Origin of the sequence: Ensifer sp. (assembly GCF_031989085.1) — a bacterium.
Classification (GTDB): domain Bacteria; phylum Pseudomonadota; class Alphaproteobacteria; order Rhizobiales; family Rhizobiaceae; genus Ensifer.
On record NZ_DALZXU010000001.1, the window covers coordinates 2,418,817 to 2,476,487 of the forward strand.

General features: G+C 64.1%; 48 protein-coding genes and 1 other RNA gene (2 of these 49 only partly in view). 20 read left to right on the plus strand and 29 right to left on the minus strand.

Annotation, left to right across the window (positions count from 1 at the left end; genetic code table 11):
- The 4 genes from RTP54_RS11895 to RTP54_RS11910 form a co-directional block, all read right to left on the minus strand.
- Positions 1-554, minus strand: partial view of an ABC transporter ATP-binding protein gene (locus RTP54_RS11895; RefSeq protein WP_312362809.1) — the 5' portion only. The gene continues 154 nt to the left of window position 1, outside the view; the window shows 554 of its 708 coding nt (coding positions 1-554); the start codon lies at positions 552-554; its stop codon lies off the left edge, out of view.
- Positions 551-1,678, minus strand: a complete 1,128-nt coding sequence (locus RTP54_RS11900; RefSeq protein ID WP_312362810.1) for an efflux RND transporter periplasmic adaptor subunit — start codon at positions 1,676-1,678, stop codon at positions 551-553. Before RTP54_RS11900 ends, RTP54_RS11895 begins: the two co-directional genes overlap by 4 nt.
- An 82-nt stretch (positions 1,679-1,760) precedes the next feature.
- Entirely contained in the window at positions 1,761-2,792 is a 1,032-nt protein-coding gene (locus tag RTP54_RS11905; protein ID WP_312363252.1) for an AraC family transcriptional regulator, read from the minus strand.
- 283 nt (positions 2,793-3,075) lie between these two features.
- On the minus strand, positions 3,076-3,384 hold the full coding sequence (locus tag RTP54_RS11910; protein WP_112810226.1) for a DUF2853 family protein: 309 nt from the start codon (positions 3,382-3,384) through the stop codon (positions 3,076-3,078).
- Positions 3,385-3,555: 171 nt separating this feature from the next.
- On the opposite strand from RTP54_RS11910, the gene ssrA reads away from it, so the two are divergent.
- From ssrA to RTP54_RS11930, 4 genes are all read left to right on the plus strand, one after another.
- Positions 3,556-3,919, plus strand: a transfer-messenger RNA (tmRNA) gene (gene ssrA / locus RTP54_RS11915).
- Positions 3,920-4,030: 111 nt separating this feature from the next.
- Positions 4,031-4,546 (plus strand): SspB family protein, encoded by a 516-nt coding sequence (locus RTP54_RS11920; protein ID WP_112810227.1) that lies wholly within the window; start codon positions 4,031-4,033, stop codon positions 4,544-4,546.
- 37 nt (positions 4,547-4,583) lie between these two features.
- Positions 4,584-4,793: a DUF4169 family protein gene (locus RTP54_RS11925; RefSeq protein ID WP_112810228.1), complete on the plus strand. Its 210-nt coding sequence runs from the start codon at positions 4,584-4,586 to the stop codon at positions 4,791-4,793.
- A 218-nt stretch (positions 4,794-5,011) separates the two neighbouring features.
- Positions 5,012-5,248, plus strand: coding sequence for a ribbon-helix-helix domain-containing protein (locus RTP54_RS11930; protein WP_112810229.1), 237 nt, complete (start codon positions 5,012-5,014; stop codon positions 5,246-5,248).
- On the opposite strand, the gene RTP54_RS11935 is transcribed toward RTP54_RS11930, so the two are convergent.
- Positions 5,228-6,100, minus strand: a complete 873-nt coding sequence (locus tag RTP54_RS11935; RefSeq protein ID WP_312362816.1) for a GGDEF domain-containing protein — start codon at positions 6,098-6,100, stop codon at positions 5,228-5,230. The two genes, RTP54_RS11930 and RTP54_RS11935, sit on opposite strands and share 21 nt — an antisense overlap.
- Before the next feature lie 334 nt (positions 6,101-6,434).
- On the opposite strand from RTP54_RS11935, the gene RTP54_RS11940 reads away from it, so the two are divergent.
- Positions 6,435-7,226 carry a hypothetical protein gene (locus RTP54_RS11940; protein WP_112816159.1) on the plus strand — a complete coding sequence of 264 codons (792 nt, stop codon included), beginning with the start codon at positions 6,435-6,437 and terminating at the stop codon, positions 7,224-7,226.
- Positions 7,227-7,406: 180 nt separating this feature from the next.
- Here the strand turns inward: RTP54_RS11940 and RTP54_RS11945 are convergent, their stop codons facing one another.
- Entirely contained in the window at positions 7,407-11,144 is a 3,738-nt protein-coding gene (locus RTP54_RS11945) for an AsmA-like C-terminal region-containing protein (protein ID WP_312362819.1), read from the minus strand.
- Positions 11,145-11,304: 160 nt separating this feature from the next.
- Complete coding sequence (locus RTP54_RS11950) at positions 11,305-12,711, minus strand: FAD-binding oxidoreductase (protein WP_112810418.1); 1,407 nt, start codon at positions 12,709-12,711, stop codon at positions 11,305-11,307.
- 453 nt (positions 12,712-13,164) lie between these two features.
- Between RTP54_RS11950 and RTP54_RS11955 the strand changes: the two genes are divergently transcribed.
- Positions 13,165-14,736: an arylsulfatase gene (locus tag RTP54_RS11955; protein WP_312362821.1), complete on the plus strand. Its 1,572-nt coding sequence runs from the start codon at positions 13,165-13,167 to the stop codon at positions 14,734-14,736.
- Positions 14,737-14,839: 103 nt separating this feature from the next.
- On the opposite strand, the gene RTP54_RS11960 is transcribed toward RTP54_RS11955, so the two are convergent.
- Positions 14,840-17,977, minus strand: coding sequence for an efflux RND transporter permease subunit (locus tag RTP54_RS11960; RefSeq protein WP_312362823.1), 3,138 nt, complete (start codon positions 17,975-17,977; stop codon positions 14,840-14,842).
- Positions 17,974-19,158 (minus strand): efflux RND transporter periplasmic adaptor subunit, encoded by a 1,185-nt coding sequence (locus tag RTP54_RS11965; protein WP_312362824.1) that lies wholly within the window; start codon positions 19,156-19,158, stop codon positions 17,974-17,976. Before RTP54_RS11965 ends, RTP54_RS11960 begins: the two co-directional genes overlap by 4 nt.
- A gap of 316 nt (positions 19,159-19,474) precedes the next feature.
- On the opposite strand from RTP54_RS11965, the gene RTP54_RS11970 reads away from it, so the two are divergent.
- From RTP54_RS11970 to RTP54_RS11980, 3 genes are all read left to right on the plus strand, one after another.
- Positions 19,475-20,296 (plus strand): cyclase family protein, encoded by an 822-nt coding sequence (locus tag RTP54_RS11970; RefSeq protein WP_312362826.1) that lies wholly within the window; start codon positions 19,475-19,477, stop codon positions 20,294-20,296.
- A gap of 60 nt (positions 20,297-20,356) precedes the next feature.
- On the plus strand, positions 20,357-20,761 hold the full coding sequence (locus RTP54_RS11975) for a carboxymuconolactone decarboxylase family protein (protein ID WP_112810237.1): 405 nt from the start codon (positions 20,357-20,359) through the stop codon (positions 20,759-20,761).
- Between the two features lie 135 nt (positions 20,762-20,896).
- The gene (locus tag RTP54_RS11980; RefSeq protein WP_112833152.1) at positions 20,897-23,344 is read left to right on the plus strand and encodes an ATP-dependent helicase; all 2,448 of its coding nucleotides are present in this window, start codon (positions 20,897-20,899) and stop codon (positions 23,342-23,344) included.
- Positions 23,345-23,374: 30 nt separating this feature from the next.
- Here the strand turns inward: RTP54_RS11980 and RTP54_RS11985 are convergent, their stop codons facing one another.
- The 3 genes from RTP54_RS11985 to RTP54_RS11995 all read right to left on the minus strand — a co-directional run bounded on the left by RTP54_RS11985 (position 23,375) and on the right by RTP54_RS11995 (position 24,636).
- Positions 23,375-23,830, minus strand: coding sequence for a DUF488 domain-containing protein (locus RTP54_RS11985; RefSeq protein WP_312362831.1), 456 nt, complete (start codon positions 23,828-23,830; stop codon positions 23,375-23,377).
- A gap of 42 nt (positions 23,831-23,872) precedes the next feature.
- Positions 23,873-24,334, minus strand: a complete 462-nt coding sequence (locus RTP54_RS11990) for a GNAT family N-acetyltransferase (protein ID WP_312362833.1) — start codon at positions 24,332-24,334, stop codon at positions 23,873-23,875.
- Positions 24,335-24,474: 140 nt separating this feature from the next.
- Positions 24,475-24,636, minus strand: coding sequence for a hypothetical protein (locus RTP54_RS11995; RefSeq protein WP_312362836.1), 162 nt, complete (start codon positions 24,634-24,636; stop codon positions 24,475-24,477).
- A gap of 73 nt (positions 24,637-24,709) precedes the next feature.
- Here RTP54_RS11995 and RTP54_RS12000 point away from each other — a divergent pair, with 73 nt between their 5' ends.
- Complete coding sequence (locus RTP54_RS12000) at positions 24,710-25,345, plus strand: adenylate/guanylate cyclase domain-containing protein (RefSeq protein WP_312362837.1); 636 nt, start codon at positions 24,710-24,712, stop codon at positions 25,343-25,345.
- Here RTP54_RS12000 and RTP54_RS12005 read toward each other — a convergent pair.
- On the minus strand, positions 25,299-25,958 hold the full coding sequence (locus tag RTP54_RS12005; RefSeq protein WP_312362839.1) for a cysteine hydrolase: 660 nt from the start codon (positions 25,956-25,958) through the stop codon (positions 25,299-25,301). The two genes, RTP54_RS12000 and RTP54_RS12005, sit on opposite strands and share 47 nt — an antisense overlap.
- 176 nt (positions 25,959-26,134) lie before the next feature.
- Positions 26,135-26,806, minus strand: coding sequence for a phosphoribosyltransferase (locus tag RTP54_RS12010; RefSeq protein ID WP_112833156.1), 672 nt, complete (start codon positions 26,804-26,806; stop codon positions 26,135-26,137).
- Positions 26,807-27,054: 248 nt separating this feature from the next.
- Between RTP54_RS12010 and RTP54_RS12015 the strand changes: the two genes are divergently transcribed.
- Together RTP54_RS12015 and RTP54_RS12020 are read left to right on the plus strand one after the other, a co-directional pair.
- Positions 27,055-28,299, plus strand: coding sequence for a GGDEF domain-containing protein (locus tag RTP54_RS12015; RefSeq protein ID WP_312362841.1), 1,245 nt, complete (start codon positions 27,055-27,057; stop codon positions 28,297-28,299).
- Positions 28,300-28,431: 132 nt separating this feature from the next.
- Positions 28,432-28,932 carry a CreA family protein gene (locus RTP54_RS12020; RefSeq protein ID WP_112810246.1) on the plus strand — a complete coding sequence of 167 codons (501 nt, stop codon included), beginning with the start codon at positions 28,432-28,434 and terminating at the stop codon, positions 28,930-28,932.
- A 131-nt stretch (positions 28,933-29,063) separates the two neighbouring features.
- Here RTP54_RS12020 and RTP54_RS12025 read toward each other — a convergent pair whose 3' ends face one another.
- From RTP54_RS12025 to RTP54_RS12035, 3 genes are all read right to left on the minus strand, one after another.
- On the minus strand, positions 29,064-29,363 hold the full coding sequence (locus RTP54_RS12025; protein WP_312362842.1) for a hypothetical protein: 300 nt from the start codon (positions 29,361-29,363) through the stop codon (positions 29,064-29,066).
- Between the two features lie 392 nt (positions 29,364-29,755).
- Positions 29,756-30,220, minus strand: a complete 465-nt coding sequence (locus RTP54_RS12030; protein WP_018326507.1) for a chemotaxis protein CheW — start codon at positions 30,218-30,220, stop codon at positions 29,756-29,758.
- A gap of 2 nt (positions 30,221-30,222) precedes the next feature.
- Positions 30,223-32,340 carry a methyl-accepting chemotaxis protein gene (locus tag RTP54_RS12035; RefSeq protein WP_312362850.1) on the minus strand — a complete coding sequence of 706 codons (2,118 nt, stop codon included), beginning with the start codon at positions 32,338-32,340 and terminating at the stop codon, positions 30,223-30,225.
- Between the two features lie 332 nt (positions 32,341-32,672).
- Here RTP54_RS12035 and RTP54_RS12040 point away from each other — a divergent pair, with 332 nt between their 5' ends.
- The 4 genes from RTP54_RS12040 (at position 32,673) to RTP54_RS12055 (ending at position 37,280) form a co-directional block, all read left to right on the plus strand.
- Positions 32,673-32,831 (plus strand): hypothetical protein, encoded by a 159-nt coding sequence (locus tag RTP54_RS12040; RefSeq protein ID WP_312362852.1) that lies wholly within the window; start codon positions 32,673-32,675, stop codon positions 32,829-32,831.
- A gap of 148 nt (positions 32,832-32,979) precedes the next feature.
- Complete coding sequence (locus RTP54_RS12045) at positions 32,980-33,579, plus strand: SCO family protein (protein WP_112810249.1); 600 nt, start codon at positions 32,980-32,982, stop codon at positions 33,577-33,579.
- Positions 33,580-33,744: 165 nt separating this feature from the next.
- Entirely contained in the window at positions 33,745-34,620 is an 876-nt protein-coding gene (locus tag RTP54_RS12050; protein ID WP_312362854.1) for a 50S ribosomal protein L11 methyltransferase, read from the plus strand.
- An 824-nt stretch (positions 34,621-35,444) separates the two neighbouring features.
- Positions 35,445-37,280, plus strand: coding sequence for an aminopeptidase P family protein (locus RTP54_RS12055; protein ID WP_312362856.1), 1,836 nt, complete (start codon positions 35,445-35,447; stop codon positions 37,278-37,280).
- Between the two features lie 280 nt (positions 37,281-37,560).
- Here RTP54_RS12055 and RTP54_RS12060 read toward each other — a convergent pair whose 3' ends face one another.
- From RTP54_RS12060 to RTP54_RS12080, 5 genes are all read right to left on the minus strand, one after another.
- Positions 37,561-37,875 (minus strand): AzlD family protein, encoded by a 315-nt coding sequence (locus RTP54_RS12060; RefSeq protein WP_112810253.1) that lies wholly within the window; start codon positions 37,873-37,875, stop codon positions 37,561-37,563.
- A gap of 3 nt (positions 37,876-37,878) precedes the next feature.
- Positions 37,879-38,598 (minus strand): AzlC family ABC transporter permease, encoded by a 720-nt coding sequence (locus tag RTP54_RS12065; RefSeq protein WP_312362858.1) that lies wholly within the window; start codon positions 38,596-38,598, stop codon positions 37,879-37,881.
- A gap of 319 nt (positions 38,599-38,917) precedes the next feature.
- Entirely contained in the window at positions 38,918-39,739 is an 822-nt protein-coding gene (gene panB / locus RTP54_RS12070) for a 3-methyl-2-oxobutanoate hydroxymethyltransferase (RefSeq protein ID WP_112810255.1), read from the minus strand.
- Positions 39,740-39,741: 2 nt separating this feature from the next.
- A complete protein-coding gene (gene panC / locus RTP54_RS12075; protein ID WP_312362860.1) occupies positions 39,742-40,617 on the minus strand; it encodes a pantoate--beta-alanine ligase in 876 nt (291 codons plus the stop codon).
- A gap of 245 nt (positions 40,618-40,862) precedes the next feature.
- Positions 40,863-41,249, minus strand: a complete 387-nt coding sequence (locus RTP54_RS12080; RefSeq protein ID WP_112810257.1) for a VOC family protein — start codon at positions 41,247-41,249, stop codon at positions 40,863-40,865.
- Positions 41,250-41,600: 351 nt separating this feature from the next.
- Here RTP54_RS12080 and RTP54_RS12085 point away from each other — a divergent pair, with 351 nt between their 5' ends.
- The 4 genes from RTP54_RS12085 (at position 41,601) to RTP54_RS12100 (ending at position 47,210) form a co-directional block, all read left to right on the plus strand.
- Positions 41,601-44,012: an arylsulfatase gene (locus RTP54_RS12085; RefSeq protein ID WP_312362862.1), complete on the plus strand. Its 2,412-nt coding sequence runs from the start codon at positions 41,601-41,603 to the stop codon at positions 44,010-44,012.
- Between the two features lie 69 nt (positions 44,013-44,081).
- On the plus strand, positions 44,082-45,674 hold the full coding sequence (locus RTP54_RS12090; RefSeq protein WP_312362864.1) for an arylsulfatase: 1,593 nt from the start codon (positions 44,082-44,084) through the stop codon (positions 45,672-45,674).
- Positions 45,675-45,939: 265 nt separating this feature from the next.
- The gene (locus tag RTP54_RS12095) at positions 45,940-46,347 is read left to right on the plus strand and encodes a VOC family protein (RefSeq protein WP_112810419.1); all 408 of its coding nucleotides are present in this window, start codon (positions 45,940-45,942) and stop codon (positions 46,345-46,347) included.
- 209 nt (positions 46,348-46,556) lie between these two features.
- Entirely contained in the window at positions 46,557-47,210 is a 654-nt protein-coding gene (locus tag RTP54_RS12100; protein WP_112810260.1) for a CatB-related O-acetyltransferase, read from the plus strand.
- Between the two features lie 51 nt (positions 47,211-47,261).
- Here the strand turns inward: RTP54_RS12100 and ligA are convergent, their stop codons facing one another.
- The 7 genes from ligA to ftsA form a co-directional block, all read right to left on the minus strand.
- Complete coding sequence (gene ligA / locus RTP54_RS12105) at positions 47,262-49,415, minus strand: NAD-dependent DNA ligase LigA (RefSeq protein ID WP_312362867.1); 2,154 nt, start codon at positions 49,413-49,415, stop codon at positions 47,262-47,264.
- A gap of 82 nt (positions 49,416-49,497) precedes the next feature.
- A complete protein-coding gene (locus RTP54_RS12110; protein ID WP_112816141.1) occupies positions 49,498-50,460 on the minus strand; it encodes a hypothetical protein in 963 nt (320 codons plus the stop codon).
- Between the two features lie 83 nt (positions 50,461-50,543).
- Entirely contained in the window at positions 50,544-52,217 is a 1,674-nt protein-coding gene (recN, locus tag RTP54_RS12115) for a DNA repair protein RecN (protein WP_112810263.1), read from the minus strand.
- A 20-nt stretch (positions 52,218-52,237) separates the two neighbouring features.
- Positions 52,238-53,104 (minus strand): outer membrane protein assembly factor BamD, encoded by an 867-nt coding sequence (locus tag RTP54_RS12120; protein WP_112810420.1) that lies wholly within the window; start codon positions 53,102-53,104, stop codon positions 52,238-52,240.
- Positions 53,105-53,275: 171 nt separating this feature from the next.
- Positions 53,276-54,229: a UDP-3-O-acyl-N-acetylglucosamine deacetylase gene (gene lpxC, locus RTP54_RS12125; protein ID WP_112810264.1), complete on the minus strand. Its 954-nt coding sequence runs from the start codon at positions 54,227-54,229 to the stop codon at positions 53,276-53,278.
- A gap of 359 nt (positions 54,230-54,588) precedes the next feature.
- Positions 54,589-56,358, minus strand: coding sequence for a cell division protein FtsZ (ftsZ, locus tag RTP54_RS12130; protein ID WP_112810265.1), 1,770 nt, complete (start codon positions 56,356-56,358; stop codon positions 54,589-54,591).
- 106 nt (positions 56,359-56,464) lie between these two features.
- Positions 56,465-57,671 carry the 3' portion of a cell division protein FtsA gene (gene ftsA, locus RTP54_RS12135; protein ID WP_112810266.1) on the minus strand. 125 nt of this gene lie beyond the right edge of the window, so 1,207 of the gene's 1,332 nt are visible here — the last part of the coding sequence; its start codon lies off the right edge, out of view; its stop codon occupies positions 56,465-56,467.

Consider the following 57,671-nt stretch of genomic DNA (forward strand, 5'->3'; position numbering starts at 1 on the left):
GACTTTCGATCGAGATCGCCGGTCGGCTCGTCGCAGAGAAGCAAGGCCGGATCGGCAACGATGGCGCGGGCAATGCCGACACGCTGTTGCTGGCCGCCGGACATCGAGGCCGGATATTGTCGGGCGCGGTCGGCAAGCCCGACCAGTTCCAGCACCTTTTCCACCCGGCCACGCCGGTCCCTCGCCGACAGGGATTTGAGCAGCAGCGGCAGTTCGACATTCTCCGCAACGGTCAACATGGGCAGCAGATTGTAGAACTGAAAAACGATGCCCATGCAGTGCGCACGCCAGCTGGCGCGGGCCGCCTCGCCCATCTGGTCGAGCCGGTTTGAGCCGATGCGCAGGCAGCCGGCATCCGGCCGGTCGATGCCGGCCAGCATGTTGAGCAAGGTCGATTTTCCCGATCCGGACGGGCCCATGATCGCGACGAAATCGCCGCTCGGGATTTTCAGGTCGAGGCTGGAAAAGATTGGTACGGTTTCGCCGCCGATCGCGTAGGCTTTGCTGATCCCGCTCAGCTGAATGTAGGGTTCCAGGTGGTTTGCAGTCGTCATTGCGATGTCTCTCCGATCTGATTTTCCAAACGAATGCGCGCGGCCATGTTCGGCCGGATACCAGCAGGCGGATTGCTGAGGGCAAGGCGCAGGGTGACGGTGCCTTTCTCTGCGGAGGCGACCGGCGCGATCCGCAAAATCTCGACGCCGAAGGGCCTGTCGGGAACGCCGTCCAGCACCGCCTCGCCGGGCAGCCCCGGCCGAAGGACGCCGATGCTGGTTTCCGCGACGTCCGCATCGATCACCAGTCTCGACGTGTCCGTGATCGCGAGCAGCATCTGGTTCTCCAGGACGCTGTCGACGCGCGCGAGCACCATGTCGCCGGCATGGGCATCGAGCGCGGTGACGGTGCCCGTCATCGGAGCCCGCACGACGAGCGCATCGACCCGCTCCTGCGCGATGCGCACCTGAAGCGTCGCCTTTGCAAGCCTCTGCCGCGCCTGGGCCAGGCTGTTGAGCGCACTGTTGCGGGCCGTGGCCGCCTTTTCGAGATCCTGCGTGGAAATGGAATGCGAGGCGGCGAGCGCTTCCGAACGCCGGAACGACGCCCCTATCTGCTCCAGCTCGATTTCGCTCGCCTCGACGACGAGGCCCGCGAGGGCCTTTTCGACGAGCGCCTGTTCGAGCGCAAAACCCGCGCCGGCATCCTCGAGCGTGACGAGGATTTCACCGGCTTCGACATGTTGCCCGATCTCGACATCCACGGACATGATCCGCCCTTCGTATTTGGAAAACACCGAGACGCTGTGCGGCGCCACCACATGGCCGGAGCCGGTGACTTCGCGCGGGACGTCGGAAGACGGCTTCATCAGTGTTGCCGAGCCGTCGTTGCGGGTGGCCGCCTGGCTGAGGGGTTGCGCGGATTGCCGGGCTGCGGCCTCGACCGTCGCCGGTTCTCCACCCGGCGCTGGCTGCCAAAGGAAGGCCCCGAGCCGATCGGCGGCATCGGGCGAGATCAAGGGGACAGCGACGGTCGCGCCGGCCGCCAAAGCGAGCAGGCAACCGGAAAGCAGACGTCGCCGAAATCGTCTCGGCGGCGGCGTCCGTGTTTGTGGCGAAGGCTCGAGCGAAAGCGCCTTCAGCGTTTCGGCGAGTTTACGGTCGTGTTCAGGGATGATGTTCATGCCGGCACTATGGGCGCCGGCACCGGGATCTCGACCGAAAACGCGATAAAGGCCGTACTCGATCCTGAAAGAGTACCTGGCGTCAGCCCTTGGCCGGGCCTCGTGACCTGCGCCATTCGACCGGGGTCATCTCGGTCGCGCGGCGGAACTCGCGATTGAAGTTGGATTTCGTCTGGAAGCCGACCTCGAACATGATTTCCGTCACCGGCTTGGCCGTTTGCGCAAGCAGATCGCACGCCTCCCTGATCCGGAACGCGTTGACATATTGCGAGACGTTGCTGCCGGTCGCCTCGTTGATGGCCGTCGATATCTGTCGCGCCGGGATGCGGAGCTTTCTCGCCAGCCGGTCGAGCGTCAGGTCGCAATCGCGGTAGACCGCCCTCTCCCGCATCAGCGTCTCGACCGCCAGCATCGTTTCCGCGGTCTCGACGCCTTTCGAGGCATCCGTGACCTCCGACATCTCCGCCGAGCCGGCAAAAGGTCGGCTCCGCCCCATGGCTGCCACCGCAACCGAGAGAATGACGAGCCCGGCCAGTTGTCCGCCCATGATGACCAGCGGGGCGTTCTGCCCATGCATCCAAGCCATATCGAGAAATACGAGGACATCCCCCAGCGCCGACAGGAACAAGGCACCTGCCGCAAGGAGAATGGCCCGATAGGCAGACCCTGCTTCATCGAACGCGGCAAGGCGAAGGGCATCCGCGCCCGGTTGCACCAGGAGGAGAATGGCGACCCCATAGCTGACAAAGATCAAGACGAGAGCCAGGTCGATGCCATCGCGCCAGATGACCGTCAGCGTAGCGACAAGGAGAACCGGGAGCGCATGCACGCCGACCCTGAGAGAAAGCGAGAACCAGCTCCTGCCGATCAGCTGGCAAACGCCGGCATAGACGAGCGGCGGGATCGTTGCAGCAACGACAGGCGCGACAAACATGATCTGCTGCAGCCCGTAGCCCCATCTGAGACCCACCAGCAGGCATTGCAGTGCGCTGACCAAAATCAGGGCGAGGAACGGCATATTTGCCGGCCTGTCTTCCGCGCCACGACGGACCGCGACGATGAAGAGCCCGAGAACCAGAATCGACACGACGATAGGCAATGGGATGAGAAGCATGAGGCGGCCGGGCAAAAGATGCGTTGCGATGCTGCCGGCGACGTCTACACGACGCAACGACGACGGTCATCCTGAAAGAGATAGACCGAGAAAGCAGAGCTTGGATCACCCTCTGGCGTCAGAGGTATCGAGAGGATCGTATCGATGGGGACAGCGACCGAGCGGCATCACCAGCTGTACGCGCGGTCCGTCGGCCCGATGCCGTCACGATCCAACGCCGACCCGCAAATGTCCGCGTTGAATCTGCTGTGTCCCCGGGGGACTGTGAAACCGCTGCGGAAACCTAGAGGGTCTGCAGCTTGCCGAGGTTCTTGGCAACCAGATAGTAGAAGGTCACGCGGGACTTGGAGCGGTCCGCCGCCATCGCCTTGGCCGTGGCCGAAATGGCTGCATCCGCCTCGGCACCCGCCACGCCGAGCTTCTTCTCGCACCATTTTTCCCTGACGCGTTCGAGCTCCTTGGGGTCGGTTGCCGATACGAGCGAGGAATCCTTGTTGCGCAGCGCAATGCCGAGATGGCGCACGATCTTGTTCACAACAGCTTCGTCGGCGCCGCTGTCATACTTCTGCACATCTGCGAGATAGTCGGTCATGATGCCTCCACATAGGATTGCTCGAAAACTGCGCCATGCCCGGGCCTGCCCTTGAGCCTGCACGCAGCCGCCGGAGTTTTTCACGGCTGCCGAGCATGTCAAGGGTTTTGGCCGATCGGGAGATTTGCCTTCGCCGCGGTTTTGAAAAAGCAGCGATATATCCGCTTCCTCCCCCTTTTCTTGGGGCGCGGAAAGACCTATATGACAGATGCCGTCTTCGGGCGGCTATGGCAATAAACGGGCGGTGAAATAAACCCATTGGACCCGGGGGCGGTACCCGGCGCCTCCACCAAAAACCGGTCGATACTTCGATGACCGGCTTTTGATGGGGGCGAAATAGGATCGACAAGGGCGTAAAGATCGACTTTTTGCTCGGCATTGTACCACCGTTATCGGGCTAAACTTATAGTTGCAAACGACAACTATGCTGAAGCACGTCTCGCTGCCTAACGGCGGTGCGACACTTCAAATCAAGTCCTTCCGGGTAGCACCGTAAGGCGGGGTCCGAAGGCACCTGGCAACAGAAGCCTTCACCTTCTCCCCCGCTTCGAAATGGTCTATAGATGCTTGGATAATTGACTCGTCATATCGAGACGGGCATTGGAAAGCCGACAGTAGAATTGAGTTCGAGAGAGACGGGAATCCCATGGGCCAGGACCACATTCGCTATGACATTCTGGCGCAGGACGCGCTTCGCGGCGTCATCCGCAAAGTACTGACCGAGGTTGCCGCCACCGGCCACCTGCCTGGCGAACACCATTTCTTCATCACCTTCCTGACCGGCGCGCCGGGTGTTCGCATTTCGCAGCACCTGAAGTCGAAGTATCCCGAGCAGATGACGATCGTCGTCCAGCACCAGTTCTGGGAGCTCAAGGTCTCCGATATCGGCTTCGAGATCGGCCTCTCCTTCTCCGACACGCCGGAACGGCTGGTCATCCCCTTCAATGCCATTCGCGGCTTCTACGATCCCTCCGTCAATTTCGAACTCGAATTCGACGTGGCGACGGCCGAAGAGGAAGAGGTGGAATCTGCGGAGATCACCGCCTACCCCGTGCCTGAAACCGACGGCGAAGCGCAGCCCAAGGACACGGAAAAATCCGGTGAAGCCAAGAATGGCGGCGGCTCCGTCGTCTCGCTCGATTCCTTCCGCAAGAAGAACTGAGCCGCACGAAGACCTGAGGCAACCGAAAGGGCGCGGCATGAGTGGTGACGTCGTCAATCTGCGCCAGTTTCGCAAGCGCAACGCCCGCGCCGAAAAGGAAAAGCAGGCCGAACAGAACCGTATCTCGTTCGGCCGCACCAAAGCCGAGAAATCGTTGACCGACGCCTTGAACGCCAAGGCCGAAAAAGCGCACGAACAGGGGCGCCGGGAACCGACGGCCGACAGGCCTGACGAGACGAAGGACTGACCGGCCGCATGCGGCCGATGCGGCCCGGCGTCACGTTTCCGAAACGCCGGCGTCACGCTTCCGAAACGATTTGAAAGCAAGGCACGTCACGGATTGAGATCGCCAGCCGGGCCCTCGACAGGGTACGCAACCGGCGAAAAACGATTCCCGTACAAGAGCTTGGCCCGGCTTTCCGAATCAAACCGCCAACGACTTGAACGAGGACACGAGCTCCGGCGATGATCCGAAAACACTCCGCCACCCTGCACGGACACCGCACCAGCTTCTCGCTGGAGGATCCGTTCTGGCTGGAACTGAAGACGATCGCGGCTGCCCGGGCCATGCCGATCGCCCAGCTGATCGTCGAGATCGACGATGCCCGCGGCGGAGACAGCAATCTCTCGTCTGCGCTGCGGGTCTATGTCCTCGACTGGATCAAGTCGAAAGCCGAGCGATCAACGCCCGGCGACGCGTGACGGTGCGTCACCGTGGTCGGTGAAGGCGTCCGTAAGGGCGCCGGCAAGTCCGTCGCGCAGCTGTGCGGCCATCGCCCTGATCCCGCCCGGCAGCCGTGAATACTCCACCAGACACACCCGGTTGCGCCCCGTGTTCTTGGCGAGATAGAGCTGGTCGTCGGCAACCTTGAAGATGTCCTCGTACTGGACCGGGTAGGTAAACAGCGCCACACCGATGCTGACCGTCACCGGATCGGCGCTCGAAGCAATCGCCTGCCCGCGCTCGGCCACCGCCAGACGAATGCGTTCGGCCATCGCGCCGATCGTTTCTGGATGGGCTTCATGGACGAACACCCCGAATTCCTCGCCACCCAGACGGCCGATCAGGCCGCTTTCCCCCACCGCCGCGCGCATCTCGGTTGCGATCGCGACCAGCGCCTCGTCACCGGCCAGATGCCCATGCTGATCGTTGATGCGCTTGAAGTGGTCGGCATCCAGCACCATCAGCGCCGAGGTGGCCGGAAAAGGCTTGAGATCCTGTTCGGCGGCGAAGGCCGTCACGTCGGACGTGAATGCCGCGCGACTGAGACAGCCCGTCAGGCCGTCATAGCGGCTCGCAAGCGTCAGGAGATCGTTGGCACGCGCAAGCTGCTGCAGCTTGATGCCGATGAAGGCGAAAAGCGGGATGGCGAGAAGCAGCGGGATGTAGAGGGCAAGACGCATCGATGTCGCCATCACCTCAGGCCCGAAAGGGGCGATGAAGTGATAGGTGATGAGAACGGCAACGGCGGTGCAACCGACGGTGCCCGAAAATGTCCAGTTCACGATCCAGATGACCGCGCGGCGATCAAGGCCCTTATAAAGCGACGTCATGCCACCCCCCGTTGCCATCACCACTGTGAAGGCAGGATGCTAATCGCCGCTCAACCAATCCATTAGGATTTTAGGTGCTTTGCGTTTCGACGCACAGAACGGCGCGCACCGATCGATCCCGGCCCCGCCCCCAGCCGCGGCGCCGGCGCTGGAGCGCAGGCCTGCACAAGCGTCTTCTCCTGTGTGCTTGCCGCCACAGATTGGCCAAATCGATACGGCCCGACAGGCCCGCCGGGACATTTCCCCTTGTTAAGGCAACGCTAATTTAAAACAATCCTCATCGTGTCAGCGGCCCTTGCCGCGACGCCTGCAAGTTGTGGGAGGGAGAACACCCATGCGTCACTGTGCACGGATCGGCCTGGCGACCTGCCTCGCCCTGTCATCGACTGTCATCGCAAACGCCGCCGACATCACACCGCTTCTGGCCCCGACCGCCGAGCCTCAGCAGACGCAGAGCGGCTGGCAGTTCTCCGTCGCGCCCTATTTCTGGATGGCCGGCCTGACGGGCGACACCAGCCAGCTCGGGCTGCCCAATGTGCATATCGATTCCAGCTTCGGCGACATCTGGAACAATCTCGATTTCGCCCTGATGGTGACGGGCGAGGCCCGCAACGGTCCCTACAGCATCTTCGGCGATACGATCTACATCAAGCTTTCCGCCAGCGGCAGCACGCCGGACGGCGTCCTTGCCGATAGCGTCAGCCTCGACACCCAGAGCTTTTCCGCAACGCTCGGCGCCGGCTATGCGATCTACGAGGATCAGAACTCCCATCTGGATGTCGTCGGCGGCCTGAAAGTCTGGTCGGTCGACACGACGCTCTCCTTTTCCGGCGGCTCGCTCGGTGGCGTCAGCCGCGACGACAGCGCCACCTGGGTCGACGCGGTCGCCGGCCTTCGCGGCGCCTATTACTTCACGCCCGAATTCTATCTGACCGGATGGGGACTGATCGGCGGCGGCGGAGCGGATCTCGATTGGGATGCCGCACTCGGTCTCGGCTACAAGTTCACCGACACGATATCGGCGGTCGCCGGTTATCGCGCGCTGGGCGTCGACTACAGCAATGACGGCTTCAAATACGATGTCGTCCAGCACGGCCCCATCATCGGCGTTTCGGTCCGCTTCTGACAGGTCGTCCGGCAGTTCAGCAGGTCAGGGGCCGCAAGGGCCCCGCAAACCTCGCGCATCGTTCAAAGTCCAGGGATGATCACGGACTGACGCGGGGCGCCCTTGCCCGGACCAGCTGCACCACCGGCGCGGCGAAGACCTGCCCTCACCCACTTTGACCGAAGGTCCGTCAGCGCGGTGCTATTGAACCGTCACGTCGGGCAGGACGTCGAAGTTCAATCCATCGCCATTGGGCTTCTGCTGGCCATCGGCGCCGCCGGCTCGCGGCAGTGCCTGCGAGGGCGCACCCAGTTGCAGCTGCTGCTGGCGTTGACGTTCGAGTTCCGCTGCCGCTTCTGCGGCCTTGCGTTCCGCCTCCGCGCGGGCGGCGAGTTCGGCCTTCACCCGTTCCGCCTCGACAGCGGCCGCCGCACGCCGACGCTCGTCGGCGATCGCCCGCAGGCGCTCGACCTCGCGCTGCTGCGCATTGGCCTTGTAGAGCTGGACCTCGCGACGCAGCCGTTGCTTCTCGAGCACGTTGGCCTGAAGCGTCTCGACGCGCCGACGCTCGCGCTCGAACGCGCGCAGCGACAGGAAATTCGAGAGATCGGCGACGTCGAGGCTCACGCCCGGGGACGCCAGCAGACCGGCATAGCCAAGCCGCACCCGAGGCTCCGCCCCTGCCAGCGCCTCTTCGCCGGGCCGGAAGGTCATGTCGATATTGGCCTCGAGCCGTTCGGCCGCCAGATCGAGCGACGCTTCGCCGGTAAAGGCCGCGTTGCCGTCGGTTGCCGTCACGTTCTGGGCTCTGAGCACGCCGCCGGCGATGCTGAATGGCATCTTGACGACGCCGACGACCGACTGGCCGGAAAACACCGCCGCCTCCGTCGCCTGGCGGATCGCATCGGCAGAGATTTCGGTCTTCAGCCCATCGGCCGTTGCCATCAGCTGCGGCAGGGCCGCGCTGTTGACGCCATTGAGCGTCACGCCGTTGAAGGTGGCGGTGCCCGAGCCGCTGGCCGAATGCGCCATGGCTTCGGCATTCGCACCCGATGCCTCGAGCGCCACCGAAAGATCGAACGTGCCGGTGGCGACGGGCACGCCCGCATGGGTCCAGCCCGCCTGAGCCAGATCGCCGCCCTTGACGTCGAGCCGCGAGCGCAGGAAGCCGGAACCGTTGGCATTGCCGAGCTGCACCCGGCCCTCGAGCTTGCCACCCAGCCAGTCGCCGGTGGCGTCGGTGAAGGCGATCTCGTCGCCCTTCCAGACCATCTTGCCGGCGAAATTGCCGATCGCGCCATATAGGCCCGGCCAGAAATTGGCGGCCTGCACGTCGAGGGCAACATTGAGGCCGGTCCAGGCAGGCTGCGCCACCGGTGTTTTCGAGAAGGCGCCGCTCGACATGTTCTGAACCGGCCCGAGGATGCCTTCGGCAAGCCAGGCGAGATCCAGCGTCGCAAGATTGATCTGGCCGTCCGCCTTGCCCGGCACCTTGCGGTCGATCGTCAAGGCGCCGGCAAAACCGTTGTTGTCGGCCTTGCCCTCGACCGTCGTCAAGGCGATCGTCTCCGGCGTCGTCGCGACATCAGCGGAAACGGAGAGCGGAAGGCCGCTGCCGGTCTGCGGCAGGGCGATGCCCTGTTGCAACAGGTAGGGTTCGAGATCCTCGCTCTGCAGCGTCACCTTGGCCTGACCTTCGAGGAAATGATCGCGAGACAGGTCGAAGCTGCCCTTGGCGGCAAGCGAGGTCTTCTCGGTGGTGAAGGTCACCGTGCCGTTGGCGTTGGAGCCGTCGGTGCTCTGCAGCTTGACCGAGAGAATGCCGTTGGCATCGGCATCGAACGGAAGCGGATTGAAGCCGGCCTGACCGAGCAGAAGCAGCGTCTGCGGATTTTCGAGTGTCGCCTCGAGCAGCATGCCCTTGCCGGAAAGCGCCTGGGCCATGTCGGGCGCCTGATAGCTGGCGGCAATCTTGGTGCCGTTGGCGGTGCCGAAAATACCGAAGGTCGCGGGCGCGTTGCCTTCCTTGTTGCCGGCCGTGAGCGTCACGTCGAAGGCGGCATCGGCATAATAGGGCCCGGCCGCAGTCAGGCGGCGAAGGGCGGGATGGTCGACGGCGTGCCGGCCGATCATGTCGAGGAACGGCGTCAGGTCCTTGGCCGCGAGCTTCATCTTGGCCGAGATAACGGGCTTTTCGAGGTCGCCGCTGGCCCGGCCGGAAAAGGCGAGCTGGGCGCCGGCGAGCGAACCGATCGCCACGCGCTCGGCCTGCAACTGGCCGTTCTTCAGCGTCACCACCGCCTGGACGTCGCGCGCATCCTCGCCGAAGGCGGAGAACTGGTCGGCCGACAGGTCGGCGGCAATCGCATGTTGCATCAGCGTCGAAGTCGAGGCGTCGCCGGCAACGAGGCCAGCCAGCGCCTGCAGCGCTTCGAGATCGATGCGGTTGCCGTTCAGCTGCAGGGAAAGGTTCGGCTGCTGTTCGGCGAAGGACTGGCGCTCGAGCCGTCCCTTGAGGCTGGCATCGCCGGCCGCAACTTCGAGGTTCTCAAACTGCTGCAGCGTGTCGGTCAGGTTGACGGTGGCCGAAAAGCCCGCGGTCTTCAGCTTGCGGATCGCCGGGTCGACCGAACCCGCAAGCCAGGTTGCCAGCCCCGAAGGCTGGTTGGAGGCCAAAAGCAGGTCGCCACGGAAGGAGCGCTGGCCCTTGAGGTTGAGCCGGCCCTTGGCTTCGAGCTGTGTGCGCCCGGGCAGAAGCGCCACGACATTGTCGATCACCCAGCCGGCGCCATCCGGCTGCACGTCGATGCGCACGTCGCGCACGGTCGTGTCGCCGATGACGATCGCTGGCAGTTTCAGGCTGGCGCGCCCCGGCACCTGCGGAATGGGGATGTCGGCGGCAATCGCCAGCATCGCCTCCAGCCGCTGGCGCATGGAGATCGCCGGATCGCGCCCGGTCTTGCCGTTGGTCCCGGAATTGCCGATGCGGCTGACGTCGATCTGTTGGCCGTCGGCGATCAGCAGGAACTTCTGCTCCTTGCCGGTGTCGAGCGTCGCCTCGCCGGTGACCACGTAAGGGTCATCGGAAGGGCCGATCTCGAAGCGGTACTCCGGCACGCGGATGCTTTCGTTTGTCAGCTGGAAATCGCCGTTGATGCGCAGCGGCGCATGGCCGTCGACGTCCTTTGCCTCACCCTGCGGGCGGTTTTCCGTCAGCGTGAAACGGCCGCCATAGAGCGGCTTGAAGTCGACGATCTTCAAGGCGCCGTCGAGCTCGACGCCGAAGGGACGCTTGTCCGGCGTCACCTTCGCCTTGAGGCTGAGCGCACCCACCTCGTCGACCTCATTGCTGGAAAAGGCAAAACTGCCGGCCTCGCCGTCGAGCGCCGCGCGCCCCTCCACCTTCCAGGGACCGGCCAGCGACCGGGCGGAAAGATCTGCCGCAAGGTCGGTGACGCGTCGGGTGCGGCCGGTCTGCTCGTCGATGAATTCGATCTCGCCCTGGGTGATCTCGACGTTTTCGAGCACCACCGTCTTGGCGGGAATGGCCGTGCGCGTACCGCGCGCCCAGTCGAGCGTGCCGTCGGACAGCAGCCTCACCTTGGCCTTCGGCCTGTCGAGGCGCATGTCGAAGATCAGTGCCTCGCCGGAGAGGAACGGCGCCAGTTCCGCGCTCATGGAGAATTGAGCGACCTGGATCAGCGGCTCGCGGGTGTCGTTTCCGCCGACGCGCACATCATTCAGCGTGACCGTCGGGAACGGGATCAGGCGCGCATCGACACTGCCATGCACGACGACGGGCTTGCCCATGATGCGGCTCGCCTCGCGCTCGAATTCCTTGCGGAATCCCGTCCAGTCGATGAACCACGGGGCGATCAGCGCCGCAAAAAGCGCAACGACCACAAGACCGCCGATGGCAACCAGAATTCGCGAAAGCACTGTGCCTACATTCCCATCAGTTCAAAGACGCCGTCGGCGCCGTCTGCGTCCATATGAACGCCAAAGGGACGTTTCCGTCCATCACATTTGCTCGGGCGCGCCCGCCTTTGCTGCGAAAGGAGTAGTCGGACACGGCCCGCCTGCCCCCTCGCCTATCCAGTCAGGCGAAGATCTTTCCGGGGTTGAAGAGACCCTGCGGATCAAGAGAACGCTTGATCTGCCGCATCAGATCCAGCGCGTCGCCGAGTTCGGCTTCGAGGAAGGGCATCTTGCCCTGGCCGATGCCGTGTTCGCCGGTGCAGGTTCCGTCCATCGACAGCGCCCGCGCGTTCAGCCGCTCGACGAAGGCTTCCGCACGCGCGACGTCGACCGCGTCCTGGTCGTTGAACAGCAGCCCGACATGAAAGTTGCCGTCACCGGCATGGCCGACGATCGGCGCCGTCAGGCCGTGTGCTGCAATATCCTCATGGGTTGCCGCGACGCAATCGGCCAGCCGCGAAATCGGCACGCAGACATCCGTCGAAAGAATGGCGGCACCCGGGATCAGGCTCTTCTGGGCCCAATAGGCGTTGTGCCGCGCCTTCCACAGTCGCGCCCGCTCCTCCGGGTTGGTGGTCCACTGGAAACCGCTGGAACCGAAGTCCGCCGCGATCTCGGCGAAATGCCGCGACTGCATCTCGACGCTCTCGCTGTTGCCGTGAAATTCGACGAACAGCGTCGGCGTCTCCTCATAGGAAAGGCCGGAATAGGCGTTGCACGCCTTCATCTGCAGCGCGTCCAAAAGCTCGATCCGGGCAACAGGTATGCCGGATTGAATGGTCAGGATGACCGCGTTGCAGGCGTCGGCGATGGTCGGGAACGGGCAGACGCCGCCGGAAATGACCTCCGGGATGCCCTGCAGCCTGAGCGTGATCGAAGTGATGATGCCAAGCGTGCCCTCGGCGCCGACGAACAGGCGCGTGAGGTCGTAGCCGGCCGACGACTTGCGCGCCCGGTGCGCGGTGCGGATTTCACGGCCGTCCGCCGTCACCACCGTCAGTGCCAGCACATTGTCCTTCATCGTGCCGTAGCGCACCGCATTGGTGCCCGACGCCCGCGTCGAGGCCATCCCGCCGATCGAGGCATTGGCGCCGGGATCGATCGGGAAGAACAGGCCGGTGTCGCGCAGGTAGACGTTGAGTTCCTCGCGGGTAATGCCCGGCTCGACCCGGCAATCGAGATCCTCCGCATTCACCTCGAGCACCCGGTTCATCCGCATCATGTCGATGGAGAAGCCGCCATGCGGGGCGTTGACGTGGCCCTCGAGAGAGGAGCCTGTGCCGAAGGGAATGAGCGGCACGGCGCTTGCGGCCGCGATCGCCACGATCTCGCGCACCTCATCGGCGCTTTCCGGGAAAACCACGCCGTCAGGCAGCTGCGCCGGAATATAGGTGGTGGTGTGGGCATGCTGGGCGCGGATCGCCTCGCCCGTCTGGAAGCGCTCGCCGAATCGGACGGCAAGCTGCGCCCTTGCGGTGTCGATGCCAGTTTCGTTTCTCGAGCCAGCCTTGATCGCCTTCAATGCCACGGAAAACGCCCTCTTCTTCACGCCACCCGCGCCGTGCCGATCACAACGCGGGGAAGCGCTTTCATTTCAAGGCGCTACTGTGCAAATCGGAATCACTTTGTCCAGACGTTCGCGGACTTCTTGGGGCAAGGTAGGGCAGGAAAACGCCAACGGTGAGACCGGAGTGTCACAGCAGGCCGCTTGAGACCGTCGCGACGCATCCGCGCGGCCAGCCGCTGCGATGACGCTTCCCAACCGCCAGGCAAGCTTTCTAGCCGACACGTCGAGCCGCAAGCATCTGACGGCCCCCGCGCCGTGCCCGTCAAGCGCGCTTCGCCCGGATATTAACTGTTACGTACTTACGCCCGGCCGCCCGCAGGGCGACACTCCGCGCGTTCCGCGACCCATCGACATCCTGCCGATCGTCCGCCTGAACTCAGCTCGGCATTTCGTGAACCTTCGGAGGCTCGAATAATGAGAATTCCCGGCAAGCTCGCGGCTCTTGGACTGCTCCTTTTAAGCAGTTCGGCCTATGCACAACAGCCCGCCCCGGCAACGGACAAGCCCAACGTCCTCGTCATTTTCGGCGATGATATCGGCCAGAGCAACGTCTCGGCCTACACCATGGGCGTGATGGGCTATCGCACACCCAACATCGATCGCATCGCGCACGAAGGCGCGATCTTCACCGACTACTACGCCGAACAGAGTTGCACGGCCGGTCGCTCCACCTTCATCACCGGTCAGTCGACGCTGCGCACCGGCCTTTCCAAGGTCGGCCTTCCCGGCGCGCCCATCGGTTTGCAGGCAAGCGATGTGACGATCGCCTCCGCGCTCAAGGACAAGGGCTACGCAACCGGCCAGTTCGGCAAGAACCACCTCGGCGACCGGGACGAGTTCCTTCCGACCCAGCATGGTTTCCAGGAGTTCTTCGGCAACCTCTATCATCTGAATGCCGAGGAAGAGCCGGAAGACCGCAACTATCCGCAGGATCCGAGCTTCCGCAAACAGTTCGGTCCGCGCGGCGTCATCAAATCCTCCTCGGACGGCAAGATAGACGACACGGGCGCCCTGACGCGCAAGCGCATGGAAACCATCGATGACGAGACCTCGGCCGCCGCGATCGACTTCATGAAGCGCCAGCACGCAGCGGGCAAGCCGTTCTTCACCTGGTTCAACACCACGCGCATGCACGCACGCACCCATGTGCGCGACGAGCATCGCGACAAGCCGGGCCTGACGGCCCGTACCGAATATGCCGACGGGATGATCGAGCATGACGCCATCATCGGCGAGGTCCTGAAGTCGCTTGACGACATGGGCATCGCCGACAACACGATCGTCGTCTACACCACGGACAACGGCCCGCACGAAAATACCTGGCCCGACGCGGGCAACTCGCCGTTCCGCAACGAGAAGACCACCAACTGGGAAGGCGCCTTCCGCGTGCCGGCCATGATCCGCTGGCCGGGGCAGATCAAGCCGGGAAGCCAGTTGAACGGCATCGTCTCGGGCCTCGACTGGTTCCCGACCTTGCTTGCCGCCACCGGCGACACCGACATCAAGGATCGCCTGCTCAAGGGAGCAACCATCGACGGCAAGCAGTACAAGAACCACCTCGACGGCTACAACCAGCTCGACTACCTCACCGGCAGGTCGCCCGACAGTGCCCGTAAGGAGTTCTACTACTTCAATGACGACGGCGATCTCGTCGCGATGCGCTATGAGAACTGGAAGCTGGTCTTCGAGGAACAACGCGCGATCGGCACGATGGCCATCTGGGCCGAGCCCTTCACCAAGCTGCGTGTCCCCAAGATGTTCGATCTGAGAGCCGACCCCTACGAAAAGGCCGACATCACCTCGAATACCTATTGGGACTGGCTGTTCACCCATGCCTACCTGGTGGTTCCGGCACAGGCGAGCGTGGCGAAGTTCTTCGAGACGTTCAAGGAATATCCGCCGGCGCAACGCCCGGCGAGCTTCTCGATCGACCAGATCCAGGAGCGGCTGCAAGACTCCATGACGTCGATGGGCGGCGGGCAGTAACACGCAGCAAAATGGGCCCGGAGGTAAAATCCGGGCCCATGACAACTTGCAATGAACAGTGCGCTTCGAAAGGCACCCGGGGTGCCAGGGCCCGTTCCGGCCGTTACTTCACTTCGAGCGCGGCCGCCGCTTCCATTTCCTCGTGCAGCTTGCGCTCCTCGTCCGCATGCGGCTTGGTGAGCCCGGCGATGACGAGATAGGCGACCGGCGTCAGGTAGAGGGTGACGACCACGGCAAGGCCAAGACCGCCGACCAGCACCCAGCCGAGCGCGATGCGGGCTTCCGCGCCGGCACCGCTCGCCATCACCAGCGGCACCGCGCCGACGATGGTGGCGATCATCGTCATCATCACCGGGCGTAGGCGTATGTTGGCGGCGTTCTCGATCGCGGTGCGCACATCCTGGCCGCGGTCGCGCAGCTGGTTGGCGAATTCGACGATCAGGATGCCGTTCTTCGCCATGATGCCGACCAGCATCACCAGACCGATCTGGCTGTAGATGTTGAGCGTATTGCCGGTGAGGATCATCGCAAAGACAGCACAGGCAAGCCCGAGCGGCACCGTCGCCATGATGATCAGGCCGCTGACGAAGCTTTCGAACTGTGCTGCCAGCACCAGGAAGATGATGACGAGGGCAAAGCCGAAGGTGACGATGAGGCCGTTGGCGTTCTCGTTGAGGCTCGCGGCTTCGGCGAGCGGCATGATGCGCGAACCCGGCGGCAACAGCGGCTCGGCCATCTGCTCGACCATGGTCAAGGCTTCGCCGAGCGCCAGGTCGGATTTCAGCCCGGCCGACAGCGACACGGCACGAAGCTGCGATTCGCGCGACAGCTGCGGCGCCACGGCCGTTTCCTCGACGCTGGCGATCGTCGACATCGGCACGATCTTGCCGTCGCCGGCCTTCAGATAGATGTTCTGCAGGTCGGTCGGGTCGTTGACCGGATTGGTCGAGGACAGCAGCTTGACCGGGTAGGACTCACCGTCGACGAAGACGTCGACGACGCTGTTGCCGTCGAGCATGGCCTGCAGCGCCCAGGCGAGCCCGCCGATATCGACGCCCATGTCGGAGGCGCGCTCCCGGTCGATGGTGATCGCAAGCTGGGCCTGGTTTGCCTCGTAGTTCAGCCGCACGTTCTCGAAGCGCCCGGTGTCTTCCATCTGGCGCACGAGCTTGGCGGCGGCATCGCCGAGCTTGGTGTAGTCATTGCCGACCAGCGCCACCTGCAGGCCGCTGCCGGCGCCGCGAATGCCGAGGCTGTTGGGCTGCATCGCAAACACCCGCACCGAGGGGATGCGCGCCGTGACCTTGTTGATCTCGGAGACGATCTGCTGCTGGCTGCGCTCACGCTTGTCCCAGGGGGCAAGCGTCAGCACCATGAAGCCGCTGTTGGACGAGCCGCCCTGGCCGGAAATCGAGAAGATGTTGTCGATCTCGCCGGATTTGACCAGCGGCTGCAGCCCGTCCTCGATGCGGCGCATCTGCGATTGCGCATATTCGAGCGACACGCCCTGCGGCGCGTTGATGCGCATCATCACCTGCGAGCGGTCTTCGCTCGGCGTCAGCTCCGATTTCAGCGTCATGAAGCCGATGCCGCCCATGGCGGTGAAGAAGGCGGCGACCACGAAGACGATCAGCGGCGCGTTGAGGCAGCCGCGCAGCGTCACGCGGTAGAATTCGGACGCACGCGCGCCGAACCGGCGCATCGGCCCGGGTTTCGAATGGTTCTCCTGCGTCAGCATGCGCGAGGCCAGCATCGGGCAGAGCGTCAGCGACACGAAGGACGACAGGAGGATGGAGAAGGCGAGCACGAAGCCGAACTCGCGGAAGAGACCGCCGGTCTGCCCCGGCAGGAACGACAGCGGAATGAACACGGCGGCAAGCGTCGCCGTCGTCGCCAGCACCGCGAAGAACACTTCGAGCGTGCCGTGCACGGCCGCAGCCCTCGGGCCCAGCCCCTCGGCCCGTCGCCGCACGATGTTTTCGAGAACCACGATCGCGTCGTCGACCACAAGCCCGGTCGCCAGAACGATGGCCAGCAGCGTCAGGATGTTGATCGAGAACCCGGCCATGTAGATCGCCGCCACCGTTCCAATCAGCGCGATCGGCATGGTAATGGTCGGGATCAGCGTCGCTCGCCAGTCGAGCAGGAACATGTAGATGACGAGCGTGACGATGAAGATTGCCACGACCAGCGCGATCTCCACCTCGTGAATGGCGCCGTTGATGAACACCGCGTCGTCGCTGGTGATCTTGAGCTCGGTGCCCTCGGGCAGGATCTGCGTCTGGATCGTCTCGACGACCTTGCGCACGCCTTCGGAGATATCGACCGTGTTGGACTGCGCCTGGCGGATGACGCCGAGGCCGATGCCCTGGCGGCCGTTGGAGCGTAGCGCCGTCGTGCCGGTATCGGGCCCGAGCGTCACCGTGCCGATGTCGCGCAGACGCACATTGTTGACGAGGATCAGGTTTTCGAACTGTTCAGGCGTCTGCAGGTCGGCGGTGGCGCGCACCGAGATGTCCTGGCTGGCGCTTGTCAGCGAGCCCGCCGGCACATCGTAGGAGGCGTTGGCAAGCGCGGTCCTGAGGTTGGCCACCGTCACCCCTCGCCCGGCGAGCTTTGCCTGGTCGAGGTCGATGCGGAAGATCTTTTCCTGGTCGCCATAGACGGCAACGTCCGCGACACCCTCGACGGCGGCAAGACGGTCGCTGATCTCGTTTTCGACGAGCAGCGTCATGTCTTCCATCGACATGGTGTCGGAGGTGAGCGCGAGGCGCATGATCGGCTGGCTGTCGGCATCGGCCTTGACGATGCTCGGCTCGTCGACATCCTCGGGCAGCTGGTTGCGCACGCGGCCGAGCGCGTCGCGAATGTCGTTGGCCGCCTGACCGATATCCGTGGTGTCCGAAAACTGCAGCGTCACCCGGCTGCGGCCGAAATTGGAGGTCGAGGAAATGTCCTTGATGCCCTGAACGCGCGAGACAGCACCCTCGACCACCGAGGTCACCTCGCGGTCCATGGTTTCGGGGGCTGCGCCATCGAGCGTCGTCGTCACAGAGATGACCGGCTGGTCGACCTGCGGCAGCTCACGGATCTCGATGCCGTTCCAGGCGGCAAGGCCGGCGACGACGATCAGCGTGTTGACCACCAGCGCGAAGATCGGCCGGCGGATGAAAAGGGCTGTGAAGCCGGTCTTGCCGGCCTCGCGGGCGGTCTGGATGCCTGGTTCCTTGCCGCCGCTCACTTCACGTCCTCCGCGACCTTCTGCGTGGCATCGCGGCGCTCGCGCCCGGCGATGCGCACGTCGCCGCCGTCACGCAGCCGCTGCACGCCTTCGGTGACAACCTCGTCGCCTGTGTTCAAGGCCGCGTCGACCAGAACCTTGTCCGGGTTGCGCTGGATGATCTTGACCGGCACCCGCTCGCTCTTGTCGCCGCTGACGCGCCAGACATAGGACCCTTCCGAGCTCCACTGGATGGCCAGCGGATCGACGGTCGGATAGGTGTCGCCATCAAACGCCATGGTGACGGAGAAGGACATGCCCGCCCGCAATGTGTCTTCAGGGTTTTCAAGCCGCGCCCGCACTCGCAGCGTGCGGCTTGCCTGGTCGAGGCGGTTGTCGATGGCGTGGATGACGCCGTCGAGCTGGCTGCCCGGCTGGGCGATCGCATGCGCCGTCACCGGCTGGTTGACGACGATCTTGTTGGCGAAGCGTTCCGGCACCCAGAAATCGACGAGGATCTCCGAGCGGTCGTCGACGACCGCGATCGGCGTCGTCGTGGTGACGTAGTCGCCGACATTGACGGTGATGATGCCGACGACGCCCTTCGACGGCGCGACGATATCGCGGCGCTTCAGATCGAGTTCGGCGGTCTTCAGCGCCAGTTCCGCGGTCTGCATGGCAATTTCGGCGTCGCGCACGTCGACGGCGGTGACGGCGCGCGCGGTGCTCAGATTGCGGTAGCGCTCCACCTTCTCGCGGGCGCTGTCGCGGGTCAGCCGCGCCTGGTCGGCCGCGATCTTCTGGTCGTCGCTGTCGAGCTTGGCGATCACCTGGCCTTGCGCCACCTTGTCGCCGGAACGCACGAGAATTTCGCTGAGGTTGCCGGTCGCCGTCGGCGTCACACTGACGGAATGGATCGCTTCGCCATTGCCGATAGCGTTCAGTCGGTCGTTGACGACTGATGTGGCCGAGGGCCGCACCATGACGAGAATGGCGTCGTTGCCGCCCTGCCTGCGCCCGCCATTGCCTTCGCCACCCTGGCCGCCCGCACCACCGTTCTGCTTGGAAATGGCGTCGATGAGCGGATGCGAGACACCGATTGCCGCCAGCGTTTCACCTGCCCCGGGCACGAACCGCACCCAGACGCCGGCACCCACCATAAGCACAACGGCGCTGACCGCCAGCTGTTTCCAAACCCGCATTCATGTCTCCAAATAAAGAAAACGCGCTCCTGCGCGGCACGTGCCGGCGGACCGTTCCGATTTGCCCAGAGTATCGTTGTTCGCACCTTTGGGGGCAACGCCGGAATGCCATCATTACGCAATTGTAATAAAAGCGAATTTGTTGGCAGTATGATGTCATCACGGCCATCATCGCGCCGGGCGGCAGGATATCGCCTTCATTCCCTAGAAAAACACTAGACAATCACCGTTTACAGCGGCCGCCACTGCGGTATCCTGCAACCGCCGGCAGCCATTGCCACCAGGTTTCAGCCGGTTCTGAAGAGGGGGAAAGATCATGTGCGATGCGTGCGTCCTGGAATCCGTAAAGCAGAAAATGTTGTCCCGCCGCAGCTTCTTCAAGGCGGCCGCCGTCGGAACGGCGGGGATCGCGGCCGCAAGTGCGGGCATTGCGCCTGCGGCGCTGGCCCAGGGCCACACGGCTGTCACCGACCTCACCCATGAGCTCTACGAGGAGTTTCCGACCTTCTTCGGCCAGCAGCAGTTCTTTCGCGAGGAAAAGTTCAACTACGCCAAGGACAAGTTCAACATGTTCGAGCTGAGGGTCAACGAGCACACCGGCACCCATGTCGATGCGCCGCTGCACTTTTCCGCCGATGGCCTGTCGGTGGCCGAGCTTCCAGTCGACAAGTTGATCGTGCCGCTCGCCGTCATCGACATCCGCCAGAAGGCGTCGGCCGATGCCGACGCGCAGCTTACCCCTGACGACATCAAGGCCTGGGTCGCCGCAAACGGCGACATTCCGGAAAACGCCTGCGTCGCCATGCTCTCGGGCTGGGACGCGCATCTGGGCACCGACAAGTTCCGCAATGCCGATGCCGACGGCAAGCTGCATTTCCCGGGCTTCCACGTCGAAGCGGTCAAGTATCTGCTGGAGGAGACGAAGGCGGCGGGCATTGCCGTCGACACGCTGTCGCTCGATCATGGCCCCTCGCCCGATTTCGCCACCCACTATGCCTGGCTGCCGGAAGGGCGTTGGGGCCTGGAGGCGGCAGCAAACCTCGACAAGGTGCCCGCCAAGGGCGCCACCCTGGTACTCGGCGCGCCGAAGCATCGTGGCGGCACCGGTGGTCCCGCCCGCGTCTTCGCGCTCGTCTGATCCCTTTTCCGACTGAACCGGCGGCGCCCGGCCGCCGGCGATCCTTGAGCAGGAGACATCATGAGCACCATCACCCCGCCCGCCGATCCGGAATCCGACCCGCGCGTCAAGGCCGTGTTCGACGACATCCGCACCACGCGCAAAGCCGACTTCATCAACAACATGTGGCTGTGGCTCGCCTTCGATCCCGATCTGCTGGAGCAGACCTGGCGCGACGTCAAGGCCGTCATGGCGACGCCCTCGGCGCTCGATCCTCTCGTCAAGGAAATGCTCTATATCGCCGTTTCCGTCACCAATGGCTGCGGCTACTGCGCCCATTCCCACACAGCGGCCGCAAGAGCCAAGGGCATGACCAATGCCGAGCATGCCGATCTCTTGCGCGTCATCTCGCTTGCCGCCAGGACCAACCAGCTGGCGACCGCCCTGCAGGTGCCGGTGGACCCAACCTTCGACAGGACGGTCTGACAGCGGCGGGCACAAGAATAAGCGGCTTCGAAATCGCCTGTCTTTCCACAGGCTTGGTGCTGGTGGCGCAGAAAACGGAATAAAAGAAGAACATCCTTTCTGGCCTTTCGCCTCCGAATCACTACATTGAGCCGCATGATGAGTGGTTTCGACGATATTCCCTTCTTCGACGACGAGCCGGCCCCGCGCAAACCGCAGCCTCCGGCAACGGGCGGCATTGCCGCACGCGCCATGGCAGCCCGCGACCGGCAGCAGCGCCCGGATTATCTCTCCGGCCTCAACGCGGAGCAGGCCGAAGCGGTGGAAGCGCTCGATGGCCCGGTGCTGGTGCTCGCCGGCGCCGGTACCGGCAAGACCCGGGTGCTCACCACCCGCATCGCCCATATCCTGACGACCGGCCGCGCCTTCCCCTCGCAGATCCTGTCGGTGACCTTCACCAACAAGGCCGCCCGCGAGATGAAGGAACGCGTCGGCGTGCTCGTCGGCCATGCGGTCGAGGGCATGCCCTGGCTCGGCACCTTCCACTCGATCGGCGTCAAGCTGCTGCGCCGCCATGCCGAACTCGTCGGCCTGCGCTCCGACTTCACCATTCTCGACACCGACGACGTCATCCGGCTGATCAAGCAGATCATCCAGGCCGAGGGCCTCGACGACAAGCGCTGGCCGGCCAAGCTGTTCGCCGGCATGATCGACGGCTGGAAGAACAAGGGGCTCGACCCCTCGCAGATCCCCGAGGGCGACGCGCGCGCCTTTGCCAACGGCAAGGGCCGCGAGCTCTATGCCGCCTACCAGAACCGCCTGCGCACGCTGAACGCCTGCGACTTCGGCGATCTGCTCTTGCACCCCATCCGCATGTTCCGCAGCAATCCGGATGTGCTGAAGGAATATCACGACAAGTTCCGCTACATCCTCGTCGACGAGTATCAGGACACCAACACGGCGCAGTATATGTGGCTGCGTCTTCTGGCGCAGCGCCCCAAGGGCGTGCCGCAGAACGTCTGCTGTGTTGGCGACGACGACCAGTCGATCTACGGCTGGCGCGGCGCGGAAGTGGACAACATCCTGCGCTTCGAGAAGGATTTCCCGGGCGCCAAGGTGATCAAGCTCGAGCGCAACTACCGCTCGACCGAGCATATTCTCGGCGCGGCCGGCCATCTGATCGCCCACAATGAGGGGCGGCTCGGCAAGACGCTGTTTACCGACCGCAGCGACCCGGACGACGAGAAGGTGCAGGTGCATGCCGCCTGGGATTCCGAAGAGGAAGCCCGCGCCGTCGGCGAGGAAATCGAGCAGCTGCAGCGCAAGAGCCACAAGCTCAATGACATGGCGATCTTGGTGCGCGCCTCGTTCCAGATGCGCGAATTCGAAGACCGCTTCGTCACGCTCGGCCTCAACTACCGCGTCATCGGCGGCCCGCGCTTCTACGAGCGGCTTGAGATCCGCGACGCCATGGCCTATTTCCGGCTCGTCTGCCAGCCGGCCGACGATCTCGCCTTCGAGCGCATCGTCAATACGCCGAAACGCGGCCTCGGCGACACCACCATCCGCACGCTGCACGACTATGCACGCGCCCGCGACATCCCGATGCTTGCAGCTGCCAGCGATATCATCGAGACCGACGAGCTGAAGCCCAAGGCCCGCAAGGGCCTATTCGACGTCGTCGCCGATTTCCGCCGCTGGCAGGGCCTGCTCGAAACCACCGTGCATACCGAACTTGCCGAGCAGATCCTCGACGAGAGCGGCTACACCGCGATGTGGCAGAACGACAAGTCGGCCGAAGCGCCGGGCCGGCTGGAAAACCTGAAAGAACTCATCCGCTCGATGGAAGCCTTCGAGAGCCTGCGCGGCTTCCTCGAACACGTCTCCTTGGTGATGGACGCCGAGCAGAACGAAAACCTCGATGCCGTCTCGATCATGACGCTGCACTCGGCCAAGGGGCTCGAGTTCGACACCGTGTTCCTGCCCGGCTGGGAGGAAGGCCTGTTTCCGCACCAGCGCGCGCTGGACGAAGGCGGCCGCTCCGGCCTCGAGGAAGAACGGCGCCTTGCCTATGTCGGCATCACCCGGGCAAAGCACCGCTGCCACATCTGGTTCGTCTCGAACCGCCGCATCCATGGCCTGTGGCAATCCACCCTGCCCTCGCGCTTCCTCGACGAGCTGCCGGTCAGCCATGTCGAAGTCGCCGAGACCGAACAGTCCTATGGCGGGTACGGTCGCGGCGGCTACGGCCAGTCGCGCTTCGACAAGGCCGACCCGTTCCAGAACAACTACTCCACTCCCGGCTGGAAGCGCGCCCAGCAGAACCGCTCCGACGCCACCCGCGACAACTGGGGCTCGCGCTCCGGCCACGCGGTCGAGCGCATCGGCTATGGCGAAAGCGGCCCGCGCAGCCGCACCATCGACGGCGAACTGGTGGCGAAATCCACCAGCACCGAGCCCTCGCGCTTCACCGTCGGCGACCGCGTCTTCCACATGAAGTTCGGCAACGGCAATATCTCGGCGATCGAAGGCAACAAGCTGACCATCGACTTCGACAAGGCGGGCCAGAAGCGCGTGCTGGATGGGTTCGTCGAGAAGGTGTGAGCGGACAGGCGTTGGGACGCCGAGAGCCGCCTAGAGATGCTGAACCGCAAGCCGACCGCCCCAGCGGTCGTTGAGGTATTCGCACACCAGCGTGCGGTGGCAGCGGTGTGGCTTGTCCTCGGCACAGAGCAGGCAGGCGCCCCGTAGCGCCTCCGGCTTGACCTGCTTCTCGATCTGGCGCTCCGCCATCAGGTTGAGGAAATCCCTGGAAAATGTCTTCCAGTCGCCCTTCTCGGTCTTGTAGGCCTTCATGATCGCCTCGGTCGGCGCGAAAAGCGGCTGGTGCACATAGTCGATGCCGCCGATGCGCTTCAGGAAGAAGGCGAGATCCGTGGCCTTGGCAAAGCCGGCGAGCTGCGAGGTATTGTGCAGCCGCACGTCGACAACGGTCCGCACGCCGGCCTTCTGCAGACGATCGAAAAAGTCCTCGGCCGACGATTTCGTGAAGCCGATCGTCGAAACCTCTACGTCATCGGTGGTGCTCATCCCAACTCCCCCGCCTTTGCCCGGCCTTCTCCCGATCAGAGCCTAGACCACCTTGCGGTAGACAAGAAAGCCCGACTTCTCCGCCACCTTGTCGTAGAGCGTCATCGCCGTCTCGTTGGTCTCGTGCGTCATCCAGTAGACGCGCGGCGCGCCAACGGCCCGTGCCGCCTCATAGACGCCCTCGATCAGCGCCCGCCCGACACCCTTGCCGCGCGCTTCGGCGTTGGTGAAAAGGTCCTGCAGGTAGCAGTTCGGCTGGATCATCGTCGTGCTGCGGTGGAAGAGGTAGTGCGTGAGCCCGACGAGCCGCCCTTCACTTTCGGCCACCAGCGCATGCACCGGCTCGTAGCCATCGAAGAAGCGCGACCAGGTCATCGCGGTAATGGCGGGGTCGAGCGCCGTTGGTCCGGAGCGGCCATAAAAGGCGTTGTAGCCATCCCACAGAGGCAGCCATTGATCATAGTCAGACGTGGCGATCGGGCGGATGCGAAGTGCGTCGGTCATGCTGGCTCCTGCTCTCTGGCAGCGAATGTGGCTTTGTCTGCCACCATCTGCGAAATGCACGCGGGACGCATCGTTGATACTGGCTTTTCCCCCGCAAATTGAGAATGTTAGTCACGACTGATATTCATGCGAAATGCCTGTCAACGACCAAAGGCAAGCGGCGACATGTCCTGGGCAAGCGCGACACGGTAGCTGGCTGAGCCGGGCCTGACCGAGGCAGGCGAAGCGGATCGCCAGGGCATAGCCGTCGCCAACCTGGCGGCGGCCGTCATCGCCATCTCGTCCAGCGCCTTTGCCGTCATCTTCGCTCTCCATGGGCAGCAGAGCCTGAAGGGCCTCGTTCTTTGCAATGGGCTCCTGGCCATTGCCGCGACGGTGCTGCTCATCGATATCGTCGAATTCGTCCGGCTCTCCAACGAACTCGGTCCGGAGCGGACGGTCGCGCTGCTGGACGACGTCTTCACCCGGCTCGACGCCGCATCCGCCCGGTTCGGCGTCGGGAAAATCAAGACCATAGGCGACGCCTATCTGGCCTCGGCCGGCGTGCCGAGCCCTCATCCCAATGGTGAGGAAGCCGCCGCCGACTTTGGGTTCCACGCGCTCCACATCGCTGAACATGTCGGCAGGATGCACGGGGTCGTGCTGCGTCTGCGCATGGGCATGGCCTCGGGATCCGTCACCGCCGGTGTCCTCGGCCGCACCCGCTATGCCTATGACATCTGGGGCGCGCCGGTGAACATGGCGGCGCGGCTCGAGGCGCTCGGCGATCCCGGTTGCATCCTCACGACCCGCGACGTCAAGGCCGTGCTCGACGGCAAGTTCGCATTCGAAGCCGGCGAGGTCATCGACATCAAGGGGCTTTGGCGATACCGAGACATGGCGCATGAGCGAGGCGCGCTGACGGCGGATCCCGATACCGCCTCGAGCCCGCTGGCAAACGCCACACCGACAGGGCTGGCGATTGTCAGCCGGCTTTGGCGGTGGTTGCCTTGCCTCCGACCATTGCGCTAACGATCTCGTCCACGCCGGTCAGGATAGCGTCGCCCATGAAGGCAATGTTGTCCATGGAGCGCTCGCCAGCCTCGTGATGGCCGGCGCCGCAGGCGTCGCGGATGACGATCGGCACCAGCCCGAGATCGGCGCCATGGCGCACCGTCGGGTCGATGCCGATTTCCGTCGCGATGCCGCAGATGGCAAACGAGGTAAGCCCGAGATCGCGCAGGATGATGGCAAGCGGCGTGCCCTCGAAGGCGGAAAATGTGATCTTGTCGAGGATCGCCTCGTCTTCGCGCGGCGCCAGTTCCGTCACCAGCTCGAAGCCGGGCGCGCCGCGCAGGAACCAGGGGTTGACCGTATCGGGATCGTCCGTGCGTTGCCAGGCCATGGCCTGACGCATCTGGAACGCCCCCATCAGCGGCTTCGGCATCGACAGATGCCGAAGGAAGATGACCGGATAACCGCCGGCGCGCGCCGCCTCCAGCACCTTGAGCACTTCCGCTAGGATCACCGGGCCATTTTCGACCTGGTTGGTAATCCCCACCTGCATGTCGTAGACGACCAGCGCCATCCGGTCCGGCCGACAGAAATCGGCAAGCGTTTTTCCAATGTCCAATGAAGTTGCCATCGTCCCCCGCATCCGGCCCGCCTCCTCAGGCGACCGTGCCCACACTTCCATCAAGCATGGGGAATGTGGCGCGGTGGCTCCAAGCTTTCAATACGGTCGGCAGCAAAGACAGCAACCCGGTTGCTTCGATTGACGTCGGGCATCGGCAGCACCCATCCGGCTCAAAATGGGTCGGCTCACGCTTCGCCGCGATCCACCCTCGCCCTCTCGAGCAGGGTGATCACTTCGGCATCCGACGTCTGCTCGAAGTCGCGGTAATGCAGGCCGACGGCGCGAAAGAAGGCAGGGGCGGACAGGCAGACGATGCCATCGACCTTCGATCGCAGGCTTGCGATCGCGCTTGCCGGGGCGACCGGCACCGCCAGAAGCAGATGCCCGACATCGCTCAGACGCAGTGCCTCGATCGCCGCCCGGATCGTGCCGCCGGTGGCGATGCCGTCGTCGACGAGCACGACATTGCGCTGTCGCGGCGATAGCGGCTGGCGCTCACCGAGATAGAGCTGGCGCCGCCTGGCGATCTCGGCGCGCTGGCGCTCGGCTTCGGCGGCGAGGTAGCCGCGCGGCGGCCTGACCAGGCGCACGGCCTCGCGGTTAAGCACCAGCCTTTCCTCCTGACCGTCGACCAATGCGCCAAGGCCGAATTCCGGATGGCCGGGTGCGCCGATCTTGCGCGCGATCAGCACTTCGAGCGGCGCGCCGAGCGCGATCGCGATCTCGAAGGCAACCGGTACGCCACCGCGTGGCAGCGCCATGACCAACGGCTCCGGCAGCACCTCGCCGGCCACGGCCGCGGCGAGCCTTCGGCCGGCATCTGCCCTGTCTTCGAAGAATGCCGGCGTGCTGAACATCGGCCCCTCTCCCGGCCCCAAGGACACTCTCCAGTCAACCGATCTGGCTCCACCGGGCCGCAAAATCGCCGACCGCCCGGCAGTTGTTGCCCCGCATCGGTGGACAACCGTGCCAATCTCGGCATTCGCTCAAATTGCAGCGAATTTCGCCGGGTTTCGTTAAGGCGCCAAAGCTACCAATTGACCTTGCGCATTTGGCTTTGACGCAAGCCGCCTTCTTCGATTTTAGCACGACGGGCCGTTTCGAAATGAGCTTTCTTCCTGCCTTATCGATCATATCCCTGCTGGTCATGCTGCCGGTGCTGCTGTCGTTGCGCAAGGCCGCGACGCCGGGCGCCGAGGCGTTCGCCTCCGGCTGCGCGGCGACGGCCGTCGCCATGACCCTGGTGATGCTGTCCGAGATCCCGTCACTACGCCCACTGGTGCTTGTCGGCTATGCCTTGCTTGGCGTCGCCTGTCTGTCCGTCCTATCCGGCTTCAAGGCGTTTTTCGAACTGCCCACATGGTGGCCTGCGGTCCTGGCGCTCGGCGCGACTCTGTTTGCCACTCTCCTCGCTCTCTCCACTGGCGGTCCCGACAGTGCCGCCGCCCGCGCGCTGATCGCACTCGGCATTGCCGCCGCCGCCTTCGTCATCCTTTCCATATCCACGCTCCGGTTGCGCACCGTAAGCGATCCGATGGCGCGCCGCGCCATCGTCGTCGGCGCCGCCATTGCCGGTGTCACGCTTCTGCATATCGCCGCGCATTCGCCGGCGGCCACCGTGAACCAGGCCGGCCCCGCAGCCGATGTTGCCTGGAATTTCGCCCAGGCCGCCACCTGGCTGCTCTATATGCCGATCCTGTTTCTGGGCGTCATCCTGATGGCGCATGACCGTGTCATCGCCGAACTCAAGACCACCATTGCCCGCGACGAGCTGACGGGTGCCTTGTCGCGGCGCGCCTTCATCGATCTCGGCGAGCGCGTCTTTGCCGCTTGCGTCGCCCACAACCGGCCGGCCGCCTTCCTCCTGCTCGACCTCGACTACTTCAAGCAGATCAACGATCGTTATGGTCATGCCGCCGGCGATGCCGCACTCGGCCATTTCGCCAGTACGGTGAGCGCCTGTCTTGCGGGACGCGGCACGTTCGGCCGTATCGGCGGCGAAGAATTCGGCGTGGTCCTGTCGAACCACACGGAAGGCGAAGCGTTTCTGCTTGCCGAGGAAATCGGCCGCACGGTCCGCGAAACACCGGTCGGGCGCCTTGGCCAGCCGATCCGGCTGACCGTCAGTATCGGGGTCGCCAGCGCCAGCGCCGGCGATACCATGACCGACGTGATGGTCAGGGCCGACATGGCGCTCTATGCCTCCAAGGCGGACGGCCGCGACCGCTGCACGATCGCCGGACGCCTGCTGCCGGATGCAAGCACCCGCGCACTTGCTGCCGCCGCCGCCCAGTTGCGGGCGGCCGACGACTTCTCCCTCATGCCGCAACTGCTTCGCGATACCGGCTGATCCTGAAGAGCCGCAAGAGCCCTCAGGCACGCCCCCATGCCGCGCCCCGGGTTGCGCCCCATGTTGCCATGGCGATCTTGCATTGATCTGGCCAGAACCTATGTGAACGGTGACACCTTCAGGAGGAAATTCATGTCCCGTTCGTTCCGCGCCTCGATCCTGGCCGGTCTTGCCGTTCTTGTCGCATCGGTTACGCCCCTGCGTGCCGAAACCGTCGGCGAAGTCGGGGTCGACTGGCTCGGCAACGACATCATCGTCGATGCCGTCAGCGATCCCAAGGTCAAGGGCGTCACCTGCCACGTCACCTATTTCGATCGCGGCGTCATCGATCGGCTGAAAAACGGCAACTGGTTCGAGGACCCCTCCAACAACTCGATCGCCTGCCGCCAGACCGGCCCGATCGAGATCGGCGACATCGAGCTTTCAAAGGAAGGCGAGGAAGTCTTCCGTTCGGGCCTGTCGCTGATCTGGAAGGACCTGCTCGTCACCCGGATCTACGACCGCAAGAACGACACGCTGATCTATCTCGCCCATTCGCGCGAACTGACCGACGGTTCGGCCAAGATGTCGATCACGACGATCCCGCTCTATGGCCAGACCGTCAACTGGCAGCAGGGCAAGCCCAAGCCCTGACGCGAGCCTCGGCCAAATCGCCAAGACGTAATCGGTGAAACACCAACCCTCCCGAAGTCCTGTTCCGGGAGGGTTTTGTCACTCGCCAGTCCCCACAACCGGCGTCGATCGATGCTTGGAAGGTTCTATGATCAGTAGCTGGGCGGCACGATACCTTGATAATAGTCGCCGTCGCCGCCCTGATAGCGGTCGTTCGCCGGCTGCTGGTAAACGCGTGGCGGCGTGGTTCTATAGATGCTTCCGGTCGACATGCGATCGATCGACGTGGAATGGGTCGCCATCGGGGCGGCCATGACGCGATGCTGTGTTCCGGGAGGATTGTTGACGTCGATGCCCGGATAGTAGCTGTCGGCGAATGCCGGAGCCGCGATACCGGTGATTGCGGTTGTCAGAACCAATGCAGCAAGTGAGTTTCTCAGAGACGTTGTCATGACATAAACTCCTATGTCGTTGTTTGCACCACCCGGCCTCCGTTCGGGTAGGGCAAGAACGTACCATACACCCACTTGTTCCTCGGTTGTTGATGACGTTTCGCTCACATAATCTCGTGCAACCGTGATGCACATTACCCAACTGTAACTTGACCGTCGGGGATCAAGCAGGCGTCTGCCGCCGTGCTTATTCAACAAGTGATTGAGGGAACTCGATTTTCCACGACCGAAAGGGTGAGCGCCAACGTCGCGTTGGCCCCAGTCTTGCCGCTTTTTCGCAGCCTCCCGGATGAAACCGGCCAACCCCGCGAAAAGTTCCAGGAGCCGGAAAAGCAAAACGGCCCGGGACAGGGTCCCGAGCCGCAGTAAAAATCTCTGTGCTGGCGCCGCGATCAGGCCGCCTGGGCGAGCTCGTCGGCAATCACCGTGTCGAGGTTGAGGAAGCAGACCATGGTCTTTTCAAGCGCCACGATGCCACGGCAGAAGGCGCGCTGCGCCTCCGGAATGATCTCCGGCGCAGGCTGCAGGTCTTCGCTCTTGATCGTCATCATGTCGGACACCTGCTCGACGAGCAGGCCGACCAGCTTGCCGGCGATATCGGTGACGATGATCGCCGAGCGCTCCGACGGCTCGGTCATCTTCATGCCGAGGCGGCAGGCCATGTCGATGACCGGGATCACCGCGCCGCGCAGGTTGATGAGGCCGAGCACGTAAGGTGGCGTATGCGGCATCGGCGTCACCGGCGCCCAGCCGCGGATTTCGCGGATCGCCATGATGTCGATGCAGAATTCCTGATCGCCCAGATGGAACGAGACGATTTCGAGATAGGCGCCGGACTGCTTGATTGCGTTGGACATGATCAGAATTCTTCCCAATTCTCACCGGAGGCCGACGTCGATGGCACGGAGCCCGGTTGGTTGCCGAATGCGCCCGCAAGCTTGCCCATGAGGGCCTTGGCGGGAGATGGAGCTGGACGCGAGGTCGATTTTGCCGAAGCGAGGTTGCGAAGCGGCACAGCCCTTTCGGTGCCCCGCGGCACGAGCCTTGCCGACGACGACGTTATCGATGCCGGGGCGGCCGTCGCTTTCGTCTGGACGGGCGGCGCTGCGGGCTTCACGCTCGGTGCTGCCTGTGGGGGCGCGTTCGAGCGCATGGATGCGTGAACGGCACGCCCCTCGTGGAACTGGCCGACGAGCTGCGTCAGTTTTTCCGCGTCCTGCGCCAGCGTGTGGCTGGAGGCATTGGTCTGCTCGACCATCGCTGCGTTCTGCTGGGTCATCTGGTCGAGCTGACCGACAGCCGTGCTGATCTCGTTGAGCCCGGTCGACTGCTCGCGCGCCGCCATGACGATGGAGCTCATGTGCTCATTGATGCGGGCGACGTCGGCGCCGATGCGGCCGAGCGCTTCGCCCGTCGCCTGCACCAGCCGCACGCCGGTGCCGACCTCGTTGCCCGAGCGGCTGACGAGCGTCTTGATATCCTTGGCGGCACCTGCGGCGCGCTGTGCCAGTTCGCGCACTTCCTGCGCGACCACAGCAAAGCCCTTGCCGGCTTCCCCTGCCCGCGCCGCCTCGACGCCGGCATTCAGCGCCAGGAGGTTGGTCTGGAAGGCGATCTCGTCGATGACGTTGATGATCTTGCCGATTTCGCGCGACGCATCCTCGATGCGGGCCATCGCATCGATCGCCTCGCCGACGATGCGGCCGGATTCCTGCGCGTTGGTGCGCGTGTAGTCGACCATGCGGCTCGCCTCTTCGGCGCGCTGGGTGGCGGTGCGGACCGTCACGGTAATCTCGTCGAGCGCCGCGGACGTCTGCTCAAGCGAGGCTGCCTGCTTTTCGGTGCGCCGCGCCAGGTCGTCGGCGGCGCTGCGCATCTGGCGGCCGTTCGTCTCGATCGAGAGCGCGTTTTCCTTGACGTTGAAGAGCACGTCGCGCAGGCGCTCGACCGTCTGGTTGAAGTTGCGGCGCAGCGTATCGAGGTTGCCGTCGAAGGGCCGGTCGATGGTGACGGCGAGATCGCCTTCGGCAAGCTGAGTCAGCGCGTGGCCGAGGCTGTCGACCGCCGCCTGAATGCGGCGCACCGCTTCGTCGCGCTCGCCCTGCTGCTGCTCGCGTTCCTTCTCGATCTCCCGGCGGCTGGCCGCCGCATTCTGTTCGAGCGACTGCTTTTCGATCGCCGTTGCGCGGAAGAGATCGACCGAGCGGGCCATGGCGCCGATCTCGTCGCCCCGATCGAGTGCGTCGACCTTGGCGCCGAGCTCACCCTTCTGGATGCGCTGCATGCTGTCGCGCAGCCCCAGGATGCCGCGGCGCAACGTTGCGCCATGAAACCAGAGGAGGCCAAGCAGGGTCGCCATCGCCACGAGGCCGACGGCACTCTGCATCCAGAGCGCGTTGGCCGACACGGCTCGCGCCTCGTCGACCCGTGTCTTCACCAGCTCGGTCGCAGCCTCCGAAAGCTGCGACAGTGCCAGGCCGACCCGTTCGCCGGCACCGTCGATCGCGTCGTCGATCTTGCCGAATTCGTCGGTCGAAGCCTTGCCTTCGACCAGTGCCTTCAAATCGACGCCGATCGCCTGGCGCAGTTCGGCGAGATCCGCCTCGAAGGTGGAAAGGGCATCCGTGCGCCCGAGCAGCCCTGCAAGTGCGTTGATATCAGCAGTGCTGGCCTCGAGCCGTGCGAGCGTGGCTGAAATACCGGCGGCGCGCTCGGGATGGATGACACCTTCGTCGCGGTCGACGATCGTATCCATCGCGTTGAGCACCAGATTGGAGGTGGCAAGCCGCATCTCGTCGACGGTGGTCAGGCCGCGCTGCGCGGTGATGGCGCCGTTCAGCGCCTCGTTCGAGCTGATGTCCTCGTACCAGCCGACACCGAACACGGTGCCGAAACCGAGGAAAGCGGCACCGGCAAGCGTGGCAAGCCGCTGGCTGACGGAGAGATTCTTCTTGAAGGGCGCAGACGTTGCGGTCATTGAGCAGTCCATGGTCACGGACCTGCCCACCTGAGCGAAGTCCTCCGTTAAAATCGATGCGGAAAGCCGGGCTCGATCAAACCGGATGACGTCATGTCATGTAGAGGTGAAGCACTTCACCCGCGTTGGCAAAACACTGGCAAAGAGACCTTAAGCATTCGCTAAGCCGGCCCTCGAAACCTGGGGAGAAACCCCTGAGTCACGCGATGCTCTGGCTGATGCGGACCAGCCCCTTGAAGCCAATTCCTTGAAGAGTGCCCGGCCGAAGCGCAATCACTGCCCGCGCGCCATCGGAGCCTTCCCCTTGGCGCGATGGATGCTATGATGCCGGCATGAACACCAGACTTGAGAAATCCCTCCGGCTTCCGCTTCTTGCGGGTCTCGCCCTGGCGTTGGCGCTGGTGGCGGTTCTTGCGTTCCGCGGCTGGATGGCAAACGGCGCCGAGATGTTCCTGGCGCTCGCCCAGTCGGGCCTTGCATGGTGCCTGTGAACCGGGCTGTCCGCCGAGCGAAATCCGCCTCAACATGAAGTGATCGCCTGCGGCAATTGTCCCATTTGCGCGGCTGCAAGGGAGACGGTATCAACAGCCGATCAACCTGATATGGCCGGCCAAGGCCCCAACACAATCGGTAGCACCCATGAAAACCATTCGCATAGCCCTTTGGGCCGCCGTCGTCGTCATGGCCGGCGTTCTCGGCTGGCTGACCTATGAAATGACCCAGTCCAAGCAGCAGGTGGCATCCGGCCCCTTCGGCGTGCCCTTCACGCTGGTGGCTCAGGATGGCAAGGCGATCACCGAAAAGGCCTTCACGGGCAAGCCGACCGCGCTGTTCTTCGGCTTCACCCATTGCCCCGAAGTCTGCCCGACCACCCTGTTCGAGCTGAACGGCTGGCTGGAAAAGGTCGACCCCGAGGGCAACAAGCTGCAGGCCTACTTCATCACCGTCGACCCCGAGCGCGACACGCCGGAAATTCTCGGCCAGTACGTCTCCAACGTCTCCAAGCGCATCACCGGCATTTCCGGCCCGGCCGACAAGGTGCTGGAGATGGTCAAGGGCTACCGCGTCTATGCCAAGAAGGTGCCGCTCGACGAAAAGCAGCCGGATGGCGACTACACCATGGACCATACGGCTTCGGTGTTCCTGCTCGACGCCGACGGCAAGTTCTCCGGCACGATCGCCTACGAGGAAAATCCCGAGACGGCGGTCAAGAAGCTCGAGAACCTCACCAAGGGCTAAGGACGGCCCGAGCATCGAGCGAACACATTTGCAAGCGCCGGCATCGTCCGGCGCTTTGCGTTTGCGCCGCATTCATGGTAGCGGCGGGGCCTGCAGCGCCGCGCGCCGGGCCATGCGCCGGATTGGGCGCGAAAAAGCAGGCAGCGTCAGCCGAAGGACAGGACCTTGAGCGAGATCAGACTTTTCGTCACCACCACCGAGAAGCGTGCGGAAGCCGTGCTCGACCGCATGAGCGAGGTCTTCGGCGAAGAGGATTTTGCCATCGGCACGACGGAAGTCGACGAAAAGCGCGACGTCTGGGAAGCCTCGATCTACATGATGATGGCCGACGAGGACGACGTGAAAGAGCGGCTGGTGCAAGCACTCGCCGAAGGCTTTGCCGATCTTGCCATCGAGCGCGAAGTGCTGCCCGACATCGACTGGATCGCCAAGTCGCTCGAAGGCCTGGCGCCGGTGCGCGCCGGCCGCTTCGTCGTGCACGGCTCCCATGACCGCGACAAGGTCCGCACCGGCGAAATCGCCATCGAGATCGAGGCGGGCCAGGCCTTCGGCACCGGCCATCACGGCACCACCGCCGGCTGCCTCGAAGTGCTGGCGACCGTGGCGCGCACCCGCCTCGTGCGCAACGTGCTCGATCTCGGCACCGGCAGCGGCGTGCTCGCGATCGCGGCCTGGAAGCTCCTGCACGTGCCGGTGCTCGCCACCGACATCGACCCGATCGCCACCCGCGTCGCCGAGGAAAACGCCCGCCGCAACGGCGTCGTCACCGGCATGACCTTCGCGACCGCGCCCGGCTTTCATTCCACGGCCTTCAGCGGCAACGGCCCGTTCGACCTCATCATCGCCAACATCCTCGCACGGCCCTTGATGAAGATGGCGCCGCAACTGACGGCCAATCTCGCCCCCGGCGGCTCGGTGATCCTGTCGGGCATTCTTGCCGAACAGCGCTGGAAGGTGCTTGCCCACTATAACGGCCAGCATCTGCGCCACGTGCGCACCATCTGGCGCAACGGCTGGGTGACGATCCACCTGGAGAAGTAATTTCAGCTCTGAAGGGGACGTTGAGTCTGCCCCTCATCCGCCTGCCGGCACCTTCTCCCCGCCAGCGGGGAGAAGGCAATTGTGGCACCGAACCACCCACCACCGCTCGCGGCCCGAGAGCCAAGAACACCCCCGCAGAAATGTCCCGCTGTCCGATAAATGACATCTGAGGTCACCGCCTCCCGGTGAGCCAACCAACGCGCACGTCCCCTCGCCCCGCCTGCGGGGAGAGGGTTAGGGTGAGGGGCAGCCGTGGACAAGAATGAGAGCCGTCGCCGCACGGACATTCGAACGACAAAGCCCAGCGGTCTTCGCGTCTGATTAGCGTCCCGCCACGTTTTCAGAACCCCGGGAAAAAACGAAAAGGCCGCCACGTCCATCATGACGGGCGGCCCTTCGAAACAAAGGCGATGCCAGGGGCATCGCCTGCTGGCCGGCTTGAGACCGACCATGCCCGCGAGCCTGAGGAGGAGGAGCGCTCGAGCGGGCGTCTACCGTTCCGAAATTGACCACCCTTGAGGGAGGAGGAGAACAGAGTGACCAACTATTCTCGGAACTGCAGGCTTTTGAACCACCGGATGTTCGTCCGTGTTCGTTGAGGCGGCTTATAAACTATTATTCCGATAGAGAAAGCGGCTTCTTGGCATAGGAGCCATGCACAAAGCGCATATGTATGGTAAATGAGCAATTGCCCTCCAATCCTGTGCACGCCGCGCTCACGGAAATGGGTGGGCATGATCTCGCCTCTTTCCTCGCAAGGGGGCTTTCCGCTAAGATCGCCCATCTTTCCCGCGGTTCTCCGCCCAATCTACCGGAAATTCCTCATGTTTCAGTCCTTTGAAGTCACCTCCACGCCCCAGTTCGGCAAGGAGCGCACCGAGGCCCTGCGCGCGTCCTTCGCCAGCCTCGGCATCGACGGCTTTCTCGTGCCGCGCGCCGACGAGTTCCAGGGCGAGTATGTGCCGGCATCGTCGGAACGGCTCTCCTGGCTGACCGGCTTTACCGGTTCGGCCGGCGTCGCGCTCATCATGCAGAACCAGGCCGTCGTATTCGTCGATGGACGCTACGTCACCCAGCTGAAGGAGCAGGTCGACGGCCAGGTCTTTACCGGCGGCGATCTCGTCGGCGAACCGCCGCATCTCTGGCTGGAAAACAAGGGCACCAAGGGCTTCAGGCTCGGCATCGACCCGTGGCTGCACACCGGCGCGGAAGTGCGCCGGCTGGAAAAGGCGCTGGCAACGCTCGGCGGCACGCTCGTCTTCCTCGACCACAACCCGCTCGACCGCATCTGGACCGGCCGCCCTGCAGCCCCACTCGGCCGCGTCTCCATCCAGCCGATCGAGCAGGCCGGTGAACTGGCCAAGGACAAGATCGCGACGATCGCGGCCGGTCTCGGCAAGGCCGGCGCCAGCGCCGTCGTCCTGACCGACCCTTCTTCGGTCGCCTGGACCTTCAACATCCGCGGCACCGACGTGCCGCACACGCCCCATCCGCTCGCCCGCGCCATCATCCATGCCGATGGCCGCGCCGAGATCTTCCTCGACAAGCGCAAGACCGGGATCGAGCAGGAAGCCTACCTGACCCAGATCGCCGAGATCGCGGCACCCTCGACCTTCGACGACCGCCTGAAAGCCCTCGGTGCTGCCGGCGCCGCTGTCATGCTCGATCCTGATCTCGCTTCGTTTGCCATTTCCGAGCTGATCCGCGCCAATGGCGGCAAGGTGGTCGAGGCGCTTGACCCCGCCCGCCTACCCCGCGCCCAGAAGAACAAGGCTGAGATCGAGGGCTCGACGCGCGCGCATCTGCAGGACGGCGCCGCCATGGTGGAGTTCCTTGCGTGGTTCGACAAGGCCGAACCGGGCACCGTCACCGAAATCGGTGCCGCCAACCAGCTGGAGGCAGCCCGCGCCGCCGTCGGCGAGCGGATGCAGAACCCGCTGAAGGACATCTCCTTCGACACCATCTCCGGCGCCGGCGCCCACGCGGCGATCATGCACTACCGCGTGACCACCGACACCGACCAATCGATCGACGCGGGCACCATGTTCCTGATCGATTCCGGCGCGCAGTACATCAACGGCACCACCGACATCACCCGCACGGTGGCGATCGGCGCCGTGCCGGAAGAGCAGAAGCGCTTCTTCACATTGGTGCTGAAGGGCATGATCGCCATCAGCACCGCGCGTTTCCCCAAGGGTTCGCGCGGCGTCGATCTCGACCCCTTGGCCCGTATCGCGCTCTGGAAGGCGGGCGCCGACTACGCCCACGGCACTGGCCACGGCGTCGGCTCCTATCTTTCGGTGCATGAGGGCCCGCAGCGCATCGCCCGGCTTTCCACCCAGGAGCTGCTTCCCGGCATGATCCTGTCGAACGAGCCCGGCTACTACCGCCCGGGCGCCTTCGGCATCCGCATCGAAAACCTCATCGTCGTCCAGCCTGCCACGGATGTCGCCGGCGGCGACCTCGCCATGCTCGGCTTCGACACGATCACCTATTGCCCGATCGACCGCCGCCTGGTGCTGCCGGCGCTCCTGACCGACGAGGAACTGTCCTGGTTCAACGCCTACCACGCCGAGACCCGCGAAAAGCTGATGCCGCTGTTGGTCAGCGACGAGACACGCACCTGGCTGAAGGCGGCGACCGAGGCGCTGACGCGCTAGACCGGAACACGACAAGCGATAAAACGAAGAACGCCGCGGTTCACCTGAACCGCGGCGTTTGCATATGGGCAAAGCTCGAAGCGCTTGTTCGGCGCACACCGGTCACCCCATTCTCCTCAACCTAGCCCTTGTGGCGGGGATCCAGCGCCCTGGCGCCGGTCGGGCCGAAAGACCGTTCAACCCCAGCGCTTCGTGACGGGATTCCTGCGCCAGACACGGACATGAGGGACCCCTCGGCTGCCGTCTGGTACGCGGCCAGCACGCGTGACGGTTGACCCGCTCACAGCACCACGTGCCGGATCAGCATCACCACCACCCAGCCGATGACCAGCATGCGCAGAGTGGACAGGTTGAGCCCGAGGGCGATGGCGAAGGCGACGAACATCGAGACCGCGACGTCGAAGCCGCCATAGACGAAGGCGGGCGCAACCAGTGTCGTCAACACGGCGGCCGGAACCGCATTCAGCGCCGCTTCCAGCCGCGGCGGGATCTGCTTCATCTGGGTGATGAGCACATAGCCGCCGATACGGGTGATAAAGGTGGCAACCGCCGCCGCGATGATCAGGTAGATGAGATTGAGGTGTTGCGGATCCATGACTCAGGCCTCCTTCTCGATGGCGACCGGCGGCACCGCTGCGGTCTCGGTGGGCGGCAGGCAGGCGGCGAGCAGGACGCCTGCCAGTGCCCCGATGCTGACATGCCAGGGCGAGCCGACGAAATGCATGCCGGCAACCGAGGCTACGGCCGAAACGGCAACGATCGGCAGGAAGCGGTCGCGCTTGCGAAAGCCCATCACCAGGCCGAGGAAGTAGATCGGCAACAGCACGTCGAGGCCGATCGCCTTGGGATCGCCGATCATCTGGCCGAAGATGGCGCCGAGCAGCGTGTTGAAGATCCAGGGGAAATAGATCACCAGCCCGAAGCCGAGATACCAGGGGAAGGTCACCGGCAGGCCGCGCTCGCCGCGTTTCTCGGTCTCGGCATATTGCGGATCGACCAGCAGGAAGAAGGCGAAGAACTTCTGAATGGGCGTGAAATGCCGGATGTATTTGGCGATCGAAGCGGAATAGAGCACGTGGCGGAAGTTGACCGCAAACACCGAAAGCACCACCAGCCAGGGCTGGACGTGGTTGCCGAACAGCTCGATGCCGACCATCTGGCTGGCGCCGGCATAGACGGTCGCGCTCATGAACACGGTGTCGGCGATGGTAAAGCCGTTGTCGACCGCAAGTGCGCCGAACAGCGCGCCGAACGGCGATGCCGCCAGCATGATCGGGAAGCCGCCGCGCACGCCCTCCCAGAATTCGTCTTTTCTCATGGGTTCCTCCCGCGGCACCGAATGGGCGCCCGCGGCATGGTGGCTTCGATCCCGTCGATCAAAGCCACATGCAGTGTTTCAAACCTGATGTAACGGCCGCAGCGCTTCGGCGCGCACGGCTGTCGTCCTTTGCCGGACAGATAGGCTCTTCGCCCCCCGCCAACAATTCAATTGCGCTTATACAATGATTGAATTTTATGATGCCTGGAGGCGGCAGGCTTGAACGAAAGGCGCATGGGCGCGAAGAACCACAGCGGTTTTCATTCTCCCCGCCGCGCCACCCTTCGGCGCGGCGACATCGCCTGACGGCGAGGCTCGATCAGCGCTTGACCTGGAACGTATGCTCGACGCCCGGGAAGGTGCGCGCCTTGACCTCGTTGGCATAGTCCTCGGCCGCCTTGGAAATCGCCGGCGCCAGTTCGGCGAAATGCTTGACGAAGCGCGGCTTGAAATCGTTGAAGAGGCCGAGCATGTCGTCGGAAACGAGGATCTGGCCGTCGCAGGCCGGCGACGCGCCGATGCCGATGGTCGGCGCGCGCAGCTCGGCGGTGATCTCGCGCGCCACCGGCTCGACCGTGCCTTCGACGACGATCGCGAAAGCGCCGGCATCGTCGATCGCCTTGGCGTCGCGGCGGATTTTCGCCACTTCCTTCTCGTTGCGGCCGACCGAGCGGTAGCCGCCTGTGGTGTTGACGAGCTGCGGCATCAGCCCGACATGGCCGAGAACCGGAATGCCGCGGCTGACGAGGAATTCGACCGTTTCGGCCATCTCGGCGCCGCCCTCGAGCTTGACCGCGCTGCAACCAGTTTCCTTCAGCACCCGGGCAGCACTGCGAAACGCCTGTTCCTTCGATTCCTGGTAGGAGCCGAACGGCAGGTCGATGACGATGCAGGAGCGCTCAGAGCCGCGCATGACCGCCTGGCCATGGGCGATCATCATCTCGAGCGTGACGCCGACGGTGGTGTCGAGGCCGTAGAGCACCATGCCCAGCGAATCGCCGACCAGCAGGAAATCCACGTGCGGATCGAGCAGCCGGGCGATCGGCGTCGTATAGGCCGTCAGGCTGACGATCGGGCGCTCGCCCTTCAGTGCTTGAATGTTGGCGGGGCTCAGGCGGCGTCTGGCGGACTGTACGCTCATTCTCAGGCAACCTTTGCAAAACGGGCGGATTTGACGGTGATCACGCGGTTGTCGAGCAGCTTCGTCGAGCCGAAGCGCACGAAGAGCAACAGAAGAACCGGCTTGTCGCCGATCGACTGAAGGGTTTCGAGCGTATCGGGGTCGCGCAGCGCCACCACTTCCGGCCGCGCCAGCGGCTCGGCTGAAAGGAACGCCGTCACGGCCTTTTCCACGTCACCGACATCGGTCACGCCGGATGCGACCAGTCGCTCGGCCTCGGCGAGCGCCCTCGGCACAATTGCGGCGGCCTTGCGCTCGTCGGCCGTCAGATAGACATTGCGCGACGAACAGGCGAGCCCGTCGGCCTCGCGCACCGTCGGCACGCCGATGATCTCCACCGGCTGGGCGAGGTCTTCGACCATGCGGCGAATGATCTGAAGCTGCTGGAAATCCTTCTCGCCGAAATAGGCCCGGTCCGGCTGGACGATGTTGAACAGCTTGGTGACGACGGTGGCAACGCCGGCAAAGTGACCGGGGCGCACAGAGCCTTCCAGCTCCGAGCCGAGCTTCGGCACGTCGACCACCGTCTCCATCGGGCGCGGATACATGTCGGCGACACCCGGCGAAAACAGGAAGTCGACGCCGCCCTCTTCCAGCATGGCCTGGTCGCGGGCGAGATCGCGCGGATATTTGCTCAAGTCCTCGCCCGGGCCAAACTGCAGCGGATTGACGAAGATGCTGGCGACGACCACGTCGTTTTTCTCGCGCGCGCGCCGCACCAGCTCCATGTGCCCGACATGCAGATAGCCCATGGTCGGCACGAGCCCGACCGTCTTGCCCGCCCGCCGATGTTCGGAAAGCGCTGCACGCAGCTCGGCAATGGTGGTGATCGTCTTCAAATCCGGACCCTCCAATCCGCGAAGGCGCCGTAAGCGCCCTGCCCCGCGGCCCATGGCTTTCGGCCCGCTCCGCGAAAAAGCAATTGCACAAAATTTGGCTGAAATGCTCTATCTTGTGCAGCGCAAAAAGACAAACGGATTTGGTGCCGGTGCGAAGGCGGCCATGCTTGCGGCGACGCCATTGCGCGTCCGCCCGCACGTCGGCCGTGCATCCGCGCCTGCCGGTCCACCCGGCGTAGGCGAGGTCATGGTTCGGCGGCTTCCGGCACGCGCCAGGGCGGATCGAGCCTGTTGGCGCCGGCGAAATAGAGCACGACGCGGTTGCCGCCGGGATCGAAGACCTCGGCCTCGCGCCAGAGCCAGCGCTTGTCCGTGGGGCCGCTCGCAAACAGGATGCCGGCCTCGATCAGCCGGCTGACGGTCACATCCAGGTCGTCGCACTCGAAATAGACAGTCGTGCCGCCACCCGAAACCTCGCCCTGGTGCAGCGAAAACGTACTGCCGCCATCAGGACAGACGAAGCGCACGTAATGCGGCCGTGCATCGACGATGGGAGCAAGCCCTAACCGCCGATAGAAATCCCAGCCCGCATCGAGGTCGGGCATCGTCACCGTCACCTGGTTCAGGCGCATGGCATGCACCGTTCGACTGACCGCGCCAAGGCGGCCTGCGCTGGTTCAAAGGACATCGTCACCCAATCAGCCATCAGAGAGCTCCGCGCAGATGCGCCGTAACGTCGATCGTTACCGTAACGTACTGGCACCCTTTGGCGATGGCTGCAACATTCGGGCACAACATCGCGATCAAGGATCAGGGCGCTGGCGGATGCCGGCTCGGCTCGCCGAAAAAGCGTGGGGGGCACTCCGGGCGAGGCGACGGGATTAAGCCGACGCCGTCGCACATCGAGCGTGCTGGTCGCCAGGGATCATGGTCGATCGCCCGATTGAAAATGCTTTCGCCCCTGTGCAAGCCGGAGGAACGCAATGTCACCGCCAAAGATCAGTCGTTTGCGCCATGTTGCAGTCCGTCCGCTTCTGCCGATGACCTTGTCCCTCACGCTCATGTTCTCGGCCGTGCCGCTCCCCGCCCACAGCCAAAGCGTTCCCTCCGATGGATCGGTCCTGCCATTTCCCTCCGAGCCGATGAAGGGCGTTGCCAAGCCGCGCCTGCAGGACTCGACCATGCAATGGCCAGCCGCGCCTGAACGGCTGCCGAAGGACGCGCCGAATATCCTGATCGTGATGCTCGACGATGTTGGCTTCGGCGTGTCTGAAACCTTCGGCGGCGAAGTCCACACCCCGACCCTGTCGCGACTGGCAAGCGAGGGCATTACCTTCACCGGTTTCAACACCACGTCGATCTGCTCGCCGACGCGTGCAGCCCTGTTGACCGGCCGTAACCATACGCGTGTCGGTTCCGGCACCATCGCGGAGCGCGCGGTGGCCTTCGACGGCTATACCGGCGTCATCCCCAAGACCGCAGCGACGTTTGCCGAGGTTCTGAAGAACTACGGCTACCACACCTCTGCTTTCGGCAAATGGCACAACACGCCGGCCATCGAAACGACGGCCATCGGCCCGAAGGATCATTGGCCGAACGCCTACGGCTTCGAGCACTTCTACGGGTTCCTCGGTGGCGAGACGTCGCAATGGGAACCCCGGCTAACCGAGAATTTCGACGCCGTCGAGCCGCCGCATGACGACCCGAAATACCACCTGACCGAAGATCTGGTCGACAAGGCCCTGAAATGGCTCGACGACTACCGCGCCTTCGACCCGCAAAAACCCTTCCTGATGTATTGGGCGCCGGGCGGCGTGCACGGTCCGCATCATGTCTTTCCGCAATGGGCGGACAAGTACAAGGGCAAGTTCGATAGCGGCTGGGATGCCTATCGCGAGCGTACCTATAAGCGCCAGCTGGACATGGGCATCATCCCGCCCGGCACCAAGCTGACCGAGCGCGACAAGACCATGGCGTCCTGGGACAGCATCCCTGCGGATCAGCGCCCGTTCCAGGAGCGGTTGATGGAGGTGTTTGCCGGGTTCGTCGAGCATACCGACGCCCAGGTCGGCCGCCTGATCGATGGCATGGATGCCCGCGGCCTGCGCGACAACACGCTGATCTTCTACATTTTCGGCGACAACGGCTCGAGCGCGGAGGGACAGCAGGGCTCGATCAGCGAGCTTCTGGCCCAGAACAACATCGCCAGCACCGTCGCACAGCAGATCCAGGCGCTGGAGAAGGTCGGCGGGCTGGCGGCGCTCGGCACCGGCCGCACCGACAACATGTACCACGCCGGCTGGGCCTGGGCCGGAGGCACGCCCTTCAAGGGCACGAAGCTGATGGGCGCCTATTTCGGCGGAACCCGCAATCCGATGGTCGTGTCGTGGCCAGCGCACATCAAGCATGACGGCAAGGTCCGCCAGCAGTTCCAGCACGTCGTCGATATCGCGCCGACCTTGTACGATATCCTGAAGATACCCGCCCCGAAGGTCGTCAACGGCTACGAACAGTTGCCGATCGACGGCCTGAGCCTGGCCTCCACCTTCGACAATGCGGATGCAGAGCCGCGCCACAAGGAACAGTTCTTCGACAACAACGGCAGCCGGGGCATCTATCTCGATGGCTGGTTTGCCGGCGTGCCCGGGCCATTCATCCCCTGGGATACGCCCGGCTCCGCCAAGCGCCTGGATGCGTGGGATTCCGCCAAGGACGAGTGGGAACTCTACGACCTGAAGAACGACTTCTCGCAGGCAACCGATCTCGCGCGCGACAACCCCGAACGACTGCAAAGGATGAAGGAACGCTTCCTGGAGCTCGCCGAGGAAAACAGTGATTTCCCGATCGGCGCCGGCAACTGGCTGCGCATGCATCCGGAAGATCGGATCAAGTCATCCTACAATAGCTGGACCTTCAGCCAGGGAACGCGTCGCATGCCGGAATTTGCAGCTCCCGGCGTCGGACGGCAGAGCAACACCGTGACGATCGACGTGGACCTTACTGAAAATGCCGATGGCGTCCTCTATGCGGTCGGCGGCGCCGGCGGCGGCCTCAGCGTGTACATGGATGCGGGTTCGCTCGTCTACGAATACAACATGATGATCGTCGAGAACTATCAGGCACGGACCGGCAAAATCCCCGCTGGCAAGCATCGGATCGAGATTTCGACCGCCATTGCCAAGCCCGGCGGCCCCGCCGACGTGGTGATTTCGGTCGATGGCGCCGAGGCGGCCCGCACCAAGGTCGAGCGCACGGTGCCGACGGCCTTCACCGCGACCGAATCCTTCGATGTCGGCGTCGACCTCGGGTCGCCCGTCTCATCGGCCTATTTCGACAGGCGCCCCTTCGAATTCAACGGCCGGATCGACGGGGTGCATGTGGAATTGACGCGATAGGTCCGGCGGACGTCGCGCCCGCATCCGGCAGTCCAGTGAACCCGAAAACGGCAAACGGGAGAATGTGGCATGAACCTGAAGACACTCCGCGCCCTGGTGTTGCAGACCGCAGTGCTTGCGGCGATCCCCGGCTTCACGCTCGCCCATTCGGTGCTGAGCAAGGCGGAACGGACCAGCGAGAGCATGGAACCGGCCCTGCGGCACAGCCAGCAGAGCGACGCCGCGCAAAAGAAGCTCGACGCCCTTCTCAACAGGATGGGCAAGCGGCCGAACATCGTCTGGCTGGTTGTGGACGACATGGGCTATGGCGACCCCGGGGCCTTTGGCGGCGGTGCGGCGATCGGTGCGGCAACGCCGAACATGGACCGGCTGGCAGCCGAAGGCCTAAAACTCACCGCGACCTATTCCCAGCCGACCTGCACGCCCACGCGCTCGGCGATCCTGACAGGGCGGTTGCCTGTGCGCACCGGCCTGACGCGCCCGATCCTGGCCGGCGACAAGATCACCAAGAACCCCTGGGCGGACGAGATTTCGCTGCCGAAACTGCTGGGCGAGGCCGGCTACAGCACCGTGCTTTCGGGAAAATGGCATGTGGGGTCTGCCGAGGGCATGCGGCCGCACGATGTCGGCTTCGACGAGTTCTACGGCTTCTACGAGGCCGAGAAAGAAATCAGCCAGAGTGTCGACAAGCGCCGCTACCCGGATCTCGTCCTCAATCCGGAGCGGCTGGAAATGCTGCGCCGCACGGGCTCCAGTGACAGCCTTGTCCACGGCCTGAAGGGCGGCAAGACGTCTGATGTCGTCAAGATCGACAGCATCGAGACGATGGCGGAAGGCGACCGCATGACGAAGGAGTTCAGCATCAAGAAGATCAAGGAACTCGCCGCCGGTTCCGCCCCGTTCTTTCTCGAGCATGCCTTCATGAAAGTGCATGCCGACAACTTCGCGTCGAAGGCCTTCGAGGGCAAGAGCGCCAGCAAATATCCATACAAGGACGATGTCGTCGAGGTTGATGCCTATATCGGCGAAATCGTTGCGGCGCTGGACGCAGCCGGCGTGCTCGAAAACACCTTCGTCTTCGTGACATCAGACAACGGCCCGCAAATGGATAGCTGGCCGGACGCCGGCTACACGCCCTTCCGCGGCGCCAAGGCGTCGGCCTGGGAAGGCGGCGTGCGCGTTCCCGGCATCGCCTACTGGAAAGGCATGATCAAACCCGGCCGCCAAAGCGATGAACTCTTCGATCTCATGGACCTCTTCAACACCTCGCTGCATCTGGCGGGCGCCGCCCAGAAGATCCCGACCGACCGCTACATCGACGGCATAGACCAGACCTCGTTTCTGCTTGCGGACGACGGCAGCTCCAACCGCGAGAAGGTCTTCATCTGGGCCGAAAGCGATCTGATGGCGATGCGCATGTATGAATACAAGATGCACCTGAAGATCGTGGAAGAACATGCGCAATGGCTGGGCATCGACATGACGACCATCAGCGATGTCGGCCTCGCGCCCTGGCTGTTCAATCTCTATATCGACCCGAAGGAGCAGTATCCGGTCGGCCACCGCATGAATGCCTTCCTCGCCTCCATGGTCGCCGAGATGAAGGGGCATGCGGCAACCTTCAAGAAATACCCGCCGAAGGACATCGGCCTCGGTCAATAACCGATACCTGCACAGGCGACGCGCGTTCCGCCCCGTCGAGGCGCCGCGCGCTCGCCACCGGGCATTCCAAGCGCCACCGCCTCGCCGAGCCCTTTGCCGGCAGCCCTGGGTGAACCCAAGAATTCTTGAAAACCGCTGATTGCACACCACATCGTCGGGGACAGATCGCATTTCTTGAAAAAAATGTCTGTGTGGTTGTCGGCAGCGTGCCGCGCCGAACGTCCTTGTTTTGTCCAATGAAGAAAATCCCCATGAGGAGCATTCCATGCGCATGATTTTTGTAAACCTGCCCGTCAAGGACCTGAAGGCTTCGCGGGCATTCTTTGCCGCGCTCGGCTTCACTTTCAACGAGCAGTTCTCCGACGACACGGCCGCCTGCACGGTGATTTCCGAAAACATCTTCGTCATGCTTCTGACCGAGCCGAAGTTCCAGGGCTTCATCAACGGCGGTATCGCCGACACGTCCAAGGGCGTCGAAGTCATCACCGCCCTTTCGGCCTCGAGCCGCGCCGAATGTGACGATATGCTCGCCAAGGCGCTCGCCGCCGGCGGCAAGCCCTGGAAGCCGGCCATCGACTACGGCTTCATGTACGGCATCAGCTTCCAGGATCCCGACGGCCACGTCTGGGAATTCATGTGGATGGACATGGCAGCCCAGCAGCAGGCTTCCTGATCCGGCGCAACGCCTCTCGTCTTGCGCCCGCCGCCTCTCGCGGCGGGCGTTTTTGCGTGACCTCACGGCCACACGACGCGCCAGCAATTCGCCCTTTGCGGTTTTGACGAGAAATTCCTCGGCCGATTCGATAGTTGAAAAGCCGTTACGTCGACAGGCGCGAGCGCGCCTGAAGCGACGCTTGCAAGCATGCAGAATGAGGAAGACCCATGTCCACGAATGTCGAAGCCAAGCACTGGTCCAAGGTCGAGCTTTTGCACGAGACCGTGCGCAACCCCAACATCCATGTGCGTGGCACCAACAGCTACTACAGCAACGCCTGGACGGGCTCGTTCGAAGACAGCGTCGTTCGCTACCTCTATGGCGATGCCTACAGTCTCGAGGCCTGGGAGCCGCAATGGCCGATCGACCAGCTGAGGATCGGCGACTACGTCGCGATCGGCGCCGAGGCCGTGATCCTGATGGGTGGCAACCACACCCACCGCACCGACTGGGTGAGCCTCTACCCGTTCCTCGACGTGATCGGCGAGGCCTATATCGGCAAGGGCGACACCGTCATCGGCGATGGCGCCTGGATCGGCATGCGCGCCATGATCATGCCCGGCGTCACGCTGGGTGAAGGCGCCGTCGTCGCCTCGGGCGCGATCGTCACGAAAGACGTGGCGCCCTACACCATCGTTGCCGGCAACCCGGCTCGCCCGGTTCGCCAGCGCTTCCCCGAGGCCGATATCGAGGCCTTGCTCGCACTCGGCATCTACCAGTGGGAAAAGGCCAAATTCGACGCGCTGCGGCCCTTTATCTGCGCCGACGACATCACGGCGTTGAAGGCCGCGTCTGAGGCTTACGACGCGCAGCAGGCGTAGCGGCGAAGCATTCCGCCCCTGATCGCGCGCATCAGCCTCTGGGCGCGCGCATCAGCCCGCGATCAGGGCCAGCCACTCGTCCTCGTCCATGGTCTGCACCCCAAGCTCGCGCGCCTTGTCGAGCTTGGAGCCCGCCCCCGGACCGGCGACGACGATATCGGTCTTCTTCGACACCGAGCCCGCCACCTTGGCACCGAGGCTTTCCGCCCGCGCCTTGGCCTCGTCGCGCGTCATCTTTTCGAGCGAGCCGGTGAAGACGACGGTCTTGCCGGCAACGGGGCTGTCGCTCGCGACCGGCTTTTCCGCGTCCTCGGGCGTGACTTCGGCCAGGAGCCGCGTCACCACTTCGAGATTGCGCGGCTCCTTGTAGAATTCGACGACGGCGCGGGCGACCACCTCGCCGATGCCGTCGATGCTGTTGAGCTCGTTCCAGGCATCGCCGGAAAAGCTGCCGGCCTCGCCCATGGCCGCGCCAAAGGCCTCGTAGGTGCCGTAGGAGCGCGCGAGCAGCTTGGCCGTGGTCTCGCCGACATGGCGGATGCCGAGCGCGTAGATGAAGCGGTTGAGCGCGATCGAGCGGCGCGTGTTGATCGCGTCATAAAGCTTGCGCACGCTGACCCGGCCGAAGCCGTCGATGTTCTCGAGCTTCGTCAGCGACGCCTCCTGGCGCTTCTCCAGCGTGAAGATATCGGCCGCCGTGCGGATCATGAGCGTCGGATCCTCGCTTTCGAAGAAGAACTCGATCTGCTTGGAGCCGAGGCCCTCGATATCGTAGGCATTGCGCGAGACGAAGTGCTTCAGGTGCTCGATCGCCTGCGCCCGGCAGACGAAGCCGCCGGTGCAACGGCGCACCGCGTCGACCTTGCCGGATTTCTCGTTGATGTCGCGCACCGCATGGCTGCCGCAGACCGGACAGGTCGTGGGGAAGCGATAGGGCTCGCTCCCCTCCTTGCGCTCATCCATCACCACATCGACGATCTGCGGGATGACGTCGCCGGCGCGCTGGACGATCACCATGTCGCCGATGCGGATGTCGCGGCCCTCGCGGATCGGCTCACCCGAATTGCCGAGCCCCTTGATGTAATCCTCGTTGTGCAGCGTGGCGTTGGTGACGACGACGCCACCGACGGTGATCGGCTCCAGCCGTGCCACCGGCGTCAGCGCGCCGGTGCGTCCCACCTGGATGTCGATCGCCGTCAGCCGCGTAAAGGCCTGCTCGGCCGGGAACTTGTGCGCCGTCGCCCAACGCGGCGAGCGCGAGCGGAAGCCGAGCCGCGCCTGCAGGTCGAGCCGGTCGACCTTGTAGACGACGCCGTCGATATCGTAGTCGAGATCCGGGCGTTCGCGCTCGATATGATGATAGTGCGCCAGCAACTCGTCGGCCGACGAGATCCGCTGCATCAGCGGATTGACGGGGAAACCCCATGCCTTGAACGCTTCCACCATGCCGAATTGCGTGTCGGCCGGCATTTCCGACATCTCGCCCCAGGCGTAGGCGAAGAACCGCAGCTTGCGGCTGGCCGTCACTTTGGCGTCGAGCTGGCGCAGCGACCCCGAAGCAGTGTTGCGCGGGTTGACGTAAAGCGGCTTGCCAAGCGCTGCCATCTCCGCGTTGAGGGCGGCGAAATCGGACTTGCCCATGTAGATTTCGCCGCGCACCTCGACGATATCGGGTGCGCCCGCCGGCAACGTCTGCGGGATCATGCCGATGGTGCGGATATTGGCGGTGACGTTTTCACCTGTGGTGCCGTCGCCGCGCGTCGCCGCCGTCACCAGCTTCCGGTTTTCGTAACGCAGCGACATCGAGAGACCGTCGATCTTCGGCTCGGCGGTAAAGGCGATGGAGTTATCAGGTAGCTGCCCGAGAAAGCGGTAGACGGACGCCACGAAATCACGCGCATCCTCGTCGGAAAACGTATTGTCGAGCGACAGCATCGGCCGGGCATGAACGACCGGCTGGAACGTGACCGAGGGTGCCGCACCCACCTTCTTCGAGGGGCTGTCCTCGCGGATGAGCGCCGGGAACCGCGCCTCGATCGCATCGTTGCGCCGCTTCAGCGCGTCATAGTCTGCGTCCGTGATCTCCGGCGCGTCGTTGCCGTGATAGAGCGCGTCATGACGGGCAAGCTCGGAGGCGAGATAGGCCAGTTCGCCTGCCGCTTCCGTTTCGGTGAGGGTCTCGACGGGTTTCAGTTCACTGGACATAGGCTGCGACTCCGGATTGGGAGTCGTTTTTTAGAGCAACTGCCGGGAAAGAAAAGAGCAACCGCGTTTCGCAGAGCTGCGATCAGCCCGCAGGGACTGCTTCCGACGCGACATCGGCGCAGCGCCGGATCTCCAGTTCGCACCAGCGCTCGTATCGCTTCTGGTAGCGATCGCGTATCGCCACCAGATCTTGCCTGTGGACGCCGCTGCGGCGGTAGATCCATTTGCCTTCGGCAAGACCGCGCATGACCTTGCCGGCCGGCTTGAGCTCGAACATTTTAAGGATCGCCGCGCCGCCCGTATCCCAGCCGATGCCATAGAGGTCGATACCTTCGGGAGGAAACTCCTGATATTCGAGAATGGCCGAGACCGTCGCCCAGACGAGGATACCGTTCTGTCGCATGCGTTCGCTGCGCATGGAATCGAGCAGATAGCTCAGATTGAGGATCGTGGCGAGATAGACCACCTTGGCCTTGCGCGCCTTCGGATGGGCCAAGAGCCCGTTGGCAAGCAGGTCGTCGAAGCCGTAGTCGCCCTGCAGGAACAGTTTGAAGTGCTTCTTCTCGAAGGCGTAGTAGTCGGTGAAGCCAAAGATGTTGTCGTCGGAATCCTGCAGGCAGATCAGGCTGTAGGGGTCGGAGAAGAAGGCTTTCATATCCTCTTCCGGATCGATCGCGTCGCTCTGGAAGACCTCCTGCGCCTTGCGGATCACATCATAGGCAACGGCGGTCGATGGCGGGATGCGCACCAGATAGGGCCGATCGTCTTCCTCGCTGGAGCGCAGAAGGCCGAAGGGCGCCGGCCCATCGTCCTTGTCGTCAGGCAATTCGATGCTGCGCGCGCCGCGAAGCCTTGCGGCGAGATAGGGAATGAACGCGGTGCCGGCCACCACAGCCAGGATGCCGAGCACGCCGAGCTTCGTCGTGGCCTCCTTCATCGTCAGGATATAGCCGACGAAAGCGAGCGAATAGAGCAGGATGAGCTCCGGATGCTTGCGCATCTGGTCCAGTCGAAGCTGAAGTCTCTGTTGCAGCTGTTCCCACATGCCGACCCCACCTGCCCGCAAACCGCTTCCATAAAGACATGGGGGCGGCGGGCCGGCAACTTGGCGAGAAGGCGTAGGAGGGCCTAACCGTTGCCGGACAGCAAGCGGGCGGCGGCCGCCCTCGCCTCTTCGGTGATCGAGGCGCCGGCGAGCATGCGGGCGATTTCTTCCGTGCGCGCCTTGTCGTCCATGCGGGCGACGCGGGTCGAGATCATCTCGGCCTTCTCGCTCGAAGGACCCTTGGAGATCAGCAGATGCGTCGCGGCGCGGGCAGCAACCTGCGGCGCATGGGTAACGGACAGCACCTGCACCGTGCCGGACAGGCGCTTCAGCCGCTGGCCGATCGCGTCAGCCACCGCACCACCGACGCCGGTGTCGATTTCGTCGAAGACGAGCGTCGGCGCCGAGCCGCGGTCGGCAAGCGCCACCTTCAGCGCCAGGAGGAAGCGCGAAAGCTCGCCACCCGATGCCACCTTCATGATCGGGCCCGGACGGGTGCCCGGATTGGTCTGCACATGAAACTCGACGAGATCGATGCCGTCGACGGTCGGCTGCGCCGGATCGCTCTGCACTTCCACCATGAAGCGGGCGCGCTCGAGCTTCAGCGCCGGCAGTTCGGCCATCACGGCTGCCGAAAGCGCCGAGGCAGTGTTCTGGCGCTTGGCCGACAATGACAGCGCGGCAGCGTCGAAGGCAACCCGGGCAGCACCTACCTGTGCGTCGAGCTGCTTCAGTTTCTCTTCGCCGGCATCGAGATCGGCGAGCTCGGAGATCATCCGCACGGCGAGCGCCGGAAGCTCGGTGACCGGCACGGAAAATTTGCGGCTGGCGCCGCGCAGCGCAAACAGGCGTTCCTCGACGCGCTCCAGTTCCTTCGGGTCGAACTCGGTGTTGCGCAGCGCCCGCTCGACGGCCATCTGCGCGTCGGAAAGCTGGTTCAGCGCGCCATCCAGCAGCTCGACTGTTTCTTCGAGCAGGCCGGGCGCCTCGTGGCTCTTGCGTTCGAGCCGGCGCACCAGGGAGGCGATCAGCGGAACCGGCGAGCCATTGCCGTTCAGGAATTCGGAGGCTTCGTTGATGTCGCCGGCGATGCGCTCGGACTTCATCATCCGGGCGCGCTTTTCGGCAAGCTCGTCCTCTTCGCCGTCGCGGGGATTGAGCTTTTCCAGCTCCTCGACGGAGGCGCGCAGATAGTCGGCCTCGCGGGCCGCAGCCTCGACGCGCTCGCGGTGCTTCTTCAGCCCGCGCTCGGCATCCTTCCAGGCGCGGAAGAGGCCTGCCACCTGCTCCGCTTCGTCGGCAGTGCCGCCGAAGGCATCGAGCAGCGTGCGGTGGGCGTCGATATCGACCAGCGCCCGGTCGTCATGCTGTCCGTGGATTTCGACCAGCGTCTGGCCGAGCTGGCGCATCAGCTGAACGCTGACCGGCTGGTCGTTGACGAAAGCCTTGGTGCGACCATCGGCCGATTGCACCCGGCGGAAGATCAGGTCGCCATCGTCGTCGATACCGTTGTCGCGCAGCATCAGCCTTGCGCCATGCCCCATCGGCACGTCGAAGACCGCCGTCACCTGCCCCTTGTCGGAGCCGTGACGCACCAGCGAGCCGTCGCCGCGCCCGCCAAGGGCCAGCGACAGGCTGTCGAGAAGGATGGATTTTCCTGCGCCGGTCTCACCGGTCAAGACGGACAGTCCGGCCTCGAACGCCAGATCGAGCCGTTCAATCAGGACGATATCGCGGATCGAGATCTGGGCGAGCATCCGGGGTCAATTCTTCCGTGTCAGGCGCCGATCAGCTTCTTGCCTGCGCGCGCAATCCAGGAGCTGCCGCTTTCGCGCGGCTCCAGACCACCCGACTGCAACAGCTTGAACGAATCACTATACCATTGGCTATCAGGATAATTGTGTCCGAGCACGGCCGCTGCGGTCTGCGCTTCGGAGGTCACGCCCATGGCGTAATAGGCCTCCGTCAGACGGGCCAGCGCCTCTTCCACCTGGTTGGTCGTCGGATACTGCTCGACGACGGTGCGGAAGCGCGAAACGGCAGCAAGATATTCCTTGCGCTCGAGATAGTAGCGGCCGACCTGCATTTCCTTGCCGGCGAGCTGGTCGCGGGCAAAGCGGATCTTCGTCTGCGCGTCCTCGACATATTGCGAGTCCGGATACTTGTCGACGACAGCCTGCATCGCCTCGATCGCCTTGAAGGCCGGCTTCTGGTCCTGCGTCACCGACGGGATCTGCTTGGTATAGGCCAGACCCTGGATGTACTGGGCGTAGGCGGCATCTTCCGACTGCGGATAGAGATTGAGGTAGCGACCGGTGGCGTTGATCGCCTCCTGGTACTGACCGTTGCGGTAGGAGACGAACGCGCTCATCACCAGCGCCTTGCGGGCGTATTCGGAGAACGGATGCTGCTTGTCGAGCGCCTCGAACTTGCGCGCCGCCTCGCCGGTCTTGCCGGCATTGAGGTTGGCGAGGCCCTGATTGTACAGCACTTCCGGCGGATCGGTCTCGGCCGTCAGCTTGGTGATGTCGATATCGGGATCGTTCTGGCAGGCTGTAATCAGAGCGCTGCCGGCAACAGCCGCAACGACCACGGCAAACACACGCGCTGACTTCTTCAAATCAACAGAAACTGCAAGAACCATCGGATATTCCCGTTCCATTCTGCGGGCATGGACCCGCCAGACATGCGCTTTTAGAGCAAGTTGCCTCAAGACCGCAACGTCATGATCGGTGATTCATGCAAATTTGTGGCAGCCCTGACATGAAAATGCCGGCCTTTCGGCCGGCGACTGGAGGAGAGTGTCCTTTTGTTGTTATGCGGACCAGGGCGCGAAGCCCGGAACTGCAACCGCAACCATGTCGCGCGCACGGGTGCGCTGGCGTGGCGTGGCGGTTTCGACGACCTCGTAGGCCGTGGGATCGCTGAGCAGAGCCTTGAGCGCATTTGCGTTCATCTTGTGGCCGCCGCGATAGGAACGGTAGCAGCCGATGAACGGCGCGCCGGCAAGCGAAAGGTCGCCAACGGCGTCGAGCGTCTTGTGGCGCACGAATTCGTCGGTGTAGCGCAGGCCCTCGACATTGACGACCGCGTTGTCGTCGGAGATCACGACCGAATTTTCCAGCGACGAGCCGAGTGCGTAGCCGGCAGCCCAGAGGCGCTCGACGTCGCGCATGAAGCCGAAGGTGCGGGCACGCGACAGTTCGCGCTTGAACACCGAAGGCGTCATGTCGCCCTTCCAGGCCTGGCGGCCGATCAGCGGGCAATCGAAATCGATTTCCACTTCGAAGCGCATGCCGTCATAGGGCGTGAACTCGGACCAGGACGCGCCCGATTCGATTCGGACCGGCTTGATCACGCGGATGTAGCGGCGCTTGACGGCGAGCGCATGCACGCCCACCTGCTCGATCGCCTCGATGAAGGGTTCGGAGCTGCCGTCCATGATCGGCATTTCGGCGCCATGAACTTCGACCGTAAGGTTGTCGAGGCCGAGCGCGTAGATGGCGGCCATCACGTGCTCGATCGTCGCGATCGAGGTCGATGGCGACATGCCGAGCACAGTGCAGAGATCGGTATTGCCGACCTGGGAGGACACGGCCTTGAACTCGCTCAGGCGACCGTTGGAAAGAACGCGCTGGAAAACGATGCCCGCATCGGCTTCGGCCGGATGAAAGGTGATCTCTACCTCGGCGCCGGAATGAACACCGGTTCCCTTGAGCGTTACCGGGCTAGCGATCGTGGTCTGAAACCCGAGCAGTTCGATTCCCATTCTCGTCGTCACTTTCAATACTGATGGCCCATGGACCAATACTGTTGGCCCGAGGGCCCAAACATCAGGCGGATGCAGCGGCTTTCAGGGCACAAGAATTATGCCCGAGAGTTACGGCGCAAAGGCCGGAACTCTGCGTTTCGAACAGACAGCGCGTGATCGAATCGCATGCATCCCCAATTCCGATACTGAAAATAGTAGTTCTGAGGCACCATTCCAAATCACTGTTCGTTTCGCTTTGTTACGCATTTGCGACGGCCAGAGTGGATAAGGCAAACTATTGAAAAAATGACGGAAATGCAAAAATGCCCGGGCGTTAGCCCGGGCACTCGGCAAGGTGAAGGAACGGTCCTTCAAAATCAGTTCGATTGACGGCGCAGGAACGCCGGGATCTCGAGCTGATCATCTTCGTGCGAGCGCGCCTGCGGTGCGGCGCGACCGTGATCGTCAAGCTGGCCGCGACGCGGCGCATAGAGGCTGGCTTCCGGCGACAGCGGACGGCGCTGCTGCGACGCGGCCGCCGGCGCACCGGCGGTCATGTCGGCCGAAACGCTGTGGCTTTCCTTTTCGCGCAGGCCGAGCGAGCTGGTGATGCGGTTCAGCAGGCCCATCGGACCACGCTCTTCCGGCATCTGCGGTGCCGGCTGGGCACGCTGGTCCATCTCGGCCTTCACGACCGGCGGGAAGTCTTCGACCTTGGGCATGCGAACCGGCTCTGCCTGCTGGCGGATGACCGGAGCGATCGGCTCCTGGCGCTGGACCGGCTGCGGCTGAACCTGGGCGTGAACCGGCATTTCGACCGGACGCTGGACCGGGGCCGGCTGGCGCATGACCGGAGCGGCTTCTACCGGTGCGGCACCGGCAAAGAGCTTGCTCTGGGGGCGAAAGTCGTCGTGAGCCTGCTGCACCGGAGCGGGAGCCTGGGTGGCGGCGCGCGTCGCGATGTCGAGTTCGCGTTCCATTTCCGCTTCGCGGATCGCAAGCGCGATCTGGTCAGCCGAGCTCTGCTGCTGCACCGGCTGGGCAACCGGCTGCTGAACCGGAGCGGGCTGGTGCTGGGCAACGGCCGGCTGCTGCGCCGGGATGGCTGCGGACGGACGGATGATCGGCTTCTGTGCTGCTACCGAACGAAAGTCAGCCGAACGACCGGCCACCTCCGCGGCCGTGCGATCGATGCCGGTGGCAACGACCGAGACGCGGATCAGGCCTTCGAGTTCTTCGTCGAACGTGGCGCCGAGGATGATGTTGGCGTCCGGATCGACTTCTTCGCGGATGCGGGTCGCAGCTTCGTCGAGTTCGAACAGCGTCAGGTCGCGACCACCGGTGATCGAGATCAGGAGGCCCTGCGCACCCTTCATCGAGGTTTCGTCGAGCAGCGGGTTGGCGATCGCCGCTTCGGCAGCGGCCATTGCGCGGCCCTCGCCCGAGGCTTCGCCGGTGCCCATCATGGCGCGGCCCATCTCGCGCATCACCGAGCGGACGTCGGCGAAGTCGAGGTTGATGAGGCCTTCCTTGACCATGAGGTCGGTGATGCAGGCAACGCCCGAATAGAGAACCTGGTCGGCCATCGCGAACGCGTCCGCAAACGTCGTGCGGTCGTTGGCGATGCGGAAGAGGTTCTGGTTGGGGATGACGATCAGGGTGTCGACCGACTTCTGCAGTTCGGCGATGCCCTGGTCGGCCAGGCGCATGCGGCGCTGGCCTTCGAAATGGAACGGCTTGGTTACGACGCCGACCGTCAGGATGCCCTTGTTGCGGGCGGCCTGCGCGACGATCGGGGCTGCACCGGTGCCGGTGCCGCCGCCCATGCCGGCGGTGACGAAGCACATGTGGGTGCCGTGCAGGTGATCGATGATCTCGTCGATGCACTCTTCGGCGGCCGCGCGGCCGACTTCCGGCTGCGAGCCGGCGCCGAGACCTTCGGTCACAGCCACACCCATCTGGATGATCCGCTCTGCCTTGGTCATGGTCAGCGCCTGCGCGTCCGTGTTGGCAACGACGAAGTCGACGCCTTCAAGACCCGCGGTGATCATGTTGTTGACCGCATTGCCGCCGCCGCCGCCAACACCAAAGACGGTGATGCGGGGCTTCAGCTCCGTGATATCCGGCTTCTGCAAGTTGATAGTCATAGTACCCGTTCCTTCTGTTTTCTGGCCGCCTTGCCGAGCCGACCAAATCCTTGAAATTCCAAAATTGACGTCACCGGGCGCCGTCCCTGTTCGGCGCCCGCTCTACTCAAAAACTCTCTTTCAGCCACTGGCCCATGCGGGCGATGCGGCCGTTGCCGTTGCCGATCGACGAGAACATGCCGCCGTGGGTGGCATGCGTTTCGAGGTCGGCGACCTGCGGATAGATCATCAGGCCGACGGCCGTTGAGAACGCCGGTCCCTTGGCAGCCGCCGGCAGCCCGGAAACCCCGAGCGGACGGCCGATGCGAACGTTGCGTGCCAGGATCCGGCGGGCCGCTTCCGGCAGGCCGGTCAGCTGGCTGGCGCCGCCCGTCAGCACGATGCGCTTGCCGACGATCGGGCTGAAGCCCGAGCGCTGGATGCGATCGCGGATGAGTTCAAGCGTTTCCTCGATGCGGGCGCGCACGATGCGCGAGACGAGCGCGCGCGGCACGTGGGTCGGCTGGTCGCGGTCGTCCTCGCCGATCGGCGGGACCGAGACGATGTCGCGCTCGTCGGCGCTGTTGGGCAGCGCCGAGCCGTGCACGACCTTCAGCCGCTCTGCGTCTTCGATGCGGGTCGAAAGACCGCGCGCCAGATCCGTCGTCACATGGTGGCCACCGAGGCTGACGGCGTCGGCGTGAACCAGCTTGCCTTCGGCAAAGACCGAGATCGTCGTCGTGCCGCCGCCCATGTCGATCGCGGCGCAGCCGAGTTCGACTTCATCGTCGACGAGAGCCGCCAGACCGCTGGCATAGGGCGTCGCGACGATGCCCTCGACCGAGAGATGCGCTCGGTTGACGCAAAGTTCGAGATTCTTGAGTGCCGCCCGCTCGGCGGTCAGCACGTGCATGTCGACGCCGAGAACGTCGCCGAACATGGCAAGCGGATCGCGGATGCCGCGCTCGCCGTCAAGCGAGAAGCCGGTCGGCAGCGAATGCAGGATGGCGCGGTCGGAGCGCAGCGACTGCTGGCCTGCGGCCGACAGCACCCGCTTCAGGTCGCTGGCATCCACTTCCTGGCCGCCGAGATCGATGGTCGCGGTATAGACGTCGCTCTGCAGCCGGCCGGCGGAGATGTTGACGATCAGGCTGTCGATGGTCAGGCCCGCCATGCGCTCGGCCGCATCGACGGCAAGCCGCACGACGCTTTCGACCGCATCGAGATCGGCGACGACGCCGTTCTTCACGCCGCGGGACTTCTGGTGGCCGATGCCGATGATTTCGACGCTATGCGTGCGGTTGGGCAGGATCTGGCTTTCGGCGCGCGGCGTC

Bases quoted from the DNA above. Each gene is read 5' to 3' on its own strand.
- RTP54_RS11900 (WP_312362810.1), bottom strand. From the start codon at position 1,678: ATGAACATCATCCCTGAACACGACCGTAAACTCGCCGAAACGCTGAAG.
- RTP54_RS11905 (WP_312363252.1), bottom strand. From the start codon at position 2,792: ATGCTTCTCATCCCATTGCCTATCGTCGTGTCGATTCTGGTTCTCGGG.
- RTP54_RS11910 (WP_112810226.1), bottom strand. From the start codon at position 3,384: ATGACCGACTATCTCGCAGATGTGCAGAAGTATGACAGCGGCGCCGAC.
- RTP54_RS11920 (WP_112810227.1), top strand. From the start codon at position 4,031: ATGGGCCAGGACCACATTCGCTATGACATTCTGGCGCAGGACGCGCTT.
- RTP54_RS11925 (WP_112810228.1), top strand. From the start codon at position 4,584: ATGAGTGGTGACGTCGTCAATCTGCGCCAGTTTCGCAAGCGCAACGCC.
- RTP54_RS11930 (WP_112810229.1), top strand. From the start codon at position 5,012: ATGATCCGAAAACACTCCGCCACCCTGCACGGACACCGCACCAGCTTC.
- RTP54_RS11935 (WP_312362816.1), bottom strand. From the start codon at position 6,100: ATGACGTCGCTTTATAAGGGCCTTGATCGCCGCGCGGTCATCTGGATC.
- RTP54_RS11940 (WP_112816159.1), top strand. From the start codon at position 6,435: ATGCGTCACTGTGCACGGATCGGCCTGGCGACCTGCCTCGCCCTGTCA.
- RTP54_RS11955 (WP_312362821.1), top strand. From the start codon at position 13,165: ATGAGAATTCCCGGCAAGCTCGCGGCTCTTGGACTGCTCCTTTTAAGC.
- RTP54_RS11965 (WP_312362824.1), bottom strand. From the start codon at position 19,158: ATGCGGGTTTGGAAACAGCTGGCGGTCAGCGCCGTTGTGCTTATGGTG.
- RTP54_RS11970 (WP_312362826.1), top strand. From the start codon at position 19,475: ATGTGCGATGCGTGCGTCCTGGAATCCGTAAAGCAGAAAATGTTGTCC.
- RTP54_RS11975 (WP_112810237.1), top strand. From the start codon at position 20,357: ATGAGCACCATCACCCCGCCCGCCGATCCGGAATCCGACCCGCGCGTC.
- RTP54_RS11980 (WP_112833152.1), top strand. From the start codon at position 20,897: ATGATGAGTGGTTTCGACGATATTCCCTTCTTCGACGACGAGCCGGCC.
- RTP54_RS11985 (WP_312362831.1), bottom strand. From the start codon at position 23,830: ATGAGCACCACCGATGACGTAGAGGTTTCGACGATCGGCTTCACGAAA.
- RTP54_RS11990 (WP_312362833.1), bottom strand. From the start codon at position 24,334: ATGACCGACGCACTTCGCATCCGCCCGATCGCCACGTCTGACTATGAT.
- RTP54_RS11995 (WP_312362836.1), bottom strand. From the start codon at position 24,636: ATGACGGCAAAGGCGCTGGACGAGATGGCGATGACGGCCGCCGCCAGG.
- RTP54_RS12005 (WP_312362839.1), bottom strand. From the start codon at position 25,958: ATGGCAACTTCATTGGACATTGGAAAAACGCTTGCCGATTTCTGTCGG.
- RTP54_RS12010 (WP_112833156.1), bottom strand. From the start codon at position 26,806: ATGTTCAGCACGCCGGCATTCTTCGAAGACAGGGCAGATGCCGGCCGA.
- RTP54_RS12015 (WP_312362841.1), top strand. From the start codon at position 27,055: ATGAGCTTTCTTCCTGCCTTATCGATCATATCCCTGCTGGTCATGCTG.
- RTP54_RS12020 (WP_112810246.1), top strand. From the start codon at position 28,432: ATGTCCCGTTCGTTCCGCGCCTCGATCCTGGCCGGTCTTGCCGTTCTT.
- RTP54_RS12025 (WP_312362842.1), bottom strand. From the start codon at position 29,363: ATGACAACGTCTCTGAGAAACTCACTTGCTGCATTGGTTCTGACAACC.
- RTP54_RS12030 (WP_018326507.1), bottom strand. From the start codon at position 30,220: ATGTCCAACGCAATCAAGCAGTCCGGCGCCTATCTCGAAATCGTCTCG.
- RTP54_RS12035 (WP_312362850.1), bottom strand. From the start codon at position 32,340: ATGACCGCAACGTCTGCGCCCTTCAAGAAGAATCTCTCCGTCAGCCAG.
- RTP54_RS12040 (WP_312362852.1), top strand. From the start codon at position 32,673: ATGAACACCAGACTTGAGAAATCCCTCCGGCTTCCGCTTCTTGCGGGT.
- RTP54_RS12045 (WP_112810249.1), top strand. From the start codon at position 32,980: ATGAAAACCATTCGCATAGCCCTTTGGGCCGCCGTCGTCGTCATGGCC.
- RTP54_RS12055 (WP_312362856.1), top strand. From the start codon at position 35,445: ATGTTTCAGTCCTTTGAAGTCACCTCCACGCCCCAGTTCGGCAAGGAG.
- RTP54_RS12060 (WP_112810253.1), bottom strand. From the start codon at position 37,875: ATGGATCCGCAACACCTCAATCTCATCTACCTGATCATCGCGGCGGCG.
- RTP54_RS12065 (WP_312362858.1), bottom strand. From the start codon at position 38,598: ATGAGAAAAGACGAATTCTGGGAGGGCGTGCGCGGCGGCTTCCCGATC.
- panB (WP_112810255.1), bottom strand. From the start codon at position 39,739: ATGAGCGTACAGTCCGCCAGACGCCGCCTGAGCCCCGCCAACATTCAA.
- RTP54_RS12080 (WP_112810257.1), bottom strand. From the start codon at position 41,249: ATGCGCCTGAACCAGGTGACGGTGACGATGCCCGACCTCGATGCGGGC.
- RTP54_RS12085 (WP_312362862.1), top strand. From the start codon at position 41,601: ATGTCACCGCCAAAGATCAGTCGTTTGCGCCATGTTGCAGTCCGTCCG.
- RTP54_RS12090 (WP_312362864.1), top strand. From the start codon at position 44,082: ATGAACCTGAAGACACTCCGCGCCCTGGTGTTGCAGACCGCAGTGCTT.
- RTP54_RS12095 (WP_112810419.1), top strand. From the start codon at position 45,940: ATGCGCATGATTTTTGTAAACCTGCCCGTCAAGGACCTGAAGGCTTCG.
- RTP54_RS12100 (WP_112810260.1), top strand. From the start codon at position 46,557: ATGTCCACGAATGTCGAAGCCAAGCACTGGTCCAAGGTCGAGCTTTTG.
- ligA (WP_312362867.1), bottom strand. From the start codon at position 49,415: ATGTCCAGTGAACTGAAACCCGTCGAGACCCTCACCGAAACGGAAGCG.
- RTP54_RS12110 (WP_112816141.1), bottom strand. From the start codon at position 50,460: ATGTGGGAACAGCTGCAACAGAGACTTCAGCTTCGACTGGACCAGATG.
- recN (WP_112810263.1), bottom strand. From the start codon at position 52,217: ATGCTCGCCCAGATCTCGATCCGCGATATCGTCCTGATTGAACGGCTC.
- RTP54_RS12120 (WP_112810420.1), bottom strand. From the start codon at position 53,104: ATGGTTCTTGCAGTTTCTGTTGATTTGAAGAAGTCAGCGCGTGTGTTT.
- lpxC (WP_112810264.1), bottom strand. From the start codon at position 54,229: ATGGGAATCGAACTGCTCGGGTTTCAGACCACGATCGCTAGCCCGGTA.
- ftsZ (WP_112810265.1), bottom strand. From the start codon at position 56,358: ATGACTATCAACTTGCAGAAGCCGGATATCACGGAGCTGAAGCCCCGC.